Below are 55,753 nucleotides of genomic sequence, written 5' to 3' on the forward strand. Positions count from 1 at the left end.
TGGCCACCGCCAGCGAGCCCACTCCGCGCACCGCGCCGCGCCGCAGCGGCCCCCGGCGCAGGCCCAGGAGCAGGGCGACGCCGAACCAGAGCTTGCCGTGGTCGGCGGTCATCGACAGCCGGCGCAGCCACCGGTCGGCGGGCGAGTCGGGCAGCGCCCCGATCGCGGCGTGCAGCCGGGCGTCCCAGTACCGGAGCCGCAGGGGGGTCACCCGCGGGACGTTACGGCTCCGTCCGGGACGGCGTCAGACCTTCCGGCGGGCCCGGTAGGCGGCGACGGTCGACCGGCTGGCGCAGGTGTTCGAGCAGTAGCGCCGGCTGGCGTTGCGCGAGGTGTCGACGTAGACGTCGTCGCAGTTCTCGGCCGAGCAGACGCCCAGCCGCTGCCACCCGTGCTGGGCCACCACCTGCGACAGGCCCATCGCCACCGTCGTCGTCAGCTGCTCGAGCGCGGGCGCGTCGGGGCGGGCGTAGTGCAGGTGCAGCTCGCCGTCGTGGTCGGTGGCGTAGGGGTGCGGCCGGGCCAGCGCGAGCAGCTCGTTGAGCCGGGCGATGACGTCGTCCTGCGTGGTGGCGACGGCGACCGCCCGCACCAGGTCGGCGGTCGCGGCCGCCCGGCGCGCCTCGGCCGGGGCGAGCTCGAGGGGCGTGTCGACCGTGAACCACTCGTCGTGGGCGCGCAGGAACGCGTCGGCCCAGGTGGGGTCCGCGTCGCGGTCGGTGTTGGCCAGGTCGATGGCCAGCTCGACCGCGTTCGACCCGTAGGTGTCGTAATCCATGTGACTCCCTACCGCCCCTGCTAGTGTGTAGGTGGTCAACGCTGTTTGACCGACTACTGTTCCTGATCTGCGAGCGTTGAAGCGGGTTTCGTCGTGCGTTCCTACCTGTCGGTCTGGCGGTTGCCGTCCGCCCCCGTCCTGCTGGTCGGCGGGTTCGCCGGCCGGTTGCCGTCGGCGATGGTCCCGCTGGCGCTGCTGCTCATGGTGCAGCAGCAGACCGGTTCCTACGCCGTCGCCGGGCTCGCCTCGGCCACCTACGGCCTGGCGATGGCGGCCATGGCCCCGGTGCTGGGGCGGCTGGCCGACCGGCGCACCCCGCGGCCGGTGCTGCTGGCCCAGGCCGCGGCCTACCCGCTGCTGCTGGGCCTGCTGGTCGCCGCCGTCCTCGGGGGTGCGCCGACGGTGGCCGTCGTCGGCGCCTCGGCCGCCGCCGGCGCCGGGACGCCGCTGGTCTCCGGCGCGGTCCGGGCGATGTGGTCGCGGGTCGACCCGCGCGTGCGCGGCACCGCCTACGCCCTCGACGCGACGGCCACCGAGCTGGTCTTCGTGGCCGGCCCGACGCTCGTCGCCACCCTGGCGGTGCTGGCCGCCCCGGCCTGGGCGCTGGCCGTGGCGGGCGTGCTCGCGGTGGCCGGCGCGACCGGCGTCGCGACGTCGTCGGCCATGCGCGGGTGGGTGCCGGCGCCGGCGGGGCCGCGGACCAGCCCGTTCGCCACGGTGCTCGCCCCCGGCATGCCGCGGGTGCTGCTCAGCGGCACGGCGCTGATGCTCGGCTTCGGCGCCCTCGAGGTCGCCGTCCCGGCGTTCGCCGACTCGGCCGGCTCGCCCGGGCTGTCGGGCCTGCTGCTCGCGCTGTGGTCGCTCGGCTCGGTCGCCGGCGGGCTGTGGTTCGGCGCCCGGGTGGTCAGCGCCTCGCTGCCGCGCCAGTACCGCTGGCTGCTGCTCGGCGTGACCATCGGGCTGGCCCCGCTCACCGCGGCGTCCAACCCGTGGGTGCTCGGTGCGCTGCTGTTCCTCGGCGGGACGGCGATCGCCCCCACGCTGACCGTGCAGAACTCCCTGGTCGGCGCGCTCGCCCCGGCGCACGCCACGACCGAGGCCTTCACCTGGCTGTCCACGATCGCCACCGGCGCGTCGGCGCTCGGCGCGGCCTGCGGTGGCGCGCTGATCGAGGGCCCGTCCGGGGTGACCGGCAGCCTCGTGCTGGCCGTCGCCGGGGCGGCGCTCGCGGTGCTCGTGACGCTGGTGCCCGGCCGCCGCCCGCTGCCGGCCGCCGCGGCGGAGCGGGTGGCGGTCTGACCCACCCTGGGACCCCGCGGGGAGGCGCTGGTAGTCTCTTCCGCGGTGGTTCCGGGGGGACTCGGACCCCGGGAGGCTTCGCCTAGTCCGGTCTATGGCGCCGCACTGCTAATGCGGTTTGGGTTAATCCCCATCCCGGGTTCAAATCCCGGAGCCTCCGCGCACGACAACTGCACAGCACGCACCCGTAGCTCAACGGATAGAGCATCTGACTACGGATCAGAAGGTTAGGGGTTCGAATCCCTTCGGGTGCACGTCTGGTTGAGACAGCACCGCGGCCCCGTCCTCCTCCTGGAGGGCGGGGCCGCGGTGTCTCCCGGGTCGGGTGCGGTGCGTGGCCGCACGGGGGTGTGGATGTGTGGGGCGGGGGGCCGGTCCTGGCGGTCTGGCCGCGTTGGTCGATCCACCGAGCTGTCGGTGGCCACTCGTTCGCCGGCTGCCCCCGCCCACGACCACTGTGAGCCGCGTCACAGCGAGAGTCAACCCCGGCCGCCCACCGGGCGTGTCGGCCCTGCGCCCCGACCCCGCCCTCCCGGCCCCGCCCACCCGGCCCCGCCCACCCGGGCTCAGCCCACCCGGCGCAGCACCTCCGGGGTGAGCTCGCCCACCGAGGTGTGCCCGGTCAGGCCGAGGGTCAGGTCGAACTCACCGAGCACGTCGGAGACCACCTGCCGCACCCCGGCCTCCCCGGCCAGCCCGAGCCCCCAGGCGTAGGGCCGGCCCAGGAGCACCGCCCGGGCGCCCAGGGCGACCGCGACGAGCACGTCGGCGCCGCTGCGGACGCCGCTGTCGAGCAGCACCGGCGCCCGGTCGCCCACGGCCGCGACCACGTCGGGCAGCGCGTCCAGGGCGGAGATCGAGCGGTCCACCTGCCGGCCGCCGTGGGTGCTCACCACGACGCCGTCGACGCCCTCGTCCAGCGCCCGGCGGGCGTCGTCGGGGTGCAGGACCCCCTTGAGCAGGATCGGCAGCCGGGTGCGGGCGCGCAGCCAGGCGAGGTCGGCCCAGGTGATCGAGGGCCGGGAGTAGATCGCCTGGAAGGTCTCGACGGCGGCCCGCGGCAGCGGCGAGCGCAGGTTCTCCCGCAGGGGGCCGGGCCAGGCGCGGGCCATGCCGACCATCGCCAGCACGGCGGCCAGCGTCGGCCGGGGCTGGCGGTCCCGCCCGGCGGCCGCCCCCGCCTGCGCGGGGGCGGCGTCCCCGGCCTCGGCGACCCGCCGCTCCACCAGCCGGCGGAACACCGGGTCGGAGGTGTACTGCGCGATGCCCTTGCCGAGCGCGAAGGGCAGGTGGCCCAGGTCGAGGTCGCGCGGGCGCCAGCCGAGCATCGTGGTGTCGAGGGTGACCACCAGCGCCTCGCAGCCGGCCGCCTCGGCGCGGGCGACCAGGCTCTCCACCAGCTCGTCGGAGGTGGACCAGTAGAGCTGGGACCACCGCGGCGCGTCGCCCATGGCCTGCGCGCACGTCTCCATCGGCACCGACGCCTGGTTGGAGAAGACGAACGGCACGCCCAGCGACGCCGCGGCGCGGGCCACCGCGAGGTCGGCCTCGCGGTGCACCAGCTCCAGCGCGCCGACCGGGCCGAGCAGCAGCGGCGCGGGGATCCGCCGGCCGAACAGCTCGACCGACGTGTCGCGGGCGCTGACGTCGCGCAGCACCCGGGGGACGACGGCCCACCGGTCGAAGGCCGCCCGGTTGGCCCGCTGGGTGTGCTCCTCGCCGGCGCCGCCCGCGACGTAGGCGTAGGCCCGGGCGGTCAGCCGCGCCCGCGCCCGGCGCTGCAGCGGCCGAGCGGTGGTCGGGACGAGCGGTGTGCGCCCGTACACCCCGGCGCGGTAGACCTCGTTCTGGCGCTGGCGTCCGGTCCCGGCTGCTGAGTCCACGACCGTCACCGTAGTGACCGCGCTCACGGGTTCCGGACCCGTACCGGCCGGTACGACACGCGCAGGTGACGACACGCCGTGCGCCGCGGACGACGCGCCGTGGACTCCTCGTCCGCACGCGGTGACGCACCGCATCATGGGGGCCGCGTCCCGGGCGGAACCACCGCGCGGGACGCCGCACGACCGCTCGAGGGGGAATCCGTGCCGGTCGGGACGACGCTGCGGCGTCCGCCCCGCCCCGTCCTGACGACGGGGCTCCTGCTGCTGTCCACCGTGGCCGGCGCGCTCGCGCTCGGCGTCGCCACCGCCCTGCCCGCCTCGGCCGCCGACGACCCCTCGCGCCCCGACGCGCTGGTCACCCACGGACCCAGCTGCCGCACCGGCGGCGTGGTCGTCGAGGTCACCGCCGGGACCGTGGCCTACGCGGTCACCCTCACCACCACCCGCCACCCCGAGGGCGAGGACTCCGCCGAGGTCCAGCCCGGCGTCACGGTGGTGCTGCGCACCGGTGACGTGGAGTGGGGCGAGACCATCGACACCCGCCTGGAGTACACCGCCCTCGACGGGTCGGGCCTCACCCACGTCGACGAGCTCGACGGGCACGACTACACCCGGCCCTCCGAGGCCGACTGCGCGGCGATCACCGCGCCCCAGCCGCCGCAGGACGTCTCCCCGGCGCCCAGCTCCGAGCCGGGGTCCGAGACGGGAGCGGCGCCGGGGTCCGGACCGGGCTCGGCGCCCCCGGCACCCGAGGTGCAGCCACTGCCCGGCGCGCCCGCCCCCTCGCCGGGCCCCGGTGCCCCGGCCGACGGCCCGGTCGCCGGCGGCCCGGCCGCGGGCGCCGTCTCCGCCTCGGCGCGCCAGGTGCCCGCGGGCGGCCGGGTGGTGCTCACCGGCACCGGGTTCACGCCGGGCGAGCCGGTCACCGTGCGGGTGGCCGACGGCGAGGTGCTCACCACGGTCGCCGCCGGGCCGGACGGGACCGTCGAGGTGACCGTCCGGATCCCCGGCGGTGTGTCGGCCGGGCCGGCCACGGTGCAGCTCGCCGGGGCCGACTCGGCGGTGACCGCGGCCGTGCAGCTGCAGGTGGCCGCCGTCGCCACCCCGGTCGCCCCGGAGCCGCTGCCGGTCCCGCTGGTCGCCGCCGGCCTGGCGCTGGTCGTCGGCGCGGCCGGGCTGGTGCTGACCGCCGCGCGCCCCCGCCCGGACGCGGCCCCCGCCTGGCCGACCGGGAGCGCCTGAGCGCTCCGTCGGCGAGACTGGTCGGGTGGGCCCCGAGGACGTGCTGGCGAGCACCGCCCCGCCCGACGCCGTCCCCGCTCCCGAGGTGCCGGCCGACCCCGCGGCGCTCTCCGGCGTCGCGCCGCGGTCGGCCGAGACGTGGCTGCGCATCGTGCAGGTGCACGACCGGATCACCCACCGCGTCGACTCCGCGCTGCACCGCGAGCACGACCTGTCGCTCACCGGCTTCGAGGCGCTGCGCCGGATCGCCGAGGCGCCGGGGGAGCGGGCCACGATGGGCGAGGTCGCCGAGGCCCTGGGCCTGTCGCGGGCCGGGGTGACCAGCACCGTGGGCCGGCTGGTCGGGCAGGGGCTGGTCGTGCGCGAGCGGCGTCCCGGCGACCGGCGGCTGCTGCACGCCCGGCTCACCGACGCCGGCCGCGACCGCGTCCGCGCCGCCGCGGCCACCCACGACGAGCTCGTCGCGCACCTGCTCACCCTGCTCGGGAACGACGCGGCCGTCGTCACCGACGCCCTGGCCCGGGTCTCCGCGGCCACCCGCATCCGCCGCTGAGGACGGACCCCTCGCCCCCGCCCGCTCGCTCCGCTCCCGTGCGGGCCCCCGCGCGGGGGCCGTTCCCGTCAGTCACCCCGGGGAACTTCAAGCCCGTAGTGTTTGCGGGCCACCGTGTCCGGGCAGGGCGCGATCATGCTCGCGGAGTGCACCGTCGTCGTGCCGACCATCGGTCGGCCGTCGCTCGACGTGCTCCTCGACGCCCTCGCCGCCGCGCCGGGACCCCGACCGGCCGGGCTGGTGGTGGTCGACGACCGCCCCGACGGGCCGCCGTTGGCGGTCGACCGGCCGGGACTGCCGCCGGTGCGCGTGGTCCGCACCGGGGGCGGCGGGCCGGCGCGCGCCCGCAACCTCGGCTGGCGGGTCGCGCGCACCCCGTGGATCGCCTTCCTCGACGACGACGTCGTCCCCGACCCCGACTGGTACCGGCGGCTGGACGACGACCTGGCGGGCCTGCCCGCCGACGTCGCCGGCAGCCAGGGCCGGGTCCGGGTGCCGCTGCCGGCCGACCGCCGGCCCACCGACTGGGAGCGCGGCACCGCCGGGCTGGCCACCAGCTCGTGGATCACCGCCGACCTGGCCTACCGCCGCGCCGCGCTGTCCGCCGTCGGCGGGTTCGACGAGCGGTTCCCCCGCGCCTTCCGCGAGGACTCCGACCTCGCGCTCCGCGTCATGGACACCGGCGGCCGATTGGTGCGCGGGCAGCGCCGGATCACCCACCCGGTGCGGCCCACCGACCGCTGGGTCAGCGTGCGGGTGCAGGCCGGCAACGCCGACGACGTGCTCATGCGCCGGCTGCACGGCCCGGACTGGCGCCGGCGCGCCGACGCCGCGCTCGGCCGCCGCCCGCAGCACCTGGCCGTCACCGCCGCGGGCGCGGCCGCCCTCGGCCTGGCCGTGGCGGGCCGGCCCCGCGCGGCGCTCGCCGCCGCGGCGGCCTGGGCGGCCGGCACCGCGGAGTTCGCGTGGGCCCGGATCGCACCCGGCCCGCGCGACCGCGCGGAGGTGACCACGATGGCGCTGACCAGTGCCGCGATCCCCCCGCTGGCCACCTGGCACTGGCTGCGCGGCGTGCTGCGCCACCGCCGGGTGACGCCGTGGCGCGGGCTGCCCGAGCTGGTGCTCTTCGACCGCGACGGCACCCTGGTCCGCGACTACCCCTACAACGGCGACCCCGAGCTGGTGCGGCCGGTGCCCGGCGCGCGCGAGGCGGTGGACGCGCTGCGCGCCCGCGGCGTGCGCGTCGGGGTGGTGAGCAACCAGTCGGGCGTGGCCCGCGGGATCATCACCCGCGACCAGGTCGACGCCTGCATGGCCCGCCTCGAGGAGCTGCTCGGCCCCTTCGACACGGTCCAGGTCTGCCCGCACGGGCCCGACGACGGCTGCTCCTGCCGCAAGCCCGCCCCCGGCATGGTCAAGACGGCCTGCGCCGAGCTCGGCGTGGACCCGGCGCGCACCGTCGTCATCGGTGACATCGGGGCCGACGTCGAGGCCGCCGCGGCCGCCGGCGCCAGCGGCCTCCTGGTGCCGACGCCGGTGACGCGGAAGGAGGAGGTCGCCGCCGCCCCCCGCGTCGCGGCCACCCTGACCGCCGCGGTCGACGACGTCCTGGCGGGCCGGTGGTGACCCGGCGCCGGGGGACCGTCCTCGTCGCCCGGCTCGACAACGCCGGCGACGTCCTGCTGCAGGGGCCACTGGTGCGCGCGGTGGCCGCCTCCGCCGAGCGGGTCGTCTTCCTGGCCGGCCCCGCCGGTGCCGAGGCGGCCGCGCTGCTGCCCGGCGTCGACGAGGTGCTGACCTGGGCCTGCCCGTGGATCCTCGGCGACCCGCCGCCGGTCGACGCCGCCGACCTGGCCGCGCTGACCGACCGGGTGCGCGCGCTGGCGCCCGACGAGGCCGTCGTGAGCACCTCCTTCCACCAGTCGCCGCTGCCGCTGGCGCTGCTGCTGCGGGCGGCCGGCGTCCCGCGGATCAGCGCGACGAGCGTCGACTACCCGGGCTCGCTGCTCGACGTCCGGCACCGGGTGGACCAGGACGACGAGGTGGACCTGCCCGAACCCGAGCGCGCGCTGTCCCTGGCCCGTGCGGCCGGCTTCGACCTGCCCGACGGCGACGACGGCCGGCTCGCGGTCCGCCGCCCGCTGCCACCGGCCGGCGGTCTCGAGCCCGGGTACGTCGTGGTGCACCCCGGCGCGTCGGTCCCCGCGCGCGCCTGGCCCGCCGAGCGGTGCGCCGAGGCGGTCGAGGCGCTCGCCGACGCCGGCCACCGGGTGCTGGTCACCGGCGGGCCGGGGGAGCGGGCGCTGACCGCCGCGGTCGCCGGCACCCGGGGGGTCGACCTGGGCGGGACCACGACGCTGGCGCAGACGGCGGCACTGCTCGACGGCGCCGCGGCCGTCGTCGTCGGCAACACCGGCCCGGCGCACCTGGCCGCCGCGGTCGGGACCCCGGTCGTGTCGCTGTTCGCGCCCGTGGTGCCCGCCGCGCGGTGGGCACCGTACGGCGTGCCGACCGTGCTGCTCGGCGACCAGGACGCCCCCTGCCGGCTCACCCGGGCCCGCGAGTGCCCGGTGCCCGGCCACCCCTGCCTGACCTCGGTGACGGCGGACGACGTGGTCGCCGCGGTGGAGAAGCTGGTGAGTGCGTGAAGGTCCTGGTCTGGCACGTGCACGGCTCCTGGACGACGGCGTTCGTCCAGGGGGCGCACGAGTACCTGGTGCCGGTGGTCCCCGGCCGGGGCCCCGACGGGCTGGGCCGCGCGCGCACCTGGGACTGGCCGGCGTCGGTCCGCGAGGTCACACCGGAGCAGCTGCGCGAGGAGGACGTCGACGTCGTCGTCCTGCAGCGGGTGCGCGACCTCGAGCTGGTGCGCGCGTGGCTCGGCCGCGAGCCCGGCCGCGACCTGCCGGCGGTCTTCCTCGAGCACAACGCGCCCGGCCTGGAGGACGGCGCCGCGCCCGTCCCGTACACCCGGCACCCGCTGGCCGACCGCGACGACGTCCCGATCGCGCACGTCACCCACTTCAACCGGCTCTTCTACGACAACGGCCGCGCGCCCACGACCGTGGTCGAGCACGGCATCGTCGACCCCGGCGAGCGCTGGACCGGCGAGCTGGCCCGCGCCGCCGTCGTCACCAACGAGCCGGTGCGCCGCGGCCGGACGGTGGGGGCCGACCTGCTGCCGGGCCTGGCGGAGGTCGCCCCGGTCGACGTCTTCGGCATGGGCCTGGCCGGGCTGCACGAGCGCTACGGCCTCGACCCCGGCCGGGTCACGCTGGTCGACGACCCGCCGCAGGCCGCGATGCACACCGAGCTGGCCCGCCGCCGCGTCTACGTGCACCCGGTCCGGTGGACCTCGCTGGGGCTCTCCCTCCTCGAGGCGATGCACCTGGGCATGCCGGTGGTGGCGCTGGCGGCCACCGAGGTGGTGGAGGCGGTCCCCGCGGGCGCCGGGGTGGTGTCCACCCGTCCCGAGGTGCTCTGGGACGCCGTCCGCACCTACCTGCACGACGAGGACGCCGCCCGGCTGGCCGGCAAGGCGGCCCGCGCCGCCGCGCTGGAGCGCTACGGGCTCCCCCGGTTCCTCGCCGACTGGGACCGGCTGCTCGGAGAGGTGACGAGATGAGGACGCACCGGCGCACCGGCGCACCCCTGCGCGTCGACCTGGTCAGCGAGCACGCCTCGCCGCTGGCCGCGATCGGCGGCGTGGACGCCGGCGGGCAGAACGTGCACGTGGCGGCGCTCGCCGCGGGCCTGGCCGCGCGGGGCCACGAGGTCACCGTGCACACCCGCCGCGACGACCCCGGCCTGCCCGACGAGGTCCCCACCGACGACGGCTACGTGGTCAGCCACGTGACCGCCGGGCCGGCCGAGCCGCTGCCCAAGGACGACCTGCTGGCGCACGTGCCGGCGCTGGCCGCCGGGCTGCGCGCCCGCTGGGCCGTCACGCCGCCCGACGTCGTGCACGCGCACTTCTGGATGAGCGGGCTGGCCGCGGTCGAGGCGGCCGGCAGCCTGCTCACGCCGGTGCCGGTGCTGCAGACCTTCCACGCGCTCGGCTCGGTCAAGCGCCGCCACCAGGGCGCCGCCGACACCTCGCCGGCCGACCGCGTCGAGCTCGAGCGGAACCTGTGCCGGGCGGTCGACCACGTCGTCGCCACCTGCAGCGACGAGGTGTTCGAGCTGCGCCGCCTGGGCCTGTCCCGCGACCGCGTCTCGGTCGTGCCGTGCGGCGTGGACACCACCGTGTTCACCCCGCGCGGGCCGGTGGCGCCGCGCACCGCCCGGCCCCGGCTGCTGGTGCTCGGCCGGCTGGTGGAGCGCAAGGGCCAGGAGGACGCCGTCCGCGCGCTGGCCGCCGTCCCCGGCGCCGAGCTGGTCGTCGTGGGCGGTCCCCCGCCGGACGCCGTCGACGCCGATCCGGAGGTCCGCCGGCTGCGGGCGGTCGCCGCCTCGCTGGGCGTCGCCGACCGGGTCTGCTTCGCCGGGTCGGTGGCCCGCGCCGACGTGCCGGCGTGGGTGCGCTCGGCCGACGTCGTGCTGGCCGTGCCCTGGTACGAGCCGTTCGGCATCACGCCGCTGGAGGCGATGGCCTGCGGCCGCCCGGTGGTGGCCACCGCCGTCGGGGGGCTGCAGGACTCGGTGGCCGACGGCGTCACCGGCGACCTCGTGCCGCCCCGCGACCCCGGGCGGCTCGGCGCCGTGCTCGCCGCGCTGCTCGCCGACGACGAGCGGCGCGCCGCCTATGGCGCGGCCGGCGTCCGGCGCGCCCGCGACCGCTACCGGTGGGCCCGCGTGGCCGCCGACACCGAGGCCGTCTACCGGCAGGTCCTGTCCACCCGGCGTCCCGTCGAGGCCGTCCGATGAGCGTCCCCGGAGGTCGCCCGATGAGCCCTGCCCCCCTGTCCGAGGCTCCCCGCCACGCCCACGAGAGCACGGCCGGCGAGGTCGTCTCGCCCGACTCGTGCACGCACCTGACCGGCCGCGACCACGTCGCGTCGCTGACGCACGCCCTGCGCAGCCTGGACGCCTCGGTCGACACCCTCGACCGCTGGGGCGCGCTGCTGGCCGACGTGCTGTGCGGGGAGACGCGCGGGCGGCTGCTGGCCGCCGGCAACGGGGGGAGCGCCGCGCAGGCGCAGCACCTCACCGCCGAGCTCGTGGGCCGCTACCGCGCCGACCGGCCGCCGTTCTCGGCGATCTGCCTGACGGCGGAGACGTCCTCGCTCACCGCGATCGCCAACGACTACCCGGCCGACGAGCTGTTCGCGCGGCAGGTCGAGGCGCACGGCCGCGCGGGCGACGTCCTGGTGCTGCTGTCCACCTCCGGCCGCAGCCCCAACGCCGTCGCCGCGGCCCGGCGCGCGCGGGAGTGCGGCATCACCGTTCTGTCGGTCACCGGACCGGCGCCCAACCCGCTGGCCGCGGCCTCCGACGAGGCGGTGTGCATCGACTCCCCGTGGACGGCGACCGTGCAGGAGTGCCACCTGGTCGCCCTGCACCTGCTGTGCGCGGCCTTCGACGCGGCGGTGCTGGCCGAGCCCGCGCGGGTGCCGCAGACCCGCCTCGGGGTCGCCCGGTGAGGCCGCTGGTGGTCGTGGGGGACGCCCTCCTCGACGTCGACCTGGTCGGCACCTCGTCGCGGCTGACCCCCGACGCGCCGGTGCCGGTGGTCGAGGACCTCGAGATCCGCGAGCGTCCCGGCGGCGCGGCGCTGGCCGCCGTCGTCGCCGCGCAGGCCACGGACCGCGAGGTCGTGCTGGTGGCGCCGCTGGCCGACGACGAGGGGGCCGCGCGGCTGCGGGCGCTGCTGTCCGGGCGGGTGCGGCTGGTCGCCGTCCCGGCCACCGGCGGCACCGCGGTCAAGCAGCGGGTGCGCGTGGGCGACCACTCGGTGGTGCGCCTGGACAGCGGTGCGCCCGCCGTGACCCTGGGCGAGCTCCCGGCCGAGGCGGTCGAGGCCGTCCGCGGGGCCGCCGCGGTGCTCGTCGCCGACTACGGCCGCGGCACCACCGCCGACGCGGGCGTCCGCGCGCTGCTGGCCGAGGCCGGTGGCCCGGTGGTGTGGGACCCGCACCCGCGGGGCGCCGACCCGGTGCCCACCGTGCGGCTGGTGACGCCCAACGGCGCCGAGGCCGCGCGCGTGGCTCCCGGCCCCGCAGGCGACGGCCTGGCCGCCGTCGGCGCGCGGGCGGAGGCGCTCATCCGGCACTGGGGGGTGGGCGCGGTCGCCGTGACCCTCGGCGCCCGGGGCGCGCTGCTGTCCTACGGCGAGGGCGCGCCGATGGTGGTGCCCGCCGTGCCGGTGACCGGCGGCGACCCGTGCGGCGCCGGCGACTCGTTCGCCGCCGCGGCGGCGCTGGCCCTGGCCGACGGCGCGGTGACCGGCGAGGCGGTGGCCGCGGCGGTGGCGTTCGCCGGCCGGTTCGTCGCCGCGGGCGGTGCCACGGCGTGGGACGCCCCCGCCGTGCGCGAGCCGAACGTGGCCGCCGAGGACGGCGTGTCCGCGCTGCTGGCCCGGGTGCGCGGCGCCGGCGGCACGGTGGTGGCCACCGGGGGCTGCTTCGACCTGTTGCACGCCGGACACGTGGCCACGCTGCGCGCCGCCCGCGGGCTGGGGGACTGCCTGGTCGTGTGCGTCAACTCCGACGACTCGGTGCGCCGGCTCAAGGGCCCCTCGCGGCCGCTGGTGACCGCGGAGGACCGGGCGCGGGTGCTGGAGGCGCTGGAGTTCGTCGACGCCGTCGTGGTGTTCGACGAGGACACCCCGGCGCAGGTGCTCGACCGGCTGCGGCCCGACGTCTGGGCCAAGGGCGGCGACTACGCCGGCGCCGACCTGCCCGAGGCCGCGGTGCTGCGCCGGTGGGGCGGGCAGGCCGTCGTGCTGCCCTACCTGGACGGGCACTCGACCACGGCCCTGGTCGAGCGCTCGCGCACCTGAGGCCGTGCACCTCCGCGGAGGTGCACGGCCGGTCGCGGTCGTGCTGCGGCCGCTGGGGCTCGGTGACCTGCTCACCGGCGTCCCCGCGATCCGCGCGGTGCGGGCCGCGGTGCCGGACCACCGGCTGGTGCTGGCGACGACGGCCGCGCTCGCCCCGCTGGCCGGACTGGTCGACGCCGTCGACGAGGTGCTGCCCGCCCGCGAGCTCGAGCCGCTGGACTGGACCGGGCCGCCGCCGGAGCTCGCGGTGGACCTGCACGGCAGGGGACCGGCCTCGCACGTCGTCGTCGCCGACCTGCACCCGGCCCGGCTCCTGACCTTCGCCAGCCCCGGGTACCCCGGGCCGACCTGGTACCCCGACGAGCACGAGGTGCGGCGGTGGTGCCGGCTGGTGTCCGAGGGCCTGGACGTGGACGCCGACCCCGACGCGCTCGACCTCGCCGTCCCGGCCGTGCCCCCGCCGGTGACCGGCGCCGCCCTGGTCCACCCCGGCGCGGCCTTCCCCGGCCGGCGCTGGCCGCCCGGGCGGTTCGCCGCCGTCGCCCGGGAACTGGCCGGCGCCGGGCACGACGTGCGGGTCACCGGCGGGCCGGCCGAGCGCGACCTGGCGCTCGCGGTGGCCCGGGACGCCGGGCTGGGGGAGGAGGCGGTGCTCGCCGGCCGCACGACCACCCTCGAGCTGGCCGCCACGGTGGCCGCGGCTCGGGTCGTGATCAGCGGCGACACCGGCGTCGCCCACCTGGCCAGCGCCTACCGCCGGCCCTCGGTGGTGCTCTTCGGGCCGGTGTCCCCGGCGCTGTGGGGGCCGCCGCCGCGGCCGCAGCACGTGGTCCTCTGGCACGGTGACGGCACCGGCGACCCCTGGGGCACCGAGCTGGACCCGGCCCTCGCGCGGATCACCGTCGAGGAGGTCACCGCGGCCCTGGAGTCCCTCCTGGCGGGGGGCGGCGACGATCAGGTGACCTGATCGTCGAGTGTCCGACCCGACCGTGGGACGTCGGGTGGGACGCGCTGCGGTGAGGGAGGACGGCGGTCAGCGCTGGCGCAGGGCGTCGAAGAGGACGCCCTGGAAGTCGGTCGGGTCGACGGCGGAGTACGCGGCACCACCGGTGGCCTCCGCGATCTGCTCCAGCGCGCCGACGTCGGCGTCCGGGCCCAGCGCGACGCCGATCACCTTCACCGGCCGGTCGGGGTCGGCCTCGTCCCGGAGGGTCTGCAGCAGCGCCTCCAGCGAGGTGCCGTCGTCCTCGTCGGTGCCGTCGGTGACCATCAGCACGCTGTTCACCGCGGTCGGGTCGTAGTCCGCGCGGGCCGCGCGGACCGCGTCCAGCGTGGTGTCGTACAGGCCGGTGCCGCCGGGGCTGAGCCGGTCGGGGATGGTGTCGAGCTCGGCGTCGAGCAGGTCGCGCTGGCTGCTGCCGTCGACCTCCGACTCCAGGGCCCGGGTGGGCACCGCCTCGGTCCAGTCCCGGTCCTCCTCCAGGTCGCGGGCGAAGAACCACAGGCCGAGCGAGAAGGTGCCCGGCACCAGCGTGAGCGTGCTCTTGGCGGCGTCCCGGGCCAGCGTCGCCCGGGTGCCGTCGCCCGCGGGGGCCTCCATGGAGGTCGAGACGTCGAAGACCGTGAGGATGCGCGAGGGCGCGGCCAGCCGGGACAGCTCGGTGAGCAGCGCCTGCACCGACTCGGCGTCGACGTCCACGGTGCCGGGCGCCTCCTGCGGCACCGCGTCGCCGGCGTCGGTGGGCGCGGTGCCCTCGGCGTCGCGGAACCCGGCGGCCAGGACGGCGGTGCGCGCGGTCGCCGAGGTCAGCGTCCGGACGACGGCGTCGACGGCCGAGCGGTCGTCGTCCGCCACCGTCCCGACCCGCAGGACCGGGTAGTCCAGCCGCGGCGACCCCTCCGAGGGGTAGACCGGCACGAGCGCGGAGTCGGCCGCCTCCCGGGTGGTGGCGACGACCTCCTGCTCGCTCACCGGCACCAGCGGTGCGTCGGCCGCGTCCGAGCCCGCCGCCGCCAGCGCGTCGGCCGGGCTGGCGGCCGGACCGCGGCGGGCGGCCAGCACGGCCTGCACGACGGCGTTGTCGGCGGACTCGTCGCCGCCGAGGGAGGTGCGCAGCGCGGCGAGCGCGGCGAGCCCCTCGGCGCTCTCGGCGAGGTCGGGCACCGCCACCGGGCGGTCGCCGCTGAGCGCCTCGGCCCACGACGGCGGCTCCGCGCCCCAGCCGAGCTCGTCGACGGCCGCCCGGCTGGTGCCCAGGACGACCGGCGAGGTGGCCATCGAGCCCGACGCGTCGAGGGTGACGTCGGCCGCCCGCACGGTCCACAGCGAGCTGTCGGGCACCCACACCTGCGGCAGCGCGGCGTCGTCGAGGGCCTGCAGGTCGCCGACGGTCTGCAGCGGCTCCTGCGCGCTCACCTCGGCGCCGGCGCAGTTGCCGTCCCCGAGGTCCCGGGGCTCCGCGAGCAGGTCCTGCGCGACCGGGGCGAGCTCGGGGGCGACGGTGACCCGGACGGTGCGCGTCTCGTCGCAGCCGCCGCCGGACCCGGCCAGCCACCACACCAGCCCACCGGCGACCAGCGCGACGACGACCAGCGCGACGACGAGGGCGACGGGCGCGGGGCGGGCCGGCAGGCGGCGCGCGGAGGTGGTGTCGGCGTGGCGGCCCATGAGCGCTCTTTCGTGAGTGTCCGGTCATCAGGCGTACCCACGACGCCGGGCTCCAGCGTAGATGTGAACCGGGTCCCGGTGCTGCGGGGGAGGGCCGCCCCGCGGCCCGCGGGCGGGTGCGTCAGCCGGCCCGCAGGGCCGCCGTCCGGCGCTGCTCGGCGAACCAGGCGACCGTGCGGCGCAGGCCGTCCTCGGAGGGCACCGTCGGCCGCCAGTCGAGCAGCTGCTCGGCGCGGGTGGTGTCGGGGCGGCGCACCTTCGGGTCGTCGACCGGCAGGTCGACGAACGAGATCGGCGACGACGACCCGGTCAGCTCCACGATCCACTGCGCCAGCCGCAGCATGGACAGCTCGTCGGGGTTGCCGATGTTCACCGGCCCGGGCTGGTCGGAGAACGCGAGCGCGAGGATGCCGCGCACCGTGTCGTCGACGTAGCAGATGGAGCGCGTCTGCGAGCCGTCACCGGCCACGGTCAGCGGCCGGCCGGACAGCGCCTGCCCGACGAACGCGGGGATGGCCCGGCCGTCGTCGGGGCGCATCCGCGGGCCGTAGGTGTTGAAGATCCGCACGATGCCGGTGTCGGTGCCCTTCGACGTCCGGTAGGCCGTCGTCATGGCCTCGCTGAACCGCTTGGCCTCGTCGTAGACCCCGCGCGGTCCCACCGGGTTGACGTTGCCCCAGTACTCCTCCCGCTGCGGGTGCTCCAGCGGGTCGCCGTAGACCTCCGACGTCGACGCCAGCACGTAGCGGGCGCCCTTCTCGTGGGCCAGGCCGAGCGTGTGCAGCGTGCCCAGGCTGCCGACCTTCAGCGTCTCGATCGGCATCTTCAGGTAGTCCAGCGGGCTGGCCGGCGAGGCGAAGTGCAGCACCAGGTCGACGTCGCCGGGCACGTGCACGAAGTCAGTGACGTCGCAGCGCACCAGCCGGAACCCGGGGTGCTCCATCAGGTGGACGACGTTCTCCGGCGACCCGGTGAGGAAGTTGTCCAGGCAGACGACCTCGACACCGCGGTCGAGCAGGTGCTCGCACAGGTGCGAGCCGAGGAAGCCGGCGCCGCCGGTCACCACCGCCCGCCGGATCGTCCGTGCCGCGCGCACCATCGCTGCTCCCGCCCTCCGTGCCGTCGTCCCGGGCTGCCTACCCGGAGATCAACTCCCGACACTTCGGGAGCTGAGTGTTCCGCCGGACGGCCCGCCCCGCGACACGGCGACGGGCCGCCGGCCTCCCGGAGGAGACCGACGGCCCGGAAAGGACCCCGTCCTCCTCACCCCTCGCAGGCTCGGGGTGAGCCTCTGGACGGGGCCACCCGCATGCGAGGGGTGAGGAGCAGCGGACCTCTGCTAGTTGACCGGCTCCTCGTCCGGGATGCCGCTCTCCGGCGGGGTGGTGGCCTCGCCGTCGTACTCCTCGATCTCGGCGTCGCCGTTGTCGGTGACCAGCACCGGCGTCAGGTCCTCCGAGCCCTGGCCCACGATCCGGCTGACCAGCATGCCGCTGTAGCCGGCGTGCTTGTCCTCGGAGTAGCGGAACGGCGCGAAGCCCGGGCCCTCCCAGTCCGCACCGGCCTGCTCGACGGCGGCGACCAGGTCGTCCCGCGTCGGGTTCTGGCCGGCCGACTGCAGCGCCTGGATCATGGTGTAGGCCATCGACATGCCGTAGGCCCGGTAGTTGGTGAGCTCACCCTCCTGGCCGGACTCGTCCCAGACCCGCTGGTAGAGCTGGATCCACGGGTCGTCCGGGGTGTCGACGGTGGGGATGTACTCGGTGGTGAGCACGCCGTCGAGCAGGCTGGCGTCGCTGACCGCGCCCTCGGAGAAGCGGGCCAGCAGCGAGCCGACCAGCGCCGGGTCCGAGCCGACGTTCGAGTAGAACCACTGCGGCTGGTAGCCCAGCTGCAGCGCGGTCAGCTGCGACAGCGCGGTGTAGCTCGGCACGTTGAAGCCCAGGACGAGGTCGGCACCGGCGGCCTGCAGCGCGGAGATCTGCGGGCGGACGTCGGTGTTGCCGGGGACGTAGGTCTCCTCGGCGACGATCTGGTCCTCGAGGAACTGCTTGGCACCGGCCGCGCCGTCCTCGCCGAAGTCGTCGCCCTGGAGGAACAGGCCGACCTTGGCGTCGGGGAAGTTCTCGGCCACGTACTGACCGATAATCTTGCCCTCGATCTCGTAGTCGGGCTGCCAGCCGAAGGTGTAGGGCTTCTCCTCCGGGTCGTCCCACAGCCGCGAGCCCGACGACACGAACAGGTCGGGCACGCCCTCGCTGTTGAGGAAGTCGGTGACCGCGTTGTGGGTCGGGGTGCCCAGGCCGCCCATGATCGCGAACACCTCGTCCTCGAGGACGAGCTGGTTGACGACCTGGCTGGTGTTGGTCGGGTTGTAGGCGTCGTCGCGGTAGATCCACTCGATCTCGCGCCCGTTGACCCCGCCGTTGGCGTTGACGTAGTCGAAGTACGCCTGGACGCCGGTCGGGATCTCGCTGTAGCCGGGCGCCGCGACGCCGGTCAGCGGGTAGTGGGCACCGATGCGGATGGTGTCCTCGGTGATGCCGACGTCCGAGGCCTCGTTCTCCTCGTCGCCGCCGCCGCCACCGCCACCACCACCGCCGCCGCCGCAGGCGGCCAGGGTGGAGGCGACGGTCGCCGCGGCCACGAAGCTGACGAGGCGTCGTGAGGATCGTGTCAAGGGTTCTCCTCTGTGCGGACCCGGGCGCCTGTGCCCGGGAGTCTGGGTGGGCGCCGGTCAGCCGCGGGCGGAGCGGCGGGCGCGGGACCGGAGCAGGGCGAGGCGGATCGAGCCGACCAGTCCTGCCGGGGCGAAGAGCATGACCACGACGAGGATCACGCCGTAGACGACGTAGCTGATCTCGGCGGCCTGGGCGGCGTCCATGTCCAGCGACTCGCCGGCGTCGCGCAGCAGCCGCGGCAGGAAGACCAGCAGCACCGAGCCGACCAGGGCGCCGAAGAGGCTGCCCAGGCCGCCGATGACGATCGCGGTCAGCAGCGACAGCGAGAGCACGATGGTGAACGCCGTCGGTGCGGTGAGCCGGACGACGAGGGCGAGCACCGCGCCGGCGAGGCCGGCCGCCGCCGCGCTGACGACGAAGGCCACCACCCGCCAGGTCCCCAGGGAGATGCCGGCCAGCTCGGCGGCGACCTCCTGGTCGCGCACCGCGCGCCAGGTCCGCCCGACCCGGCTGCGCATCAGGTTGGCCAGCAGGAAGTAGGTGATCAGCAGGCAGGCGACGCTGATGTAGGCGATCCACTTGACGCCGGAGGGGGAGCCGCCCGACAGCGTGCGGATCGCCTCGGTGAACCACTCCGGGCGGTCGGGGCTGGAGACCGTCAGCCCCTGCTCGCCGCCGAGCGTCTCCTTGAAGTAGAGCGCCAGGCCGGGCAGGCCCACGGCGAGGGCCAGCGTGGCGCCGGCCAGGTAGGGGCCGTGCAGGCGGGCCGCCGCGACGCCGACGACCGCGCCGACCAGCGAGGTGAGCGCGACGGCGGCCAGGAAGATGACGACCAGCGGCAGCGGTTCCTCGGCGTCGAGCATCAGCGCCGTGGTGTAGCCGCCGACGGCCATCAGCGCGCCGTGGCCGAGGGAGATCTGCCCGTTGAGGCCGGTGAGCACGGTGAGCCCACCGGCGGCGATGGCGTAGTAGGCCACGTAGCCGATCTGGGCGTTGAAGCCCAGGTCGGTCGACTCGAGCAGGACGACGGCGCCGACGGCGCAGAGCACCAGCACGAGCAGGTGGCGCAGCAGGGTGTTGCGCGGCAGGAACGTGCGGCCGCCGGTGGCCTGGGCCGAGGAGGCGTTGGACGCGGCCGTCGCGCTGACCGGGGCGTCGGAGGTGGCCGCGCCGGCGGCGGAGGCGGGGGTCTGCAGGTCGCTCACGGCGCTCACGCCCTCCGGGTCTGGGTCGTCGAGAAGAGCCCGCCGGGCCGGACGAGCAGCACCACCACGAGGACGACGAGCGCGGCGAGGCCGACGAGCTCGTCGCCGACGTAGCCGCGCACGTAGCTGAGCAGCAGGCCGAGCAGCAGCCCGCCGACGACGGCGCCGACCGGCGAGTCGAGGCCGCCGAGCACCGCCGCGACGAAGCCGAAGACGATCAGCGCGTCCATGTAGGTCGGGGTGACGAAGGTGACCTCGGCGGCGATGAGCATGCCGGCGAGGGAGCCGACGACGGCGGCCAGCGCCCAGCCGAGGGTGAGCATCCGGCCGACCCGGACGCCGAGCAGCCGGGCGACCTCCTGGCCGAAGGCGGAGGCGCGCATCGCCAGGCCGACGCGGGTGAACCGGAACAGTGCGGTGAGCCCGACCATGACCAGCAGCACCGCGCCGAGGGTGAACAGGGTGTTCGGGCTGAGCGCCAGGCTGTTGTCGCCGACGCGGAAGCCGATGGTGGAGAAGGGGGCGACGAAGGCCCGCTGGTTGACGCCGAAGAGCACCGAGATGAGCGCCTGGATGGCGATGAACAGACCCAGCGTGACGATGACCGCGTTGAGCTCGGGGCCGCCCTCCACCGGCCGGATCACCAGCCGCTCGACGACCGCGCCGATCACCAGGCCGGCCAGCAGCGCGACGACCAGGCCGACCCAGTAGGACTGGCCGGACTCGATGAGCGACAGCGCGATGAACGTGGTGATCGCGGCCATGGCGCCCTGCGCGAAGTTGACGATCCGGGTGGAGCGCCAGATGAGCACGAGGGCGAGCGCGAACGCCGCGTAGACCGCGCCGGTGATCACCCCGCCGAGGGTGAGGTTGACGAACTGCTGCACGGAGGGGCTGCCTTCCTGGTGGTGCTGAGGAGCGGGGTGGCGGCTAGAAGCCGAGGTAGGCGTGCCGGAGGTCCTCGTCGCCGGCCAGCCGGGCGGCGTCGTCGGTGACCACGACGCGGCCGAGGTTGAGCACGACGCCGGTGTCGGCCACCGACAGCGCGCTGCGGGCGTTCTGCTCCACCAGCAGCACCGACAGGCCCTCGGTGTCGACCAGGTGGCGGACCATCGCGAAGATCTGCGCGACGATCCGCGGCGCCAGGCCCAGCGACGGCTCGTCGAGCAGCAGCACCTTCGGCCGGGCGAGCAGCGCGCGGCCGATGACGAGCATCTGCCGCTCGCCGCCGGAGAGCGTGTGCGCGGTCTGGGTGCGCCGCTCGGCGATCCGCGGGAAGAACGAGTAGACGCGGTCGAACTCCTCCGACGGCACCTTGCCGCGGAACAGCGCGCCCACCCGCAGGTTCTCGTCGACGGTCAGCTCGGCGATGACGCCGCGGCCCTCGGGCACGTGCGCCATGCCCTTGGTGACCATCGCCTCGACCGGCGCCCGCGTGACGTCCTCGCCCCCGAGCAGCACCCGCCCGGCGGTCGGCCGGACCAGGCCGCTGATCGTGCGCAGCAGGGTCGTCTTGCCCGCGCCGTTGGCGCCGAGCACCGCGGTGATCCGGCCGTGCTCGGCGCGCAGCGTCACGTCCTGCAGCGCGCGCACCGGCCCGTAGGCGGCGCTGAGGCCCTCGACCTCGAGGACGGCGGGTGCGGTCGCCGTCCCGCCGGTCGCCGCGCCGGACGTGCCGACGGCGCCGGCGCCCGACGCGGTGCTGCCGTGTGCGCCCGTGTCAGCCACGCTGCGTCCCCCCGTCGGTGGCCGCGAGCTCCGCGGCGTCGGCCTCGGCGTCGACGGCGTCGCCGAGGTAGGCCTCGGTGACCGCCGGGTCGTTCTGCACCTGCTCCGGGGTGCCGGCGGCGATCTGCTGGCCGGAGTCGAGGACGGTGATCTGGTCGCAGACGCGCATGACCAGGTCCATGTGGTGCTCGACGAGGAGCACGCTCATCCGGCCGCTGAGGTGCTGGATGAGCTCGCCCAGCTCGCGCATCTCGTCCTCGGACAGGCCGCTGGCGGGCTCGTCGAGCAGCAGCAGCTCCGGCTCGGCGACCAGGGCGCGGGCGAGCGCGACCCGCTTCTGCACCGGATAGGGGAGGCTGCCGGGGTAGCGGCCGGCGTACTCCTCCGCGTCGAGCTCGGCGAGCGCGCCCAGCGCGCGCTCGCGCAGGCGGGCCTCGTCCTTGTCGGCGGTCGGGATCGCGAGCAGCGCGGAGAGGAAACCGGCGCGGGCGTGCTTGTGCGCGCCCACCATCACGTTCTCCAGCACCGTCAGGCCGGGGAAGAGGCCCACGCCCTGCAGGGTGCGGGCGATCCCGAGCTTGGCCAGCTGGTCGGGCCGCAGCCGGCGCAGCTCCCCGCCGCGCCAGGTGATCCGGCCCTCGGTCGGGCGGACCAGCCCGCAGGCGACGTTGAACATCGTCGTCTTGCCGGCGCCGTTGGGGCCGATGAGGCCGTGCACCTGGCCGGGCTCGACGGTCAGCGAGACGTCGGTGAGGGCCTTGACGCCGCCGAAGGCGACGCTGATCCCGGTCATCTCCAGCCGGGAGGTGGGCGGTCGGTCCTGCCTGGGCGTACTGCTGCCTGTGGTTCCGGGCGGCTGCGCCAAGGGGCCCACGTCTCCTCTGCGTCGGGGAGTCCCCGGGCCCGCGCACGGCGCGGGCCTCGGTTCGGTCACGGCTCCGTCCGTAAGAGCCTGCCGTCCGGTGAACGCCGTCACAATGGGCTGACCGCACAGTGATGGGGACCGCGTGTTGTGCTGTGTGCGATGACCAGCGGAGGTGGGCGGGTGCAGACGGCCGCGTCGGGCAGCGGGCCGGAGGCCGGGGTCGAGGAACGGCCGGACGTCCGGCGGTGGCTGGCGGGGCTGGTGCCCTCCCTGCTCGAGCGGCTCGACGCGATGACCGACCGGATGGCCGGGATCCTCGTGGAGACCGAGCCCGCCTACCGCGCGGCGCTCACCGGCGGCGACCCGCGGGTGCGGGCCACGCTGCGGCGCAACATCGAGGTGAGCATCCGGGGGCTGCTGCCCGACGTCCCGGCCACCTACCACCAGACCCACGCCGAGGGCGCCCGCGCGGTGGGCAGCCAGCGGGCGGCGCAGGGCTTCCCGCTGGAGGCGGTGCTGCGGGCCTACCGGCTGGGCGGGCAGATCACCTGGGAGGCGCTCGTCGCGCTCTCGCGCGAGGGTGACCGGCAGGACGACGCCCTGCTGCTGGAGGTCGCCGGGTCGCTGTGGCGGACCAACGACCGCGGGTGCAGCGCCGTCGCCGAGGGTTACCGGGCCGAGGAGCGCCGCCGGGCGGGCCTGGGCGAGGCCGAGCGGCAGCGGCTGCTCGACGGCCTGCTCGACGGCCGTGGCGGCGACCCCGCCTTCGTCCGGGCGGCGGGTGAGGCGCTGGCCGTCCCGCTGCGCGGCCGGCTGGTCGTGGTCGTCGCGCCGGCCCGGGACGACGGGACGCCCGCGCTGGCCGACCCCGCCGCGGCGCTGCTCAAGCGCGGGACCCGCTCGGTGTGGGGGGTGCGGGCGCAGGCGCAGGTGGGCGTCGTGACCCTGGGTGCCCGCCGGCTCCCGGAGCTGCTGGCCTGGCTGGGCGCGCTCGCCGGCGGGCCGGTCGGCGTCTCCGCGGCGGTCGAGGACGCGGCCGCCGTCGCCGGCGCCTACCGGCTGGCCGAGACCGCCGCGCGGACGCTGCCGGCCGGCGTCGCCCGCGTGGCGACCATCGACGAGCGGCTGCCCGAGGCGCTTCTCAGCGAGTCACCGGAGATCGCCGACCGGCTGGTCGGCCAGACCCTCGGCCGGCTGATCGAGCTGCCCGAGGACGAGCGGGAGGTGCTGCTGGAGACGCTGTCGGCCCTGCTGGACGCCGACGGCTCGCCCACCCGCGCCGCGGACCTCCTGTACTGCCACCGCAACACGGTCATGCACCGGCTGCGGCGGATCGAGTCGGTGACCGGCCGCAAGCTCACCGATCCGCGGTCCCGGTTGCTCTGGCAGCTGGCCCTGCTCGGCACCGGCCACCACGACGCCGGCCAGCGCCGCCCGGTCCGCGACTCCGCTTAGCAACGCGCTGGAACGGCTCCCTCGCAGGGGCCCGCGCCGAGCGGAGCGAGGCGTGGGGGGGGCGAGGGGGTCCTTCTGCTATTGGAGATAGCCCTCGACCTCGGACCTCGGGCGCACCTCGGCGCTGTCGGGGTCCTCGTCGTACTGCCGCTTGGCGTCCCGCTGGCGGACCAGGTCCCAGAGCTGGTCGCGCTCCTCCTCGACCTGCCGGAGCCGGGCGCGCTGCTCGTCGGTGTGCTCGCCGCTCTCCCGGAGCCGGTGCTCCTCCTCGACCAGCGCGTCGATGCGGCTGCGGATCTCGCTGTCGTCCATGACCGCTCCCTGCCCGCCGCGGCGGAGGCGAAACGGTCAGGGCTCGGGCACCCAGCCCTCGACGAAGGCGGCCAGCCGCCGGGTCACCGCACCGCCGGCCCGGCCCAGGGCCAGCAGCGCCGCCCGGTCCAGGGGCACGCGCACGGTCCGCCGGCCCGGGACGGCGGTGCGCACCGCGTGCCCGGCGGCGACCAGCTCGGGCCAGGGCCGTGCCAGCTGCGCGCGCACCCGGTCGAGCGCGGCGGCCGTCGGCCCGGCGTTGCCCTCGACCATCGCGGTGACGAACGCGGGGTCGCTGCCGATCACGCGGGTGCCGTCGCGGAAGCTCCCGGCCGCCAGCGCCAGGGCGAGCGGCCCGGCCTCGCCGGCGGCCGCGGCCAGGGCGGCGGCGAGCAGGTGCGGCACGTGGCTGACCGCGGCCACCGCGTCGTCGTGCGCGGCGGCGGTCACCGGCACCACCTCGGCGCCGGCGGCCAGCGCGACCTCGGCCACGCGCAGCCAGCGCGGCAGCTCGGTGCCCGGCTCCAGGCACAGCGCCCAGCGCGCCCCCTGGAACAGCGCCGGGTCGGTGGCCTCGTGGCCGGACCGCTCGGTGCCGCACATCGGGTGCCCGCCGACGAAGCGCCCGTCCAGCGCCGCGCCGACGGAGGCCAGCACCGGGCCCTTCACCGAGCCGAGGTCGGTGACCGTCGCGGCCGGGTCGACGTCGACGCCGTCGAGGGCGGTGGCCATCGCCGGCAGCGGGACGGCGAGGACGACGACGCCGGCGAGCTCCCGGGTGACCGCCACGCCGCGCGCGGCCGCCGCCTCGCGGGCCGCGGGGTCGACGTCCCACCCGCGCACCTCGCGGCCGGCGGCCACCAGCGCGGCGGCCAGCGACCCGCCGAGCTGGCCGAGACCGACGACGCCGACCGGCGGCGCGGGCACCGTCGGGACCGGCAGGCTCACGCCGTCGCCCACGGGCGGTCGGTGCGGAAGACCCGGGCCAGCGCGGTGCCCACCAGCCGGCCGTCCTCGCCGCGGGCGTCGATCCGGTAGACGGCGGTGCGGCTGCTGCGGTGCAGCTCGCTGCCCTCGGCGACCAGCCGCTCGCCGGGCCGGCCGGGGTGCAGGAACTCGGTGTGCACGTCCTGGGCCACCGCGACCGTGCCGTGGCTGTTGCTCACCGCGGCGTGCACGACGTCGAGCAGCGCCATCGTCGCGCCGCCGTGCGCGGTCCCGACCGCGTTGAGCAGGTGCGGGCCCACCGTCATCGACGCCCGGGCGTACCCGGGCCGGACCTGCTCCAGCTCGATGCCCAGGTGGACCGCCAGCGGGTCGGCCGCCAGCCGGGCGAGCAGGGCGGGGTCGACGTCGGCTCCGTCGTCCGGAGCGGGATCGGCCATGATCGGAGGCTATGCCGTCCTCCCCGCGCCCCCGGTTCCCGGCATGACGCCGCGGTCGTTCCTGCTCACCCCGGAGCTCGGCGACTACGTCCGGGCCAGCTCCGCGCCCCTCGACGAGGTGGCCACGGACCTGGTGGCCGAGACCGCCGCCCTCGCCGAGCGAGGGGAGGCGCCGGCCACCTTCCAGGTCGCCGTCGAGCAGGGCGTACTCATGCAGCTGCTCACCCGGGCGCTGGGCGTCCGCCGCGCGATCGAGATCGGCACGTTCACCGGCTTCTCCGCGCTGTGCATCGCCCGCGGCCTGCCCGCGGACGGCTCGCTGCTGTGCCTGGACCGCAGCGAGGAGTGGACCGCCGTCGCCCGCCGGTACTGGACGCGGGCCGGCGTGGCCGACCGGGTCGAGCTGCGGCTGGGAGAGGCGCTCGAGCAGCTGCGCGCGCTGCCGGTGGAACCGGTGTTCGACCTCGCCTTCGTCGACGCGGACAAGACCGGCTACCCCGCCTACGTCGACGAGCTGCACCCGCGGATGCGCCGCAACGGCGTCGTGCTGCTGGACAACACGCTGCGCAGCGGCCGGGTGCTCGACCCGCAGAGCGACGACGACCGGGCGCTGGTGGCGCTCAACGCGGCGCTGGCCACCGACCCGCGGTTCGAGACGGTGCTGCTGCCGCTGGCCGACGGCCTGACCGTGCTGCGGGTCCGGTGAGCGCCGCGGACGCGGCGGCGGCGCCGTCGAGCTGGGCGGTGCGGGTCGCCCGCCCGGACGGTCGCTGGCGGGTCGAGCTGCTGGCCGCCGACGCCGGCGACGAGCTGCCGGTCCTGGAGCGGGCGCTCGGCGAGCCCGGCCGGGGGGAGTGGCCCCCGCCGTTCGTGGTCGTCGTCGACTCGCGGCTGTACTTCGTCGTCCTGCGGCACGGCCCGGGCGGGATGGTCCGGGCGCTGATCTCCGACGCGACCATGCAGGAGTGGGTGCTGGGCGCCGAGGTGGTGGAGCGCTACGGCATCGCCGTCGACGAGGACGGCGCGTTCGACGACGACGAGACCGGCTGGCCGGGAGGGGACCTCGACGTGTTCGCCGACGACGGGCTGCCCGCCGACGAGCTGCGGCCGATCGTGACCGCCGACGACCTGTGGGCCGACGAGATGGTCGCCCGCATCGCCGTCCGGCTGGGCTTCGCCGACGAGCTGGCCGCGGCGGTGCGGTCGTGACCGCGACCGTGCGCGCCGTCGTCTTCGACCTCGGCGGCGTGATCACCGAGAGCCCGATGCTCGCCTTCGCCGCCTACGAGCGCGAGGCCGGACTGCCCGAGGGCCTGATCCGCCGGCTCAACAGCACCGACCCCGACACGAACGCCTGGGCGCGCTACGAGCGCAACGAGCTCGACGTCGAGGGGTTCGTCGACACCTTCGAGGCCGAGGCGCTGGCCGCCGGTCACCGGGTGGACGCCCGCCGCGTGCTGGCGGCCCTGGCCGGGGAGGTGCGACCGGAGATGGTCGAGGCCGTCCGCCGGCTCCGCGCCGCGGGACTGCCGCTGGGGATGGTGTCGAACAACATCGCACCGATGGAGCGCACCGGGCGGCTCGGTGAGCTGATCGGCCTGTTCGACGCGGTCGTGGAGTCCTCCGTCGAGGGCGTGCGCAAGCCCGAGCCGGAGATCTACCGGCGGACGCTGGACCGGCTGTCGGCGGCGGTGGGCCGGGAGCTGGCCTTCGCCGACTGCGCCTACCTCGACGACCTCGGCATCAACCTCAAGCCGGCGCGGGCGCTGGGCATGCACACGATCAAGGTGGCCGACCCCGCCGAGGCGCTGGCCGAGCTGACGGCGCTGGTCGGCTTCCCGCTGACGTGACCGGTCCGGCCGACGACGCCGTCGACGCGGCGATGGCCCGCGCCCTGGAGCTGGCCGCCGCGGCCCAGGAGTGGGGCGACACACCCGTCGGTGCCGTCGTCCTCGGGCCCGACGGCGGCGTGCTGGCCGAGGCGGCCAACGAGCGCGAGCGGACCGGCGACCCCACCGCGCACGCCGAGGTGCTGGCCCTGCGCGCCGCCGCCCGGGTGCACGGCGACGGCTGGCGGCTGACCGGCTGCACGCTGGTGGTGACGCTCGAGCCGTGCACGATGTGCGCCGGCGCCAGCGTCCTGGCCCGCGTGGCGCACGTCGTCTACGGCGCCGACGACCCCAAGGCCGGCGCCGCCGGGTCGCTGTGGGACGTCGTCCGCGACCGCCGGCTCAACCACCGGCCACGGGTCACCGCGGGCGTCCGCGCCGGGGAGAGCGCGACACTCCTACGCGCCTTCTTCCGCGCGAAGCGGGGCCTGTAGTCTCTCCGGCGGTGGCGTGTCCGAGCGGCCGAAGGAGCACGCCTCGAAAGCGTGTGAGGTGCAAGCCTCCGTGGGTTCAAATCCCACCGCCACCGCCAGCAGGACCGAGACGGCGGCGCCCCGCACGGGGCGCCGCCGTCGTCGTCTCCTGGCGCGTCAGGCGACGACGTCGAGGTCGATGAGCAGCCGGCCGTCGTCGCCCCGCACGAACGTCACCGCGTGCGTCTCCACCAGCCGGTCGCCAGGGGCGAGGAACTCGACGTCCGTCGTCGCCGTGATGACGTCCCCCTGCTCGACGACGTCGCGGACGTCGAGCAGGTTGATGTCCGACCAGCGGCTGAAGAAGTCCTCGTAGTAGCCGTAGCTGGCCCGTGACTGCAGGGTCGGGCCGGTGAGGTCGTAGGCCGCGGCGGTGTCGCCGGGCAGCAGCGCGTAGTACTGCTCGAGCGTCTGCTGCGCCTCCGTCGCCGGGTCGGCGGCCGCGGGAGCGGTCGTCGCGGCCGGCGGTGCGGACGCCGACGTGGTCTCCGGCGCCGGCTCCGCGGTCGTCTCCTCCGCCGACGGCTGCGGGGTCTCGGGCGTGGGGGTCCCGGTGGCGGCGCCGTCGGTCCCCGAGGGGGCGGCGGACGAGGAGGTCCCCGCGCCGGCCTGCGGGTCGGCGCCGCCGTCGCGCAGGCCGGCCCACAGCAGCCCGCCGCCGACGGCGAGCACCACCAGGGCGAGCAGCGCCACCAGCAGCGGGCGGCGGCGGCGCGGACGGGCCCCCACCAGCGGGCCGGGGTGCTCCGCGGGCGGGCCGGCGGCCGGCGCCGGCTCCCCGGCGGGCAGGTCGGTGCGGGTGTCGCCCCGCTGCGCCGCCCCGGCCTCGGTCGGCGGGTCGGGCTCGGCCACCGGCACCGGAGCCGGCACCCCGGCCGGCGTGGGCGGGGACACCGGCGGCAGGGGGGCGGCGCCGCCGGACCGCTCGCCGTCCGGGGTGCCCGGCCGCAGGTCCGTGCGCGCCAGCAGCACCGTCGTCGTGTCGCCGTCGCGGCCGGCGGCGAGCTTGGCCAGCTCGTCGCGCACCTGGGTCATGTCCGGCCGGTCCGCCGGCTCGGTGGCGAGCATGCGGGCGAGCACGCGGGTCAGCGACCCCGCGCGCCGCGGCGGCCGGACCTCCCCGCCGGCCACCTTGTGCAGCAGGCGCAGCGCGTTGTCGTCCATGCCGAACGGCGGCTGGCCCTCCAGGCAGGTGTAGAGCGTCGCGCCGAGCGAGAAGACGTCGCTGGCCGCCGTCATCTCCACGCCCTGGGCCACCTCGGGGGCCAGGAAGGCCGGGGTCCCGGTGATCTGGCCGGTCTGGGTCAGCGTGACGTCGCCCGCCGCGTGCGAGATGCCGAAGTCGGTGATCTTCACCAGGCCCTCGACGCGCGGGCCCTCCCCGATGAGCACGTTGCCCGGCTTGACGTCGCGGTGCACGATCCCGGCCGCGTGCACGGCGGCCAGCGCGTCGGCCAGCTGGGCGCCGATCTGGGCCACCTGGTCGTGCCGCAGCGTGCCCTCCTGGGTGAGCACCGCGGACAGACTGCGCGAGGGCAGGTACTCCATCACCAGGTACGGGATGCCGTCCTCGAGGACGACGTCGTACACGGTGACGGCGTGCGGGTGGCTGAGCCGGGCGGCGATGCGGCCCTCGCGCAGGGCGCGCTGCCGCTGCTCGTCGCCCAGGTATGGACTGGTGCCGGCCGGGAGGCGGATCTGCTTGACGGCGACCTGCCGGCCCAGCAGCTCGTCGCGCCCGAGCCAGACCGAGCCCTGACCGCCGCCGCCGATCTGCGTGAGCAGCCGGTAGCGGGCCGCGACGAGGCGGCCCGGCGCAGTGGTGGTCACCGGAGGCCCTTACCCCCGGGTGTGGCGTGGTCGAACCTGCAGGTCAGACCGAACTCGGGACGCCGTAGCGGCGGGCGTACTCCTCCTGTGCACCCGACGGCAGCGCGTCGTACAGCTCGCCCAGCTCGGCGACCGCGTCGGGCGCCAGGTCGTCGAAGAGCCGCTCCCAGGTGGGCGGCTCGTCGTAGCTGCGGGTGAGCAGCAGCTCCCAGGCCTGCGCCTGCCGGTCGCGCTTGCTGCGCTCGGCGACGAACTCCGACAGGTAGCGGTCCTTGGCGGCCGCCTTCTCCTCGCGGGTCGCCGAGGGCGGCAGCCCCGCGGGGTCGGCGCCGTGCAGGACGGCCACGATGGCCGCCACGACCTCCGGTCTGACCTGCCCCGGATCGCTCATCCGCCCTGCCTCCTCGTCGCCCCGCGACAGCTGTTCGTGTCGTCGTTCGTGTCGTCGCCTCGGTGAGGCGTGCGGTGTGGACGCCCTCGCTGACGTCCGACGGGACGGCGCGGGGTCGTCGCACGCTCCCGTGAGGGGTCCAGCCTGCCCCGTGCCGCGCCCGCGGACCACCCGGGGCGGCGCGCGGCCTGCGCCGGGGACCGGGACGGCCAGGGCGGTCCGCTACCATCGGCGGGCACGGGAGGATTCGCCTAGTGGCCTATGGCGCTCGCTTGGAAAGCGGGTTGGGGGCAACCCCTCGGGAGTTCGAATCTCCCATCCTCCGCACGTCGGCGACGGGCCCCGGCAGGCAGCCGGGGCCCGTCGCCGTTCAGGCCCCCGCCGCCGCGACCGCCCGGGCGCGGCGGCCCAGCTCGCGCAGGTAGAGCCCCGCGACGGCGGCCAGCAGGAGCGCCCCTCCGGCGGCGGCGGCCGGCGCCAGCCGCTCGCCGAGGAACGCCGTGGCCAGGACGGTCGCCGTCAGCGGCTCGAGCAGCGTGACGATCGACACCACCGCGCCCGGCAGGCTGCGCACCCCGGTGAAGAACAGGCCGTAGGCCAGGGCGCTGGGCACCAGCCCGAGGTAGAGCAGCACGGCCAGCGCCACCGGGTCGGACGGGACGGTCAGGCCGTGCGCGAAGGCGACGGGCGTGAGCAGCAGCGCGCCGAGCACGAACCCGACGAGGGTGACCGGGGTGCCGGCCGGCACCCCGCCCCCGGCCAGCGTGACGACGGCGTAGCCCAGTGCCGAGCCGGTGGCCGTCAGCGCCCCGAGCAGCACCGTCGTCCCGGTGTCGGCGCCGGCGGAGACGCCGACGAGCAGGCCGAGCCCGACGAGGGCGACGCCGAGGGCGAGCAGCGTCGCGCGGCTCGGCCGGCCGTGCCCGAGCAGCGTGCCGCCGACGGCGACGAGCAGCGGCGCCACGCCGAGCGCGACCAGCGTGGCGATGCTCACGCCGGCCAGCGCGACCGCGGAGAAGAAGGCGAGCTGGTAGGCGGCCAGCCCGGCACCGATGAGGACCAGGCGGACGGCGAGCGGGCGGGTCACCCGGACGGCGGGACCGCGGCGCCGGGCGGTGACCGCCCAGGCCGCCGACAGCGCCACCGCGCCGACGGCCAGGCGGTACCAGGCGGTGTCGAGGGCGGTCAGGCCGCTGCGGTCGGCCAGCACGCGGCCGCACAGGCCGGAGGTGCCCCAGCAGAGGGCGGCGAGGACGACGAGCAGGAATCCGCGGTTCCCCGACGAGGGTCCGCGGTTCGCCGCGGCGGACCCGCGGCGGACCGCGGGGGAGGAGGGGGTGGACATGACGCTCCTGGGCGCTGGTTCCGGACGGGGAGGCGGTCCGGAGCACGGCGCAGCAGCGGCCGGCGCGAGGGTCGGCCGCGGGTCTCAGCCCGCGGTGCTCCGGGTCAGGAGCGGGGCGGGGGCAGGACGAGGGCGCGCCGGGGCGACATGGGGCGGAGCCTACCGGCCGGCGTCCTCTACAGTGGTGTGCAGACCCCTCGTGTGGCGTCACCCTGTGAACCTCCCCAGGGCCGGAAGGCAGCAAGGATAAGCGGGCTCTGGCGGGTGCGCGGGGGGTCCCTTCTTTCTCCCCCGATCGGCCGGTCGGCGTTCCCTCCACTCCGGCGGCACGGCACCCTGTGCTTGAAGCGTCAAGGAGAGGAGCCCCGTGGCCCGTCGTCGTCACGTGTGGTGGGTCGTCGGGGGCGTCGCCGCGCTGGTCGTGCTCGGCCTGGGCCTCGGCCCGCTGGTCTACGCCGCGTCCCAGGAGGACGCCGCGGCCGCCCCGACCGTGCAGGCCCAGCCCTCCGGCGTCGAGCTGGCCCCCGACACCGACGGCACCTGGACCGTCGGCCCCGGCTCGTCGGCCGGCTACCGCGTCGACGAGGTGCTCAACGGTGCGGACGTCACCGTGGCCGGCACGACCGACCGGGTGACCGGCTCGGTCGTCGTCGAGGGCGGGGACCTGGCCACCGCCGAGGTCGTCGTCGACGTCGCGAGCACCCGCACCGACGTCGGTCAGCGGGACGCCTACTTCCGCGACGACGTCATGGAGGTCGGCACCTGGCCCACCGGGACGTTCGCCGTCCAGGGCCCGGTGGACCTCCCCGAGCTGACCGGCACGCCGGTGACCGTCCCGGTCGCCGGCCAGCTCACCCTGCGCGACACCACGCGGCCGGTGCGGGCCGACCTGTCCGTCGTCCGCACGGCCGAGGGCGTCGAGGTCTCCGGCGCCGTCCCCGTCGTCTTCGGCGACTTCGGCATCACCCCGCCGGACCTCGGCTTCGTCCGGGTCGAGGACACCGGCCAGGTCGAGTTCCTGCTCCGGCTGGCGCAGTGACGCGTCCGGCGTCCGGGTGCTCCCGGCTCGTCGGCCCCGGCACGTAACCTCGCCGCGTGGCTCTGGCGCTCTACCGGAAGTACCGCCCGGCGACCTTCGCCGAGGTGGTCGGCCAGGAGCACGTGACCACCCCGCTGGTCAACGCCGTCGACGGCGGGCGGATCAACCACGCCTACCTGTTCAGCGGCCCGCGCGGCTGCGGCAAGACGTCCTCGGCGCGCATCCTCGCCCGCTCGCTCAACTGCGAGCAGGGGCCCACGTCGACCCCGTGCGGGGTGTGCGCGTCCTGCGTCGCGCTCGCGCCCGACGGCCCCGGGTCGCTCGACGTCATCGAGATCGACGCGGCCAGCCACGGCGGCGTGGACGACGCCCGCGACCTGCGCGAGCGGGCGTTCTTCGCCCCGGTGAGCAGCCGCTACAAGGTCTACATCGTCGACGAGGCGCACATGGTCACCACGCAGGGCTTCAACGCCCTGCTCAAGGTGGTCGAGGAGCCGCCGGAGTTCCTGGTGTTCGTCTTCGCGACGACGGAGCCGGACAAGGTGCTCCCCACCATCCGCTCGCGCACCCACCACTACCCGTTCCGGCTGGTCCCGCCGACGACGCTGCGCGGGCTGCTGGAGCGGACGTGCGCCGCCGAGGGCGTGCAGGTCGAGCCCACGGTGTTCCCGCTGGTGGTGCGGGCCGGCGGCGGGTCGGTGCGCGACTCGCTGTCGATCCTCGACCAGCTGCTGGCCGGCGCCGGACCCGAGGGCGTCACCTACGCCAGCGCGGTGGGCCTGCTCGGCGTCACCGACGACGCGCTGCTCGACGAGGCCATCGACGCGCTCGCCGCCTCCGACGCGCCGGGCGTCTTCCGCGCCGTCGACCGGGTGGTGGAGGCCGGGCACGACCCCCGCCGGTTCGCCACGGACCTGCTCGACCGGCTGCGCGACCTCATCGTGCTCGACGCGGTCCCCGACGCCGGCGGCAACGGCCTGCTCGACTGCCCGCCCGACCGGCTGGACCTCATGAGCCAGCAGGCCCGCGCGCTGGGCTCGGCGACGCTGTCGCGGATGGCCGACACCGTGCACGAGGGGCTGACCGAGATGCGCGGGACGACCGCGCCGCGGCTGCTGCTCGAGCTGGTCTGCGCGCGGATGCTGCTGCCGGCCACCGACGACTCGGCCGCCGCGACGCTGCAGCGCCTCGAGCGCCTGGAGCGGCGGCTGTCGATCGCCGGTGGCGGCGGTGCGGTCGCCGACGTCCCGGCGGACGTCCCGCCGGCCCGCGAGCCGGCCCGCGAGCCGGCCCGCCCGGCCCCGGCCTCGGCCTCGGCCCGGGAGGAGCCCGCCCCGGCCGAGCGCGGTGGCCCGTCCCGGCGGGAGTACGTGCGCCCGTCGCAGCGCACGCAGCCGGCCGCGCCGGCCGCGCAGTCCGCACCGCAGCCCCCACCTCGGCCTGCCGCGCCGCCCCCGCCCGCCGCAACCCCGGCCCCGGCGCCTGCCCCGGCCGCGGCGGCCAGCGGCGACTGGCCGGAGACGACGGCGCCCGGCTCCGGCGCGTCCCGCCCGGCGGCACCGGCCCCTGCCGCGGACGACGACTGGCCCGAGACGACCCCACCGGGATCGGGCACCGGCCTGCCCGCGACGCCACCGGCGGCGGCGCCCGCACCGGCAGCCGCGCCGGCCGCCCGTCCCGGCGTGCGGGTGGCCACCGGAGAGCCGGACATCCCGCTGCCACCCGAGCCCACCGACGACGAGGACTGGCCGCACGCCGCGCAGCCGGCCGCCGCCCGCGCCGCCGCCGAGCGGGTGGCGCAGCCGCGCCCGCCGGCGTCGCCGCCCCGCGCGGCGGCCGAGTCCACGCCCGCGCCGCGCGGCGGGGAGCCCACGCCGGTGGTGTCGGCCAACCCGGAGGGCGCCGCCGCGGGCGGGGCGGCCGGGGGTGACGGTGCGCTGACCACCGGCGACGTGCGCCGGGTGTGGCCCGAGCTGCTCGCCGTCGTCAAGCGGCACAAGCGCACCACCGAGGCGCTGCTGAAGAACGCGCAGGTGCACGAGCTGCGCGCCGGCGTGCTGACGCTGTCCACGTCCTCACCCGCGCTGGCCCGCCGGATCGGCGACGACCTGAACAAGGACGTGCTCCGCGAGGCGCTCAACGAGCTGCTCGGGGTGCGGTGGAAGGTCGAGGCGGTCGTCGAGGGCGCCGCGGGCAGCGGCGGCCGCGGGGGTGCCGTGACGCCGGAGGTGGCCCGCGAGGCCGCCCGCGCCGCCGAGGCCGCCGAGGCGCGGGAGCTGCTCGCCGAGCGGGCCGCGGAGGCCTCCGCCGACGGCGACCGGGAGCACGTGCCGGCGGTCGATCCCGAGCAGGCCGCGCTGGCGCTGCTGCGGTCCCAGCTCGGCGCCCGCCCGGTCGACTCCTGACCCGCCACCGGGTCGCCGTCCCCCGGATGTCGGTCGCGCGGCCTACGCTCGACGCATGTTCCCCGGTGGTGGCCAGCCCGACCTGCAGGCGATCCTCCAGCAGGCCCAGCAGATGCAGCAGGCGCTGGCCGCCGCGCAGGAGCAGCTGGCCGCCGAGGAGGTCACCGGCTCGGCCGGCGGTGGGCTGGTCACCGCCACGATGACCGGCGACGGCGAGCTGACCGCCGTCACCATCGCCCCGGCCGCCGTCGACCCCGACGACCTCGAGACGCTGCAGGACCTGGTCGTCGCGGCCGTCCGGGACGCCTCCCGGCTGGCCGGCGAGCTGACCGCCGACCGCATGGGCCCGCTGGCCGGCGGCCTGGGCGGGGGCCTGCCCGGTGGCGGCCTCCCCGGCGCCGGCGGCGTCCCCGGGCTCCCCGGCGCCTGACCGGCGCCCGCCCACCCCACTTCCCCGAGGAGCACCGTGTACGAGGGGGCCGTCCAGGACCTCATCGACGAGCTCGGCCGCCTGCCCGGCGTCGGGCCGAAGAGCGCGCAGCGCATCGCCTTCCACCTGCTGGCCGCCGAGTCCGCCGACGTCGGCCGGCTCGTCGCCGCCCTGCAGCGCGTGCAGGCCGAGGTCCGCTTCTGCGTGACCTGCTACAACGTCGCCGAGGCCGAGCAGTGCCGGATCTGCCGCGACCCGCGCCGCTCCGACGACGTCATCTGCGTGGTCGAGGAGCCCAAGGACGTCGTCGCGATCGAGCGCACCCGCGAGTTCCGCGGCCGCTACCACGTGCTCGGCGGCGCGATCAGCCCGATCGAGGGCGTCGGCCCCGACGACCTGCGGGTCAAGGAGCTCATGACCCGGCTCATGGACGGCTCGGTCACCGAGCTGATCATCGCGACCGACCCCAACCTCGAGGGGGAGGCGACGGCGGCCTACCTCGCGCGGCTGGTCGGCCCGCTCGGGCTGGCGGTGTCCCGGCTGGCCAGCGGCCTGCCCGTGGGCGGCGACCTGGAGTACGCCGACGAGATCACGCTGGGTCGCGCGTTCGAGGGCCGCCGCCGCATCGACGCCTAGGGGCGCCCGTCGGACCGGCCCGCTCCCGCGCAGGTCGGGGGCGGTGTCGACAAGGTCACAGGATGGTGTCGATGGGCCGCCGCGGCTCACGACCGTCCGCCCGGCGCACCTAGGGTCCGACGCACGTCCGCGTGGCCTGATGCCGCGCGGCCGCCCTAGTCGCAGACACCCGGCCCAGCGTGGGGTCGAGAAGGCAGGTCTCCCGCGATGCAGCGTCGACCACAGCGTGTGCTGGCCGCCTCGGCGGCGGCACTCACCGCCGTCACCCTGGCCGCCTGTGCCTCGAGTGACCGGGACTCCGGTTCCGGCGAGGGAGGAGGCGAGGAGGCGCAGTCCGGGGGCACCCTCGTCTTCGGCGCGGCCGGCGACCCGGCCATGTTCGACCCGGCCTTCGGCAGCGACGGCGAGACCTTCCGCGTCGCCCGCCAGATCCACGAGGGCCTGCTCGGCAACGAGCTCGGCGGCACCGAGCCGGTGCCCGAGCTGGCCGAGGACTACGAGGTCAGCGAGGACGGCCTGGAGTACACCTTCGCCCTCCGCGAGGGCGTCAAGTTCCACGACGGCACCGACTTCAACGCCGAGGCCGTCTGCTTCAACTTCGACCGCTGGTACAACTTCGAGGGTCTGGCCCAGAGCCCGAGCGCGTCGTACTACTACCAGGCGGTCTTCGGCGGCTTCGCCAGCACGCCGGACACCCCGAGCATCTACGAGAGCTGCGAGGCCAGCGACGAGAACACCGCGGTGATCCGGCTGACCCAGGTCACCTCGAAGTTCCCGGCCGCGCTCGCGCTGCCCGCGTTCTCCATCCAGAGCCCCACGGCCCTGCAGGAGTACGACGCCGACAACCTGTCGGGCAGCGAGGACGCGCTCAGCTACTCCGAGTACGCCCTGGAGCACCCGACCGGCACCGGTCCGTTCAAGTTCGAGAGCTGGGACCGCGGCAACGGCGAGGTCACCATCGTCCGCAACGAGGACTACTGGGGTGACCCGGCGCTGCTCGACGAGATCATCTTCCGGACGATCTCCGACCAGAACACCCGCCGGCAGGAGCTGCAGGCCGGCTCGATCGACGGCTACGACTTCGTGGCCCCGGCCGACTACCAGACGCTGGAGGACGAGGGCCTGCAGGTCCTCGTGCGCGACCCGTTCAACATCCTCTACCTGGGCTTCAACGGCGGGAACGTCCCCGGCACGAACGCCAACCCCGCGCTGCAGGACCCGCGGGTGCGCCAGGCGATCGCGCACGCCATCGACCGCGAGACGATCGTGAACTCGCTGCTGCCCGAGGGGGCCGAGGTCGCCACGCAGTTCATGCCGCCGACCGTCGACGGGTGGGCCGACGACGTCACCACCTACGACTACGACCCCGAGCGCGCCCGGCAGCTGCTGCAGGAGGCCGGCGCCGAGGGGACGACGCTGCGGTTCTTCTACCCGACCGAGGTCAGCCGGCCCTACCTGCCGGACCCGGCGGCGCTGTTCCAGGTGATCAACCAGAACCTCGTCGACGCCGGCTTCACCGTCGAGCCGACCGCGCTGCCGTGGAACCCGGACTACCTCAACGCCGTCCAGGCGGGCCAGGCCGACATCCACCTGCTCGGGTGGACCGGTGACTACAACGACGCCTACAACTTCATCGGCACGTTCTTCGCCGAGGCGTCGAACGGTCAGGCGTCGGCCGAGTTCGGGGCGTTCAGCAACCCGGAGATCTTCGCAGCTCTCGCCGAGGCCGACGCCGAGCCCGACCCGGGTGCCCGCACCGAGCAGTACCAGGAGGCCAACCGGCTGATCATGGACTACCTGCCCGGTGTCCCGATCTCGCACTCCCCGCCGGCGCTCGTGGTGGCCGAGAACGTCCAGGGTCTGGAGCCGAGCCCGCTGACCGCCGAGGTCTTCTCGACGGTCTCCCTCAGCGACTAGCCCCCGGTGACCGGCCGCGCCGGGGCAGGAGAGACTGCCCCGGCGCGGCCGGCCCGTTCCCGGCCCGGAGAGGTGACCCGAGGACGTGCTCCGCTTCGTCGTCCGGCGGCTCCTGCAGCTGATCCCGATCCTGCTGGGGCTGTCGGTGCTGCTCTTCGCCTGGCTGCGGGCGCTGCCCGGCGGCCCGGCCCAGGCCGCTCTCGGTGAGCGCGCCACCCCCGAGGCCATCGCCCGCTACAACGAGCTGTTCGGCCTGGACCAGCCGCTCTACGTGCAGTACCTGCGCTTCCTCGGCCGCGCCGTCCAGCTGGACTTCGGCAACTCCGCGCGCACCGGCCGCCCGGTCACCCAGGAGTTCCTCGAGCGGATGCCCGGCACGATCGAGCTGACCCTGTTCGCCATGGTCTTCGCCATCGGCGTCGGCATCCCGCTGGGCTACCTGGCCGCGCGCCGGCACGGCAGCTGGCTGGACTCCGCGTCGGTCATCGGTTCGCTGCTGGGTGTGGCCATCCCGGTCTTCTTCCTGGCCTACCTGCTGCGCCTGCTGTTCGCCGTCGAGCTCGGGTGGCTGCCCGGCTCCGGCCGCCAGGAGGTGCGCATCGACGCCACCCGGATCACCAACTTCTACGTCCTCGACGGTCTGCTCACCCGCGAGTGGGACGCCGCCTGGGACGCCTTCACGCACCTCGTGCTGCCCGGGATCGCGCTGGGCACCATCCCGCTGGCGATCATCGTCCGGATCACGCGGGCCTCGGTCCTCGACGTGGTCAACGAGGACTACGTCCGGACGGCGAACGCGAAGGGCCTGTCGACGTCGACCGTCCGCCGCCGGCACGTCATCCGCAACGCCCTGCTGCCGGTCGCGACGACGATCGGCCTGCAGACCGGCCTGCTGCTGTCGGGTGCGGTGCTCACCGAGTCGGTGTTCGCCTTCGGCGGCGTCGGCTCGGCGATCTTCGACGCGATCTTCGCCCGGGACTTCGCCGTCCTGCAGGGCTTCATCCTCATCCTGGCGGTGGTCTACGTCCTGGTGAACCTGCTGGTCGACATCTCCTACGGCCTGCTCGACCCGAGGGTGAGGGTCCGATGAGCTCACGTGGCGGACGGGGGCAGGGCCGGTGACCGCGGTCGGCGACGTGCGCCGGCGGCGCATCGACGAGCTGGCCGCGCGCGCGGGCCAGGTCCCCGAGGGCGAGGGTGGCGTCTCGCTCACCAAGAGCGCCTTCCGGCGGCTGCGGCGCAACCCGGTGGCGATCACGGGCGCGGTCATCGTGGTCGTGTTCCTGGTGGTGGCCGCGTTCGCCCCGCTGCTGGCCCCCCGCGACCCGCTGGCGCAGACACTGCTCGGCGAGATCCGGCCCGGCTTCATCCCCGGGGCCCAGGAGGGCTTCCCGCTGGGTGCCGACGAGCTGGGCCGCGACCTGCTGTCCCGGCTGATCGTCGGCTCCCGTCAGTCGCTGCTGATCGGCGTGGTGTCCACCCTGCTCGGGGTCGTCGTCGGCATGGCGCTGGGTGTCCTGGCCGGGGCCTTCGGCGGCTGGGTGGACACCGTCGTCATGCGCTTCATCGACATCATCCTGTCCATCCCGAGCCTGCTGATGGCGATCAGCATCTCGGTGCTCCTGGGCCAGAACCAGTGGTCGCTGGTGATCGCCATCGCGGTCACCCAGGTGCCGGTCTTCGCCCGGCTGCTGCGCGGCTCGATGCTCGCCCAGCGCGGCAGCGACTACGTGCTGGCCTCCCAGGCCCTCGGCATCAAGCGCAGCCGGATCGTGTTCGGCCACGTCCTGCCGAACTCCCTGTCCCCGCTGATCGTGCAGGCGACGCTCTCCCTGGCGACGGCGATCATCGAGGCCGCCGCGCTGTCGTTCCTCGGCCTCGGCGATCCCGACCTCGCCCGGCCCGAGTGGGGCGCGATGCTGTCCAACGCACAGGACTTCCTGTCCGTGCGGCCGGAGCTGGCGATCTACCCCGCGCTCTGCATCATCGTCGTCGCGCTGGGCTTCACGCTGCTCGGCGAGTCGCTGCGCGAGGCGCTCGACCCGAAGTTCCGGAGGTGACCCGCGTGATCGTCGAGGACGTGCCGCCGGACAGCGTCGACCGCAGCGGCCTGCCGGTGCTGGAGGTCGACGAGCTCACCGTGACCTTCCGCCGCCGGGGCGAGCAGCCGACCCGCGCCGTCGACGGGGTCAGCTTCGCCGTGGCGCCGGGGGAGACCGTCGGGCTGGTGGGGGAGTCCGGCTGCGGCAAGTCGGTCACCTCGCTGGCCGTCATGGGGCTGCTGGCCCGCCGCGGCGTGGAGGTCGGCGGCTCGGTGCGGCTCGACGGCCGCGAGCTCGTCGGGGCGCCGGACCGGACGCTGCGGGAGCTGCGCGGCGCGGACATGGCGATGGTGTTCCAGGACCCGCTGTCCTCGCTGAACCCGACGGTGCCGATCGGCACCCAGGTCACCGAGGTCCTGCTCGAGCACCGCGACCTCTCGCGCAAGGAGGCCACCGCGCAGGCGACCGACCTGCTCGACCGCGTCGGCATCCCCGACCCGGCCCGCCGGCTCAAGGAGTACCCGCACCAGCTCTCCGGCGGCATGCGGCAGCGGGCGCTGATCGCCATGGCGCTGGCCTGCCGGCCGCGGCTGCTCATCGCCGACGAGCCGACGACGGCCCTCGACGTGACCATCCAGGCGCAGATCCTCGAGCTGCTGCGGGAGCTGGTCGTCGACTCCGGGACGGCGCTGGTGATGATCACCCACGACCTCGGTGTGGTCGCCGGGCTGTGCGACCGGGTGCACGTCATGTACTCCGGGCGGATCATCGAGTCGGCCGACCGCCACGAGCTCTTCGCCCGGCCGCGCCAGCCCTACACCGGCGGGTTGCTCGCCTCGGTGCCCCGCCTCGACGGCGCGCGGGGTGCGCCGCTGCACCCCATCCGCGGGTCCGCGCGGGACGTGATCCCGTGGGCCGAGGGCTGCGCGTTCGCGCCGCGCTGCGACCACGCGCAGGACGACTGCCTCACCGAGGTGGCCGGCAGCACCGTCCCGCTGGAGTACGACGGCCCCGGCCGCGAGCTGCGCTGCCGCCACCCGATCGAGTACCCGAGGTCCCCCAGCGGGGCCACTGCCGCCGGAGCCGCCCGATGACCGCCGACCCGCTGCTGCGCGTCGAGGGCCTGCAGGTCCACTTCCCGATCAAGCGGGGCGTGTTCGTCGACCGGACGGTCGGACACGTGCGCGCCGTGGACGGGGTCGACCTCACCGTCGAGCGGGGGTCGACCTACGGCCTGGTCGGCGAGTCCGGCTGCGGGAAGTCGACGCTGGGTCGGGCGGTGCTGCGGCTGGTCGAGCCCACCGCTGGACAGGTGTGGTTCGACGGCACCGACGTCGCCTCGCTGTCCGGCGAGCCGCTGCGGCAGATGCGCCGGCGCATGCAGATGGTCTTCCAGGACCCGCTGGGCAGCCTCGACCCGCGGCAGGACGTCGAGTCGCTGCTCTCCGAGCCGCTGCACGCCCACGGCCTCGGCGGCGGCAAGGCCGGGATCGCCCAGCAGGTGCGCACGCTGCTCGACGCCGTCGGCCTGCCCAGCGCAGCGCTGCGCCGCTACCCGCACGAGTTCTCCGGCGGGCAGCGCCAGCGCATCGGCATCGCGCGGGCGGTCGCGCTCGAGCCCGACCTGCTCATCGCCGACGAGCCGGTGTCCGCCCTCGACGTCAGCGTCCAGGCGCAGGTGCTCAACCTGCTCGAGGAGCTGCAGGAGCGGCTCGGGCTGACCTACCTCGTCATCGCGCACGACCTCGCCGTCGTCCGGCACATCAGCGACGTCGTCGGCGTCATGTACCTCGGGTCGCTGGTGGAGCAGGCGCCGGCCGACGACCTCTACGCCGAGCCGCTGCACCCCTACACCCGGGCGTTGATGAGCGCCGTCCCGGTGCCCGACCCCGTCGTGGAGGAGAACCGGGAGCGGATCCTGCTGGCCGGCGACCTGCCCTCACCGGCGAACCCGCCGAGCGGCTGCCGGTTCCACACCCGCTGCCCCTGGCGGCAGGAGACCCGGTGCGACGACGAGGTCCCCGTGCTGCGCGAGCTCGGCACCGGGCACCTGGTCAGCTGTCACTGGGCCGAGGAGATCCGCGACGGCGCCCTCACGCCGCGCAGCGCGGAGGAGGTCGCCGCCACGATGGGCGTCTCCGTCCGGGCGACCGGCGCGGAGAACCCCGAGTCCGACGCGCTGGTGCAGGGCCTCGACGCCCCCATCGAGCGCCGCTAGCCCTCCACCACGACGTCGTCGCCGCGGCGCAGGGCCCGGCGGACCCGCAGCTTGAGCACCCGGGCGTAGCCGCGGACGAACTGGGTGTAGCCCGGGGTGGGGCCGTGGTAGCCGAGGAAGCCGCGTGGGCCCTCCACCATCTCGCCGGTGCGGACGTCGTAGCGGGCGCCGTGCCACGGGCAGACCAGGCAGCCGTGGGCGTCGAGGCTGCCCTCCGACATGTCGGCCAGCTGGTGCCGGCAGCGGCGGGAGACGGCGAAGTACTCGCCGTCGCGGTTGCCGACCGCCCAGGAGCCCGCCCGGCGCACCGCCCCGGGGGGCAGCTGGCTGGCGGGGATGCGGTCGTCGTCGCTCACGGGTCCTCCTCGGGGCCGGATCTGGGCTGACCGTCCCCTACCCGGTCGTGCGCGTCCTACCCGGCCGCGCGGAGGAGCGCCGGTGGAGGGGATCCGGGTGCGGGACCGTGGATCCCCTCCACCGGTCGGGAGTGACCGTGCGTCTCGCTACCGGCAGGGGAAGCTGTTGCTCTGCGACAGCTCGGTCGAGCGACCGTCGATCGTGAAGAGCCCCCGCACCGTCACCGTGTACCGAGCGCCGTGCACGCACGACTCGTTGTAGAAGGTGGAGCGCGACGACCCTGCCGGGACCCCCAGGGTCGCCTGGTACTTCCAGGCGAAGTCCCCGCCGCCACCGCCCGAACCGTCCGGGTAGGTGACGCTCACCCTGACCCACCTCGAGATGGCGACGGTCTTGTACGACGCGCAGCCGTACACGCGGAACTCGACGTTCCACCGGTCCGGATCGTGGGAGGACTGGTGCGGGTAGTTCACCTGGACCCGGCAGCCCTGGAGCCCTGTCTCGGCCGCGCTGGCACTCGGGGCCACGGCGATCGGCGCGAGCACGAGGAACAGCGTCGCGACGACGCTCGCGAGAAGTGATGGACGACGCACGGAGTACACCCTTCGACGGGGACAAATGCACACGAGCGCCAGGAGTCTGCGATGAGTGGTGCGTCGAAGATCTGGCCGGGCCATTACTACTCGTGGTCGACACGTGCCGTCAAGGAGTGCGACAACGCCCCGCAGCCGCCTGGTGAGAATGGTCAGAGGAATGGTGAGAGGCGCGCACGGGCACCGCGCCGAGGCATTTCCGCGACCTGCGGGACCCGCAGTGGTCGCGCACGCCGATCCTGCGCGAGGGATTCCTACGGGCGCCCGCGACCTGCTGTCAAGACGGGCACCGGCGTGGTTCCGGGACACGCCGGTCCGGGCCGGCCGAGGAGTCCGGTGCGCGCGGATCCGGCCGTCGACGCCTCGTCGACCTGCGGCGTCCTGGTAGCTGGGCCGTCGACTCGAGTTCCGGGGTCCCGGGGGTCGGGCGGGGGCCGGGTCCGGCGGCCCGGTCGGCCTGCGGTGCGCAACGGGTCGTCCTCGTGATCCCGCCGAGGTGCCGGAATCGGTCGTGCGCCATTCTCGTGGCGTTCGCGATCGGTGCAGAAGTCGTGTCCGCGGGGTGGTGAAGGCCTCTAGGATGTTGCCCATGGATCCGCTGCCGGACCTCCGGGAATTCGACGTGCACCCATTTCCCCTGAGAGTGGCGGTGCACTGGGTGGAAGACGGTCTGCAGGTCGAGCTCGTGGTCGTCACCGCGGCGGATGGTTCGGGTTATTCGTCGGTGCCCATCACCTCGCACACCGTTCCGTACGCCGCCGACCGTGGCTCCGAGCGATCCGTCGACGTGGGTGCCGCCGTGGAGGAGTCGCTCGCGGTGTTCGCCCACAGGCTCGCGCGGGCCGTCGGTGGCGAGGGCGGCAGCGGCAGCGGCAGCGGACCGGGGAGACCCTGAGCGGTCGGTGCGCAGGCCCCCACGGCCGGCGTCGAGGTCGTCGGGACGCCCGCCCCGGCCCGCTCTCCGGGGGTCGAGGGCGGAGGAGTCGCCTAGGGTCGCCTTCGTCCCCGCGTCCCGACCGGAGGTTCCCGTGCGCCGGTTCACCCTGGTCGTCGGTGTGCTGGCGGTCCTCGTCCTGCTCGCCCCCCCGGCGTCCGCCGTCCCGCCCTTCGACGTGCCGGGCCAGGTCACCGACCAGAGCGGTGTCGGGTTGGACGAGGCTCGGGTGCAGGACGCGCTGGACGAGCTGCGCGAGGCCACGGGGACCCAGTTGTTCGTCGTCTTCACCGAGTCCTTCGACGGGCTCGACGGCGACAGCTGGACCGAGGAGGCGGCGCGGCTGTCCGGGCTCGGTGGCAGCGACGTCATGTTCGCCGTCGCCACGGAGGGTCGGTACGGCTTCTCGGTCGACGAGTCCCGGTACACGCGTGCCGGGGTGCAGACCATGGCCGAGAGCCGCGTCGAGCCGTTGCTGGCCGACCGGGACTGGACCGCGGCGACCGTCGCGTTCGCCGAGGGTCTGCAGGGTCTCGCAGCGGACACCGGCGCCGGTGCCGGGACCGGCGGCGGGGGAGGTGGTGGCTCGGCCCTGGTCGTCGTGGGGCTGCTCGCGGTCGGCCTGCTCGTGCTGGTGCTCGTCGCCCGGGCCCGCAGTCGGCGCCGTGCGCTGGAGCCCCCGCCGGTGACCCGACTGCAGCGGCCCGACCCGTACGCCGGCGTCCCCACCGAGGAGCTGCAGGGCCGGGCGAGCGCCGCGCTGCTCGAGCTCGACGAGGCGGTGACGACCTCGCAGCTGGACCTCGACTTCGCCAGGCTGCAGTACGGCGAGGCCGCCGTCGCCGGGTTCGGGGAGGCGCTGGCGCAGTCACGGCAGGAGCTCACCCGGGCGTTCACGCTGCGCCAGCAGCTCGACGACGAGATCCCGGAGGACGAGCCGACGCGGCGGGCGATGGTCACCGAGATCCTCCAGCTGACCGCCGCGGCCGACGAGCGGCTCGACGCCCAGGCCGAGGCCTTCGCCCAGCTGCGCGACCTCGAGCGCACCGCGCCGCAGGTGCTCGAGGGGCTGGCACCGCGGATCACCGCACTGCACGGCCGGCTGCCGCAGGACGAGCAGCGGGCGGCCCGGCTGCAGCGCCGCTACGCCGCCTCGGCGGTGGCGCCGGTGGCCGCCAACCTCGACCAGGCCCGCGCCCGGCTGGCCGCCGCCGAGCAGGAGGTCGCCGAGGCCCGCGCCGCGCTGGACGCCGGCCGGCCGGGCGAGGCGGTGGGTGACCTGCGGGCCGCGGAGGACGCGATCGCCCAGGTGGGCACGCTGCTCGACGCCGTCGGCCGGCTCGAGCGCGACCTGGAGGCGGCCACCGCGCGCCTGCCGCAGGTGCGCGCCGGGACCGAGGAGGACCTCGCCGAGGCCCGGGCGCTGGCCGCGTCCGGCGACGCCGGCGGCCTGCGGCCGCAGATCGCCCGCGCGGAGGCCGCCCTGACCGGCGCCGACGAGGCGATGGGCACCGGCGGCGGCGCCCTCCCCGACCCGCTGGCCGCGCTGCGCCGGCTGGAGGAGGCCGGCCTCGCGCTGGAGCAGGCGCTCGCCGTGGCCCGCGACGCGCAGACCCGCGCGCGGCGGGCCGCGGCCGCGCTCGACCAGACGCTGCTGCGGGCGCGCTCCACCGTGGCCGCGGCGGCCGACTTCGTCGCCACCCGCCGGGGTGCGGTCGGGCCCGAGGCGCGCACCCGGCTCGCCGAGGCCCAGCGCCACCTCGACGTCGCCGCCGGTGCCGGCCGCAGCGACCCCGAGGGCGCGCTGCGCGAGGCCCAGCTGGCCGACCAGCTGGCCCAGCAGGCGCTGCAGCTCGCGCAGGACGACGTCGCGACCTGGTCCAGCGGATACGGCGGCGGGTACGGGGGTGGCGGGTACGGCGGCGGCTTCGGGCCGGGGTACGCGCCGGGGTACGGCGGCCGCGGCGGCGTGGACCTCGGCAGCCTGGTGCTCGGCGGCATCCTGGCCGGCGGGATGCGCGGCGGCATCAGCGGCGGGAGCCGCGGTGGCGGCTTCGGTGGCGGCTTCGGCGGTGGCGCCGGCGGCGGCCGTCCCCGGGGTGGCGGGTTCGGCGGTTCACGCAGGCGATCCGGCGGCGGCCGCTTCTGACCCCTGCACTCTCGCGGACTCGCGCGCGGCGGGGCGGTGGGACTGTCGGCTCCGAGTGGCACGGTGACCTCCCCCGACACCCGAGGAGGCGACGATGCCCACCCGTGACACCCCCTGGCCCGACGGCACGCCCTGCTGGATCGACTACGGCGCCCACGACGTCGCCGCGGCCAAGACCTTCTACGGCGACCTGCTGGGCTGGGACTGGACGGAGGACAGCCCCGAGTTCGGCGGCTACGTCAACGCGCTCAGGAACGGCCGCCAGGCCGCCGGCCTCGGCCCGCTGATGGAGCCGGGCGCCTCCCCGTCGTGGACGACGTACTTCGCCGCCGCCGACGCCGCCGCCACGTGCGACCGCATCCGGGCGGCCGGCGGCACCGTCGTCGTCGAGCCGATGGAGGTCGGCCCGATGGGCACGATGGTCGTGGCCCGCGACCCGCAGGGGAACCAGTTCGGCCTGTGGCAGGCCGGCACGCACACCGGCGTGCAGGTGCACAACGAGCCCGGCGCGCTGGCGTGGAACGAGGCCGCGGTCGACGACCCCGCCGCCGCGCGCGAGTTCTACGCCACGGTCTTCGGCTTCCGCTACGCCGAGGTCCCCGGCGCCGAGGGGTACACCACCTTCGCGCTCGGCGACCGCCCGGTCGGCGGGCTCGGCGGCACCAGCCCCGGGGCGGCGAAGGGGTGGGCCACCTGCTTCTCCGTCGCCTCCGCCGACGACACCGTCGCCGCGGTCGAGGCCGCCGGGGGAACGGTCACGATGGCGCCGATGGACACCGAGTTCGGCCGCTTCGCCGTCGTCACCGACCCGTGGGGTGCCTCCTTCGAGGTCATGCAGTAGGAGGACCCCGTCGGCCGTCCCGGCGGGTCAGGAGCGCAGCTGCCCGTAGGTGTGCTCCGGGGTGAACCGGACGACGAGGCGCCGGTCGGCCACCATCGCCGACCGGTAATCCTCCCAGTCCTCGTGCTCCCCGGAGACACCGCGGTAGTAGGCGACGAGCTCGTCGGCCGCGGCGTCGTGCGGGTCGGCGGCCACCGGGGTGAGCTCCGCGGTGCCCTCGACGGCCACCCACGACCAGAAGTCCGGCGAGGACACGTGCAGGGTCACCCGCGGGTCGGCCTGCAGGTTGCGCGTCTTGGCCCGGTCGGCGGTCACCGACACCCGGAACAGCCGCTGCGCCGGGTCGTAGGCGTAGCCGACGTTGGACAGCTGCGGCCGGCCGTCGCGCTTGACGGTGGCCAGCACGCCCCAGCGGTGCTCGGCGAGGAAGGCCAGGTGCCGGTCGTCGGCGCTCACCGGACCCGCCCCCGGGCCCGCAGCGGCACCGACGGCAGCGCCGGCGCGAGCTGGCGGTCGCCCTCGTAGCCCTCGACGACGCCGAAGCGTGCGTCCTCGGCGTTCCACTGCTCGGCGTAGGCGGTGATCTCCTCGCCCGAGCGGCCGACGAAGTTCCACCACATGACCAGCTGCTCCTCGAAGGGCTCGCCGCCGAGCAGCAGCAGTCTCGCGGCCGCCTCGGTCCGGATCCGCACCGACCGGCGGCCGGTGCCGAGGTAGACCATCGCGCCGTGGGCCAGCGGCGCGCCCTCGACGTCGGCCCCGCCGGAGGCGCCGAGCAGGGCGTGCTCGAAGTCCGGCTCCAGCGGCAGCTCGACGTCGGCGCCGGCGGCGAGGTCGAGGTCGACGCCGAGGATCGGGGTGTGCGCCGTCGCCGGCGACGTCGCCCCGCCGAGGTCCCCCATCAGCACGGTGGCGGTGACGCCGTCGGAGGTGAAGCCCGGCAGCGCGGCGTGGTGCTCGAAGGCCGGCGCGGTGTCGCGCGCGGAGCCGGGCAGCGCCACCCACAGCTGCGCGCCGTGCAGGTAGCGCGGGTGCGGCACCGGCGACTGCTCGGAGTGTGCGATGCCGTGGCCGGCGGTCATCAGCGCCAGCTCCCCCGGGCCGAAGGTGACGTCGCTGCCCAGCGAGTCGCGGTGGTGCACCCTGCCCTGCAGCAGCCAGGACACCGTCTGCAGTCCGGTGTGCGGGTGCGGCGGGACCTGCATGCCGGGGCCGCCGGCGACGTCGTCGGGGCCGTAGTGGTCGACGAAGGCCCAGGCGCCGACCATCCGCCGTCCCAGCGTGGGCAGCAGGCGGCGGACCATCGTGCCCTCCCCCAGGGGCACCTGCTTGCCGGGCAGCAGGTCGAGGGCGGGGCCCGCGGCGGTGTCGGCCAGGCCGCCCACCTCGCGCGGGCTGGGGCGGGGTTCGGTGGTGCTCACGGTGGGGGCCTCCGGGCGGTGGGCGGGTCAGCGGGGTTCGGGCGCGGTGGGGCAGCGCAGCGCGGCGAGGTCCCAGCCGGCCCGGCGGGCGCCGGCGGTGTAGGCGCTCTCCAGGAAGTCCAGGACGGTGGCGCGCGGGTCGGCCGCCGTCCGCACGTCCTCGTAGGGCAGCAGCGCGAGGTGGGCGCCCCGGCTCTCGATCCAGCGGGCCGCGGCCGGCCGGAGCGGCTCCTCGGCCAGGCCCGCCGGCTCGGGGGCGGTGTAGGAGTAGAACGCGGGCTCGGGGACCTGGGCGTCGCCGAACCAGAACCCCGCGCTGATCACCTCGTGCGAGTAGGCCTCGCGGGTGACCGGGTCGACCGCCTCCGGCTGCGTCACCCGCTTGTCGGAGAAGCGGGTGACGGCGAGGTCGAAGGTGTGCCAGAAGTGGTGCACCGGGCTGGTCTTGGCGTAGCTGCGGCCGGCGAACTCCTCGAGCACCTGGGCCACCTGGCCGAGCACCACCCAGTAGCGGGTCACCGCGGCGCGGTCGTAGGCGCCGTGCTGCTCGTCCTCGGCGAACGGCGTGCGGTCGGCCAGGTCGAACGGCACGGGCTGCTCGACGGTCGCCGGCAGGCCGAGCGCCGACAGGCTGCCGAGCAGCTGGCGGTGGAACGCCGCCACGCTGAGGCCGGGCAGCGGGAAGGACGTCCGCCGTCCGTCGGCCACGGTGACCTCCAGCCGGTGGTCGACCAGGTCGAGGTCGACGGCGAAGACGGGGTCGAAGCCCATCGGTCGGGTGGTCAGGCCCCGGCCGGTGAGGTGGAACGGGACGTGCCACCAGTGGTTGCGCCGCGGCGCGTTGGCCAGCCGCAGCTTGCCGACGACCTGCAGGAACCGGTGCAGGGTCTCCTTGGTGTCGGACCACTCGGCCAGCGGGACGGGCGGGAAGACGGGCACGGGGTCTCCTGGCGTCGGGAGGGCGTCGCGGCCAGCATGCAGCCCCCGGCGGCGGCGCGGAAGCCGCCGCCGGGGACCGGGCTCACTGACCGGTCTCGCCGCGGACCGTGTCGTGGGGCACCCGGAGTGCGGGGACGCTGCCCAGGCGGCCGGCCCGGAAGTCGTCGAAGGCGTCGACGACCTCCTGCCGGGTGTTCATCACGAACGGCCCGTACATCGCGATCGGCTCCCGGATCGGCCGCCCGCCCAGGACGACGACGTCGAGCGCGGGCGTCCGCGACTCCTGGTGCACCGCGCCGCGCACCGTCACGGTGTCGCCGGGGCCGAGGACGGCGAGCTGCCCGGTGCGCACGGGCGCGGCGTCGATGCCGACCGACCCGGCGCCGGAGAGCACGTAGACCAGCGCGTTGAACGAGGGGTCCCAGGGCAGGTCGAGCGTCGCACCGGGGGAGACGGTGGCGTGCACCATCGCCATCGGCGTGTAGGTCGAGCCCGGCCCGCGGTGCCCGGCGACGTCGCCGGCGATCACCCGCAGGAAGGCGCCGGCGTCGGCGCTGGCCAGCAGCACCGACGCGTCGGCGCGCAGGTCCTGGTAGCGCGGCTCCACCCACTTCTGCGCGCGCGGCAGGTTCACCCACAGCTGCAGGCCGTGGAACAGCCCGCCGCTGGCCACCAGGTGCTCCGGCGGCCGCTCGATGTGCAGCACGCCGCCGCCGGCGGTCATCCACTGCGTGTCGCCGTTGCTGATCGTGCCGCCCCCGCCGTGGGAGTCGGCGTGCTCGAAGGTGCCGTCGATGATGTAGGTGACGGTCTCGAAGCCGCGGTGCGGGTGCCAGGAGGTGCCCTTCGGCTCGCCCGGCGCGTACTCCACCTCGCCCATCTGGTCCATGTGGAGGAACGGGTCGAGGTCGCGCAGGTCGACGCCGGCGAAGGCGCGGCGCACCGGGAAGCCCTCGCCCTCGAAGCCCGACGGCGCGGTGGTCACCGAGCGGGTGCGACGCCGGACGGTGCGCGGCGCGGGCAGCGGCACGCGGGGGAGGGTGGTGGTGTCCTCGACGGTCACGGCAGGCATGGCCGGCCTCCTCTGTTGAGAGCTCAACTAGTGGGGACCGTAGCACCGGAGCGGCCCCCTGTGTTCCCGGCGCGGTTTGCCGCGCCGGCGATCCGGTCAGGCACCGGCCGTGGACGCCGCCCACCGCCGGACCGGCTGCCCGAAGCGGATGGTCTTCGGGCCCTGCGGCGGCGTCCGCGACGAGGGTCGCTGCGAGGTCGCCGAGCACGCCTGCGTGTTCCTCGACGACCCCGCCCCGCCCTGGACCGCCCCGATGCCGGCGCTCGCCCCACCGCGACCGGGCAGCCTGCTCGACCGCGCCCGCACCCGGCCGGTGGTGCTCACCGACCTGACCGTGACGCCCTACGACCCCACCTCCCTCCGGCGGGTGGTGGAGGTGCTCGCCCCGGTCTCCGACGGGCTGCTGGTCGGCGAGCACGCCAACCGGCCCGACTTCCCGCCGACGTTCGTCGCCGCCGAGGTGCTCGACGCCGGCGGACGGCCGTGGACGACGCTCGCCTGCCGCGACCGCAACCGCGTCGTCCTCGAGCAGGAGCTGGCGGGGCTGGCCGCCGTCGGTGTCGACGGCGTCCTGTGCGTGACCGGGGACGCGCGCGGCCCGGGCGTCCGCCCCGGCGTGACCCAGGTCTTCGACCTCGACGGCACCCGGCTGGCGGCGCTGGCGGCGGCCGCCGGGCTGACCGTCGCCGTCCCCGAGTCCCCCGCCACCCCGCCGGTGCCCCGTCGCCCGGCCCGGGTGGCGGACAAGCAGCGGGCGGGTGCCCAGGTGTGCGTCCTCAACCACGTCCGCACGCCGGCCGAGGTCGCGGTCTTCGTCGCGGCGGCGCGGCGGGCCGGGGCCACGCTGCCGTTCGTGGCCGCGGTCGCCGTCTACACCGACGAGCGCTCGGCGCGGGTGCTCCAGCGCTTCCCCGGCCTGCACGTCGACGACGCCGCCGTCGAGCAGGTGCTCGCCGCACCCGACCCCCGGGCGGCCGGCATCGCGGTCGCGGTCGCGGAGGCGCGGGCCCTGCTGACCGTCCCGGGGGTGGTCGGGGTCAACCTGTCCGGCCTGGCGTCGGACGGCGGCGAGGACGCCGGCGCGCGGGTGAAGGCGGAGGTCGCCGCCGCGATCGGGGAGGCCGGGGAGATCGGGGAGGTCGGGTGAGCGAGCTGGAGAGCGAGGCGATGGAGGCCGAGTTCGGCACCGTCGCCGGCTGGACCGAGGAGGCCGTGCGGGCCCTCGGTGCCGAGCACGCGGTCCCGGCCGGGTGCCGGGGCACCGGCAGCGAGGCGGCGCTGCGCTGGCTCGCCGACCGGCTGGCGCTGACCCCGGGCAGCCGGGTGCTCGACGACGGCGCCGGCGTCGGCGGCCCCGCCGGGTGGCTGGCGGCCGACCGCGGCGTCCGCCCCGTCTGCGCCGAGCCGATGCACGCCGCGGCGGGCGCGGCCCACCGGCTCTTCGGCCTGCCGTCGGTCACCGCGCTCGCGCAGCGGCTGCCCTTCGCCGACGCCGCGTTCGACGCGGCCTGGTGCCTCGGCGTGCTGTGCACGACGTCGGACAAGGCCGGCGCGCTGGCCGAGCTCCGGCGCGTGCTGACCGACGGCGGCCGGCTGGGCCTGCTGGTGTTCGTCGCCGACCGCCCGCTGCCGCCGCCGCTGCCCGAGGGCAACGACTTCCCGGCCGAGGCGGAGCTGCGGCAGCTCCTGGACGCGGCCGGGCTGCGGCTGGACGAGACCGCCACCGCCGACCTGCACGACAGCCCGCCGGAGTGGGCCGCGCGCGCCGACGCGGTGGACGCCGAGGTGGCCCGCCGGCACGGGGGCGACCGGCGGTGGCGGGAGGCGCAGGAGCAGGCCGGGCGGGTGGGCCGGTTGCTCTCCGGCGGCGCGCTGCGGCCGTGGCTCGGGGTCGCCCGGGTGGGCTGACCCGGGCGCCGGACGGTCACGAGGCCCGGTCGGCCAGGGCGTCGAGGTCGTCGGGGTCGTCGTCCGCGGCGGCGGGCGGCCCGTGCTCGGCGATGAGCGCGAGGTTCGCCACCTCGGCGTCGTCGAGGTGGACGGCGTCGAGCGGGTCGGTCGTGTCGAGCACCCGCGTCTCGTGCCCGCGGCCGACGACGAGCACCACGTCGGCACGGCCGGCCGCGCGCACCGCGGCGAGGATGGCGGCCCGCCGGTCGAGGACCGTGCGCACCGCGGCCGGTGCGCCGAGCAGGCCGACCCGCAGCTCGGCCACGATCGCGGCCGGGTCCTCACCGTGGCTGCCCTCGTTGGTCAGCCACACGACGTCGGCCGCACGGGCCGACGCGCCGAGGCCCTGCCGCTTGTAGCGGTCCCGCCGGCCGCGGGCGCCGAGCACCAGGTGCACCCGCCCGCCGGGCCGGCAGAGGTCGCGGGCCGTGGCGATGGCCGCGGCGAGGGCCTGCGGGGTGTGCGCGTAGTCGACGACGACCAGCGGTCGCCCGGCGCCGCCGAGCACGGTGTTGCGGCCCCGCGGCGGCGCCACCGCGGCCAGCCCGGCGGCGATCTGCGGCGCCGGCACCCCCAGCACCCGGCCGGTGGCCCACGCGGCGGCCAGGTTGGTCACGTGCACCCGGCCCACGAGCGGGCTGCGCACCCGGTGGCCGCCGGTGTCGTCGGCCAGCAGCACCTCGGTGCCCCCGACGCCGGTGCGCCACCCGAGCACCCGGACGTCGGCGTCCCCGGCGGCACCCACCCGCGTCACCGGCACCGGCGCCTGGTCGGCCAGCCGCCGCCCCCACGGGTCGTCGACGACGACCACGCCGGCCGACGTCCGGTCCCGCTCGAACAGTCGCGCCTTGCTGGCCCAGTACTGCTCGACGGTGCCGTGGTGGTCGAGGTGGTCCTCCTCGAAGCCGGTGAAGACGGCGACGTCGAAGGCCAGCGCGTCGATGCGGCCCATGTCGAGCGCGATCGAGGAGGCCTCCACCACTGCCTGCAGGGCGCCGGCGTCGAGCATCCAGCGCAGCAGCTCGTGCAGCTCCGGGGCCTCGGGCGTGGTCAGCGACGTGCCGCGCGAGCGCCGGCCGACCGTGGCGCCGAGCGTGCCGACCACCCCGGTGCGGGCACCTGCGGCCTCCAGCACGCCGCGGACCAGCGTGCTCGTCGTCGTCTTGCCGTTGCTGCCGGTCACGCCCACCAGCCGCAGTGCGCGGGCCGGGTCGCCGGCCAGCAGGGCACCGAGGGGGCCGAGCTGGGCGCGCACCGAGGGCACCCGCAGGTGGGGGACGTCCGGGGCGACCGGCCGGTCGACCAGCAGCGCGGCCGCGCCGGCCCGCACGGCCGCCGCGGCGTGGCGGTGCCCGTCGCTGGTGGCGCCACGGACGCAGGCGAACAGCGCGCCGGGGACGACGCGGCGCGAGTCGGTGACCAGGCCGCGGACGGTCAGGCCGGCGTCGCCACCGGTGCGCGTGACGGGGCCGCCGGCGGCGGCGCGGGCACGGCGGTCCACCTCCGACCAGGGGACCGCGGGCAGCACCGGGCCGACGCTAGGCGCGCCCCGGAGCCGGCGCCGATCGGGACGGCACGATCCGGTGGCGCGCCGCCCATCCCCCCGCCCGCGGTGACCCGTCGGTCACTCAGCGCAGCAGCCGGGCGACGCCGGTCGGGCCCTCGTCGGCCTGCTCGGGCGGGAGGACCTCGGTGCGCTCGGCCAGCCGGGGCCGCCACGCCGCGGGGGCCGACGCCAGCCAGCCGGCGCCGGCGTCGGTGAGCCGGCCGTCGGAGCGCAGCGGCGCCCACCCGCGCAGCGAGCGCAGCCCCTCGGCGGCGGTGACCAGGGTCCGGGCCACCCCGCGGCCGCGGTAGACCGGTGCCACGGTCACCGCGTCGACCAGCCCGGAGCGGGTCCACCAGCGGACCTCGCCGATCCGGTCGGCCGGGCGGACGCCGGCGGCGGCCAGCTCGTGCGGGCCGACCAGCGCGCCCGGCGGGAAGGCCGTGCCGCGGTGCGCCAGCAGCGACGTCGCGGGCAGGGCGCTCGAGGCGTGGTGCACCTCGGCGAACCACATCGGCGGGCACCGCTCCGCCAGCTCCTCGGCCACCTCGATGCGGGTCACCCGGCCGTCGGCGGCCCGGTGGCGGACGTCGACCAGCCAGCCGGTGGGGCGGCGGCCGCGGGCGTCGACCGCGGTCATGTCCACCGGGGTCCCGTCGGGGAAGCGGTCGGAGTTGACCGCCACGAGCGAGTACTCGACCGGGCCGGGGCCGCGGCGCAGCAGCCGCGCCCACCACAGCGTCCCCGTCGGGGGGCGGGGGGCGGGCAGCGGCGGGACCGCCCGCAGGCGGGGTCCGGCCGGCGCCGCGACCGCCGTGTCCTGAGCTGCCGTGTCGTGGGCCGCTGCCGTGGTGCTCATCGGGTCCTCCGCTCCTCCGCCCCCGTGGTGCCGGGGAGTGCTGCCCTCGACTCTCCGGGCGGGCCTTGCGGTCCTCTTGCGGTCCGCTAGCGCTCCGGCGGAGGTGCCCGTCCCGCCTCCTGACGGAGGCGGGACGGGCGCCGGTGATACTGGGACCCTCATGACCCGGACCCGGCGGTGAGCGCCCCGCTGAACCTGCTCAACCTCGAGCGGGTCACCAAGGCCCACGGCACGACCGTGCTGCTCGACGACGTCTCCCTGGGCGTCGCGGCCGGCGAGCGGATCGGCGTCGTCGGCCGCAACGGCAGCGGCAAGTCCACGCTGCTCGGCGTCCTCACCGGCCGCGAGGATCCCGACTCCGGCCGGGTCACCCGGCGCGGCGACCTCGCCGTCGGCGTCCTCGACCAGTCCGGCACCCTGCCGCCGGGTGCGACCGTCCGCGACGTCGTCCTGCCCGCGTCGCTGTTCGCCGCCGAGCACGAGTGGGCCGCCGACGCCGCCGTCCGCAGCGTGCTGACCGGCCTGGAGCTCGACCGGCTGGGCCTGGACTCACCCGTCGCCCCGATGTCGGGCGGCGAGCGGCGGCGGGTCGCGCTGGCCGCCCAGCTCGTCCGCCCGCTGGACCTGCTGGTCCTCGACGAGCCGACCAACCACCTCGACGTCGAGGGGGTGGCCTGGCTGGCCGACTACGTGCGCAACCGGGTGGGCGCCCTGGTGGTGGTCACCCACGACCGCTGGTTCCTCGACGAGGTGTGCACGCAGACGTGGGAGGTCGCCGACGGCGCCGTGCACGCCTACGACGGCGGCTACGCGGCCTACACCCTGGCGCGCGCCGAGCGGGCCCGGATCGCGGCGGTGACCGAGGAGCGGCGGCTCAACCTGGTCCGCAAGGAGCTGGCCTGGCTGCGCCGCGGCCCGCCGGCGCGCACCAGCAAGCCGCGCTTCCGCATCGAGGCGGCCGAGGCGCTCATCGCCGACGAGCCGCCGCCGCGCGAGACCATGGCGCTCAAGGGCTTCGCGGCCCGCCGGCTGGGCCGCACCGTCTACGACGTGGAGGACGTCGACGTCGCCGTCCCCACCGACGACGGCCCGCGGCCCCTCTTCGACGACCTCACCTGGCACGTGGGACCGGGGGACCGGATCGGCGTGGTCGGCGTCAACGGCGCCGGCAAGACGACGCTGCTGCGGCTGCTGGTGGGCGAGGTCGAGCCGCGGGCGGGGCGGGTGGTGCGCGGGCAGACGGTCGCGCCGGCGTACCTGTCGCAGCACGTCACCGAGCTGCCGGCGCGGCTGCGGGTGCTCGAGGCGGTGCAGGAGATCGCGCGGGTGGCGCGGATCGGCGGGCAGGAGATCTCGGCGTCGTCCCTGGCCGAGCGGTTCGGGTTCCCGGCGTCGCGGCAGTGGACGCCGGTCGGTGACCTCTCCGGCGGCGAGCGGCGGCGGCTGCAGCTGCTGCGGCTGCTCATGGCCGAGCCCAACGTGC

At 76.3% G+C, this 55,753-nt stretch carries 54 protein-coding genes, 4 tRNA genes and 1 other RNA gene (2 of these 59 cut by a window edge); 35 read left to right on the forward strand and 24 right to left on the reverse strand.

Annotation, left to right across the window (positions count from 1 at the left end; all coding sequences use genetic code 11):
• A protein-coding gene (locus BLQ97_RS06225; RefSeq protein ID WP_091364340.1) for a bifunctional phosphatase PAP2/diacylglycerol kinase family protein crosses the window boundary here: on the reverse strand, window positions 1-211 show its 5' end (the start). It extends 1,232 nt beyond the left edge of the window; 211 of the gene's 1,443 nt are visible here — the first part of the coding sequence; the start codon lies at window positions 209-211; the stop codon falls past the left edge of the window.
• A gap of 33 nt (window positions 212-244) precedes the next feature.
• Window positions 245-778, reverse strand: coding sequence for a CGNR zinc finger domain-containing protein (locus tag BLQ97_RS06230; RefSeq protein ID WP_091364341.1), 534 nt, complete (start codon window positions 776-778; stop codon window positions 245-247).
• 93 nt (window positions 779-871) lie between these two features.
• On the opposite strand from BLQ97_RS06230, the gene BLQ97_RS06235 reads away from it, so the two are divergent.
• The 3 genes from BLQ97_RS06235 to BLQ97_RS06245 all read left to right on the forward strand — a co-directional run bounded on the left by BLQ97_RS06235 (window position 872) and on the right by BLQ97_RS06245 (window position 2,331).
• On the forward strand, window positions 872-2,077 hold the full coding sequence (locus BLQ97_RS06235; RefSeq protein WP_091364343.1) for an MFS transporter: 1,206 nt from the start codon (window positions 872-874) through the stop codon (window positions 2,075-2,077).
• A gap of 71 nt (window positions 2,078-2,148) precedes the next feature.
• A tRNA-Ser gene (locus BLQ97_RS06240) sits at window positions 2,149-2,237 on the forward strand.
• A gap of 21 nt (window positions 2,238-2,258) precedes the next feature.
• Window positions 2,259-2,331: transfer RNA gene (locus tag BLQ97_RS06245), tRNA-Arg, on the forward strand.
• Between the two features lie 312 nt (window positions 2,332-2,643).
• Here BLQ97_RS06245 and BLQ97_RS06250 read toward each other — a convergent pair.
• Window positions 2,644-3,960, reverse strand: a complete 1,317-nt coding sequence (locus BLQ97_RS06250; RefSeq protein ID WP_217637079.1) for an alpha-hydroxy-acid oxidizing protein — start codon at window positions 3,958-3,960, stop codon at window positions 2,644-2,646.
• Window positions 3,961-4,161: 201 nt separating this feature from the next.
• Between BLQ97_RS06250 and BLQ97_RS06255 the strand changes: the two genes are divergently transcribed.
• From BLQ97_RS06255 to BLQ97_RS06295, 9 genes are all read left to right on the forward strand, one after another.
• Entirely contained in the window at window positions 4,162-5,202 is a 1,041-nt protein-coding gene (locus BLQ97_RS06255; RefSeq protein WP_091364345.1) for a hypothetical protein, read from the forward strand.
• 25 nt (window positions 5,203-5,227) lie between these two features.
• The gene (locus BLQ97_RS06260) at window positions 5,228-5,755 is read left to right on the forward strand and encodes a MarR family winged helix-turn-helix transcriptional regulator (RefSeq protein ID WP_091364347.1); all 528 of its coding nucleotides are present in this window, start codon (window positions 5,228-5,230) and stop codon (window positions 5,753-5,755) included.
• A 114-nt stretch (window positions 5,756-5,869) separates the two neighbouring features.
• Window positions 5,870-7,381 carry an HAD-IIIA family hydrolase gene (locus tag BLQ97_RS06265; RefSeq protein WP_245691908.1) on the forward strand — a complete coding sequence of 504 codons (1,512 nt, stop codon included), beginning with the start codon at window positions 5,870-5,872 and terminating at the stop codon, window positions 7,379-7,381.
• Window positions 7,378-8,403, forward strand: coding sequence for a glycosyltransferase family 9 protein (locus tag BLQ97_RS06270; protein WP_091365716.1), 1,026 nt, complete (start codon window positions 7,378-7,380; stop codon window positions 8,401-8,403). The genes BLQ97_RS06265 and BLQ97_RS06270 overlap by 4 nt, the downstream gene beginning before the upstream one ends.
• Window positions 8,400-9,380 (forward strand): glycosyltransferase, encoded by a 981-nt coding sequence (locus BLQ97_RS06275; protein ID WP_091364348.1) that lies wholly within the window; start codon window positions 8,400-8,402, stop codon window positions 9,378-9,380. The genes BLQ97_RS06270 and BLQ97_RS06275 overlap by 4 nt, the downstream gene beginning before the upstream one ends.
• A complete protein-coding gene (locus BLQ97_RS06280) occupies window positions 9,377-10,621 on the forward strand; it encodes a glycosyltransferase (protein WP_175471623.1) in 1,245 nt (414 codons plus the stop codon). The genes BLQ97_RS06275 and BLQ97_RS06280 overlap by 4 nt, the downstream gene beginning before the upstream one ends.
• Window positions 10,622-10,641: 20 nt before the next feature.
• Window positions 10,642-11,337, forward strand: a complete 696-nt coding sequence (locus BLQ97_RS06285; protein WP_091364350.1) for a D-sedoheptulose-7-phosphate isomerase — start codon at window positions 10,642-10,644, stop codon at window positions 11,335-11,337.
• Window positions 11,334-12,695 (forward strand): D-glycero-beta-D-manno-heptose 1-phosphate adenylyltransferase, encoded by a 1,362-nt coding sequence (gene rfaE2 / locus BLQ97_RS06290; RefSeq protein WP_091364353.1) that lies wholly within the window; start codon window positions 11,334-11,336, stop codon window positions 12,693-12,695. Before BLQ97_RS06285 ends, rfaE2 begins: the two co-directional genes overlap by 4 nt.
• Before the next feature lie 40 nt (window positions 12,696-12,735).
• Window positions 12,736-13,662 (forward strand): glycosyltransferase family 9 protein, encoded by a 927-nt coding sequence (locus BLQ97_RS06295; protein ID WP_245691910.1) that lies wholly within the window; start codon window positions 12,736-12,738, stop codon window positions 13,660-13,662.
• A 66-nt stretch (window positions 13,663-13,728) separates the two neighbouring features.
• On the opposite strand, the gene BLQ97_RS06300 is transcribed toward BLQ97_RS06295, so the two are convergent.
• The 7 genes from BLQ97_RS06300 to BLQ97_RS06330 all read right to left on the reverse strand — a co-directional run bounded on the left by BLQ97_RS06300 (window position 13,729) and on the right by BLQ97_RS06330 (window position 21,770).
• Window positions 13,729-15,363: a vWA domain-containing protein gene (locus tag BLQ97_RS06300; protein WP_091364358.1), complete on the reverse strand. Its 1,635-nt coding sequence runs from the start codon at window positions 15,361-15,363 to the stop codon at window positions 13,729-13,731.
• A gap of 121 nt (window positions 15,364-15,484) precedes the next feature.
• On the reverse strand, window positions 15,485-16,462 hold the full coding sequence (locus tag BLQ97_RS06305; RefSeq protein ID WP_091364361.1) for a UDP-glucuronic acid decarboxylase family protein: 978 nt from the start codon (window positions 16,460-16,462) through the stop codon (window positions 15,485-15,487).
• Between the two features lie 240 nt (window positions 16,463-16,702).
• Entirely contained in the window at window positions 16,703-18,043 is a 1,341-nt protein-coding gene (locus BLQ97_RS06310; protein ID WP_245691911.1) for an ABC transporter substrate-binding protein, read from the reverse strand.
• A gap of 57 nt (window positions 18,044-18,100) precedes the next feature.
• Window positions 18,101-19,249 carry a branched-chain amino acid ABC transporter permease gene (locus BLQ97_RS06315; RefSeq protein WP_091365719.1) on the reverse strand — a complete coding sequence of 383 codons (1,149 nt, stop codon included), beginning with the start codon at window positions 19,247-19,249 and terminating at the stop codon, window positions 18,101-18,103.
• Between the two features lie 5 nt (window positions 19,250-19,254).
• Window positions 19,255-20,136 carry a branched-chain amino acid ABC transporter permease gene (locus tag BLQ97_RS06320; protein WP_091364364.1) on the reverse strand — a complete coding sequence of 294 codons (882 nt, stop codon included), beginning with the start codon at window positions 20,134-20,136 and terminating at the stop codon, window positions 19,255-19,257.
• A gap of 43 nt (window positions 20,137-20,179) precedes the next feature.
• Window positions 20,180-20,977, reverse strand: a complete 798-nt coding sequence (locus tag BLQ97_RS06325) for an ABC transporter ATP-binding protein (protein WP_091364366.1) — start codon at window positions 20,975-20,977, stop codon at window positions 20,180-20,182.
• Window positions 20,970-21,770 (reverse strand): ABC transporter ATP-binding protein, encoded by an 801-nt coding sequence (locus BLQ97_RS06330; RefSeq protein ID WP_175471624.1) that lies wholly within the window; start codon window positions 21,768-21,770, stop codon window positions 20,970-20,972. Before BLQ97_RS06330 ends, BLQ97_RS06325 begins: the two co-directional genes overlap by 8 nt.
• A 231-nt stretch (window positions 21,771-22,001) precedes the next feature.
• Here BLQ97_RS06330 and BLQ97_RS06335 point away from each other — a divergent pair, with 231 nt between their 5' ends.
• Entirely contained in the window at window positions 22,002-23,297 is a 1,296-nt protein-coding gene (locus BLQ97_RS06335) for a PucR family transcriptional regulator (RefSeq protein ID WP_091364369.1), read from the forward strand.
• A gap of 78 nt (window positions 23,298-23,375) precedes the next feature.
• On the opposite strand, the gene BLQ97_RS06340 is transcribed toward BLQ97_RS06335, so the two are convergent.
• From BLQ97_RS06340 to BLQ97_RS06350, 3 genes are read right to left on the reverse strand one after another with little or no spacing between them, the layout of a single operon-like run.
• Window positions 23,376-23,609, reverse strand: coding sequence for a DUF2630 family protein (locus tag BLQ97_RS06340; protein WP_091364371.1), 234 nt, complete (start codon window positions 23,607-23,609; stop codon window positions 23,376-23,378).
• 36 nt (window positions 23,610-23,645) lie between these two features.
• Complete coding sequence (locus BLQ97_RS06345; protein WP_091365720.1) at window positions 23,646-24,557, reverse strand: prephenate dehydrogenase/arogenate dehydrogenase family protein; 912 nt, start codon at window positions 24,555-24,557, stop codon at window positions 23,646-23,648.
• Window positions 24,554-24,994 carry a PaaI family thioesterase gene (locus BLQ97_RS06350; protein WP_091364373.1) on the reverse strand — a complete coding sequence of 147 codons (441 nt, stop codon included), beginning with the start codon at window positions 24,992-24,994 and terminating at the stop codon, window positions 24,554-24,556. The genes BLQ97_RS06345 and BLQ97_RS06350 overlap by 4 nt, the downstream gene beginning before the upstream one ends.
• 43 nt (window positions 24,995-25,037) lie before the next feature.
• Between BLQ97_RS06350 and BLQ97_RS06355 the strand changes: the two genes are divergently transcribed.
• The 5 genes from BLQ97_RS06355 (at window position 25,038) to BLQ97_RS06375 (ending at window position 27,415) form a co-directional block, all read left to right on the forward strand.
• On the forward strand, window positions 25,038-25,700 hold the full coding sequence (locus BLQ97_RS06355; protein ID WP_091364375.1) for an O-methyltransferase: 663 nt from the start codon (window positions 25,038-25,040) through the stop codon (window positions 25,698-25,700).
• Window positions 25,697-26,203 (forward strand): tRNA adenosine deaminase-associated protein, encoded by a 507-nt coding sequence (locus BLQ97_RS06360; protein ID WP_091364377.1) that lies wholly within the window; start codon window positions 25,697-25,699, stop codon window positions 26,201-26,203. The genes BLQ97_RS06355 and BLQ97_RS06360 overlap by 4 nt, the downstream gene beginning before the upstream one ends.
• The gene (locus tag BLQ97_RS06365; protein WP_091364379.1) at window positions 26,200-26,844 is read left to right on the forward strand and encodes an HAD-IA family hydrolase; all 645 of its coding nucleotides are present in this window, start codon (window positions 26,200-26,202) and stop codon (window positions 26,842-26,844) included. The genes BLQ97_RS06360 and BLQ97_RS06365 overlap by 4 nt, the downstream gene beginning before the upstream one ends.
• On the forward strand, window positions 26,841-27,317 hold the full coding sequence (locus BLQ97_RS06370) for a nucleoside deaminase (protein ID WP_245691913.1): 477 nt from the start codon (window positions 26,841-26,843) through the stop codon (window positions 27,315-27,317). The genes BLQ97_RS06365 and BLQ97_RS06370 overlap by 4 nt, the downstream gene beginning before the upstream one ends.
• Window positions 27,318-27,327: 10 nt before the next feature.
• Window positions 27,328-27,415, forward strand: a tRNA-Ser gene (locus BLQ97_RS06375).
• 58 nt (window positions 27,416-27,473) lie between these two features.
• Here BLQ97_RS06375 and BLQ97_RS23595 read toward each other — a convergent pair.
• Entirely contained in the window at window positions 27,474-29,186 is a 1,713-nt protein-coding gene (locus tag BLQ97_RS23595) for a serine/threonine-protein kinase (RefSeq protein WP_217637080.1), read from the reverse strand.
• Between the two features lie 43 nt (window positions 29,187-29,229).
• Entirely contained in the window at window positions 29,230-29,577 is a 348-nt protein-coding gene (locus BLQ97_RS06385) for a hypothetical protein (protein WP_091109119.1), read from the reverse strand.
• Between the two features lie 240 nt (window positions 29,578-29,817).
• On the opposite strand from BLQ97_RS06385, the gene BLQ97_RS06390 reads away from it, so the two are divergent.
• Window positions 29,818-29,902, forward strand: a tRNA-Ser gene (locus BLQ97_RS06390).
• A 45-nt stretch (window positions 29,903-29,947) separates the two neighbouring features.
• Here the strand turns inward: BLQ97_RS06390 and BLQ97_RS06395 are convergent.
• Window positions 29,948-30,922 carry a DMT family transporter gene (locus BLQ97_RS06395; protein ID WP_091364380.1) on the reverse strand — a complete coding sequence of 325 codons (975 nt, stop codon included), beginning with the start codon at window positions 30,920-30,922 and terminating at the stop codon, window positions 29,948-29,950.
• Window positions 30,923-31,110: 188 nt separating this feature from the next.
• On the opposite strand from BLQ97_RS06395, the gene ffs reads away from it, so the two are divergent.
• The 10 genes from ffs (at window position 31,111) to BLQ97_RS06445 (ending at window position 41,609) form a co-directional block, all read left to right on the forward strand.
• Window positions 31,111-31,206: signal recognition particle sRNA small type (gene ffs / locus BLQ97_RS06400), an RNA gene on the forward strand.
• A gap of 83 nt (window positions 31,207-31,289) precedes the next feature.
• Entirely contained in the window at window positions 31,290-31,961 is a 672-nt protein-coding gene (locus BLQ97_RS06405; RefSeq protein WP_245691915.1) for a YceI family protein, read from the forward strand.
• Between the two features lie 56 nt (window positions 31,962-32,017).
• Window positions 32,018-34,366, forward strand: coding sequence for a DNA polymerase III subunit gamma and tau (locus BLQ97_RS06410; protein ID WP_091364383.1), 2,349 nt, complete (start codon window positions 32,018-32,020; stop codon window positions 34,364-34,366).
• Window positions 34,367-34,421: 55 nt separating this feature from the next.
• Entirely contained in the window at window positions 34,422-34,796 is a 375-nt protein-coding gene (locus tag BLQ97_RS06415; protein ID WP_091364385.1) for a YbaB/EbfC family nucleoid-associated protein, read from the forward strand.
• 36 nt (window positions 34,797-34,832) lie between these two features.
• On the forward strand, window positions 34,833-35,432 hold the full coding sequence (gene recR / locus BLQ97_RS06420; protein ID WP_091109124.1) for a recombination mediator RecR: 600 nt from the start codon (window positions 34,833-34,835) through the stop codon (window positions 35,430-35,432).
• A 207-nt stretch (window positions 35,433-35,639) separates the two neighbouring features.
• Window positions 35,640-37,349 (forward strand): ABC transporter substrate-binding protein, encoded by a 1,710-nt coding sequence (locus tag BLQ97_RS06425; protein WP_091364387.1) that lies wholly within the window; start codon window positions 35,640-35,642, stop codon window positions 37,347-37,349.
• 85 nt (window positions 37,350-37,434) lie between these two features.
• A complete protein-coding gene (locus tag BLQ97_RS06430; RefSeq protein ID WP_091364389.1) occupies window positions 37,435-38,439 on the forward strand; it encodes an ABC transporter permease in 1,005 nt (334 codons plus the stop codon).
• Between the two features lie 28 nt (window positions 38,440-38,467).
• Window positions 38,468-39,409, forward strand: a complete 942-nt coding sequence (locus tag BLQ97_RS06435) for an ABC transporter permease (protein ID WP_091364391.1) — start codon at window positions 38,468-38,470, stop codon at window positions 39,407-39,409.
• 5 nt (window positions 39,410-39,414) lie between these two features.
• The gene (locus BLQ97_RS06440) at window positions 39,415-40,485 is read left to right on the forward strand and encodes an ABC transporter ATP-binding protein (protein ID WP_245691917.1); all 1,071 of its coding nucleotides are present in this window, start codon (window positions 39,415-39,417) and stop codon (window positions 40,483-40,485) included.
• On the forward strand, window positions 40,482-41,609 hold the full coding sequence (locus BLQ97_RS06445) for an ABC transporter ATP-binding protein (protein ID WP_091364393.1): 1,128 nt from the start codon (window positions 40,482-40,484) through the stop codon (window positions 41,607-41,609). Before BLQ97_RS06440 ends, BLQ97_RS06445 begins: the two co-directional genes overlap by 4 nt.
• Here BLQ97_RS06445 and BLQ97_RS06450 read toward each other — a convergent pair.
• Complete coding sequence (locus BLQ97_RS06450) at window positions 41,606-41,965, reverse strand: Rieske (2Fe-2S) protein (RefSeq protein ID WP_091364395.1); 360 nt, start codon at window positions 41,963-41,965, stop codon at window positions 41,606-41,608. The two genes, BLQ97_RS06445 and BLQ97_RS06450, sit on opposite strands and share 4 nt — an antisense overlap.
• A gap of 147 nt (window positions 41,966-42,112) precedes the next feature.
• The gene (locus BLQ97_RS06455; protein ID WP_091364397.1) at window positions 42,113-42,568 is read right to left on the reverse strand and encodes a hypothetical protein; all 456 of its coding nucleotides are present in this window, start codon (window positions 42,566-42,568) and stop codon (window positions 42,113-42,115) included.
• A 580-nt stretch (window positions 42,569-43,148) separates the two neighbouring features.
• Between BLQ97_RS06455 and BLQ97_RS23810 the strand changes: the two genes are divergently transcribed.
• The 3 genes from BLQ97_RS23810 to BLQ97_RS06465 all read left to right on the forward strand — a co-directional run bounded on the left by BLQ97_RS23810 (window position 43,149) and on the right by BLQ97_RS06465 (window position 46,483).
• Window positions 43,149-43,454 carry a hypothetical protein gene (locus tag BLQ97_RS23810; RefSeq protein ID WP_245691919.1) on the forward strand — a complete coding sequence of 102 codons (306 nt, stop codon included), beginning with the start codon at window positions 43,149-43,151 and terminating at the stop codon, window positions 43,452-43,454.
• 133 nt (window positions 43,455-43,587) lie between these two features.
• The gene (locus BLQ97_RS06460; RefSeq protein ID WP_245691920.1) at window positions 43,588-45,642 is read left to right on the forward strand and encodes a TPM domain-containing protein; all 2,055 of its coding nucleotides are present in this window, start codon (window positions 43,588-43,590) and stop codon (window positions 45,640-45,642) included.
• Window positions 45,643-45,736: 94 nt separating this feature from the next.
• Window positions 45,737-46,483 carry a VOC family protein gene (locus BLQ97_RS06465; RefSeq protein ID WP_091364400.1) on the forward strand — a complete coding sequence of 249 codons (747 nt, stop codon included), beginning with the start codon at window positions 45,737-45,739 and terminating at the stop codon, window positions 46,481-46,483.
• 27 nt (window positions 46,484-46,510) lie between these two features.
• Here BLQ97_RS06465 and BLQ97_RS06470 read toward each other — a convergent pair whose 3' ends face one another.
• From BLQ97_RS06470 to BLQ97_RS06485, 4 genes are all read right to left on the reverse strand, one after another.
• Window positions 46,511-46,939, reverse strand: coding sequence for a PPOX class F420-dependent oxidoreductase (locus BLQ97_RS06470; protein WP_091364402.1), 429 nt, complete (start codon window positions 46,937-46,939; stop codon window positions 46,511-46,513).
• A complete protein-coding gene (locus BLQ97_RS06475; protein ID WP_091364404.1) occupies window positions 46,936-47,904 on the reverse strand; it encodes a pirin family protein in 969 nt (322 codons plus the stop codon). Before BLQ97_RS06475 ends, BLQ97_RS06470 begins: the two co-directional genes overlap by 4 nt.
• A gap of 27 nt (window positions 47,905-47,931) precedes the next feature.
• A complete protein-coding gene (locus BLQ97_RS06480) occupies window positions 47,932-48,843 on the reverse strand; it encodes a DUF5996 family protein (protein ID WP_091364406.1) in 912 nt (303 codons plus the stop codon).
• 82 nt (window positions 48,844-48,925) lie between these two features.
• Window positions 48,926-49,915: a pirin family protein gene (locus BLQ97_RS06485; protein WP_091364408.1), complete on the reverse strand. Its 990-nt coding sequence runs from the start codon at window positions 49,913-49,915 to the stop codon at window positions 48,926-48,928.
• Window positions 49,916-50,024: 109 nt separating this feature from the next.
• Between BLQ97_RS06485 and BLQ97_RS06490 the strand changes: the two genes are divergently transcribed.
• Entirely contained in the window at window positions 50,025-51,062 is a 1,038-nt protein-coding gene (locus BLQ97_RS06490; RefSeq protein WP_245691922.1) for a methylenetetrahydrofolate reductase C-terminal domain-containing protein, read from the forward strand.
• Window positions 51,059-51,823, forward strand: coding sequence for a class I SAM-dependent methyltransferase (locus BLQ97_RS06495; RefSeq protein ID WP_245691923.1), 765 nt, complete (start codon window positions 51,059-51,061; stop codon window positions 51,821-51,823). The genes BLQ97_RS06490 and BLQ97_RS06495 overlap by 4 nt, the downstream gene beginning before the upstream one ends.
• A gap of 16 nt (window positions 51,824-51,839) precedes the next feature.
• On the opposite strand, the gene BLQ97_RS06500 is transcribed toward BLQ97_RS06495, so the two are convergent.
• Both BLQ97_RS06500 and BLQ97_RS06505 read right to left on the reverse strand, forming a co-directional pair.
• The gene (locus tag BLQ97_RS06500; protein ID WP_091364409.1) at window positions 51,840-53,393 is read right to left on the reverse strand and encodes a Mur ligase family protein; all 1,554 of its coding nucleotides are present in this window, start codon (window positions 53,391-53,393) and stop codon (window positions 51,840-51,842) included.
• A 100-nt stretch (window positions 53,394-53,493) separates the two neighbouring features.
• Window positions 53,494-54,270: a hypothetical protein gene (locus BLQ97_RS06505; protein WP_091364411.1), complete on the reverse strand. Its 777-nt coding sequence runs from the start codon at window positions 54,268-54,270 to the stop codon at window positions 53,494-53,496.
• Window positions 54,271-54,447: 177 nt separating this feature from the next.
• Here BLQ97_RS06505 and BLQ97_RS06510 point away from each other — a divergent pair, with 177 nt between their 5' ends.
• Window positions 54,448-55,753, forward strand: the 5' portion of a protein-coding gene (locus tag BLQ97_RS06510) for an ABC-F family ATP-binding cassette domain-containing protein (protein WP_091364413.1). The gene runs 503 nt beyond the window's last position; 1,306 of the gene's 1,809 nt are visible here — the first part of the coding sequence; the start codon lies at window positions 54,448-54,450; the stop codon falls past the right edge of the window.

It is taken from the genome of Geodermatophilus telluris (assembly GCF_900102745.1).
In the GTDB taxonomy this organism is placed as follows: Bacteria; Actinomycetota; Actinomycetes; order Mycobacteriales; family Geodermatophilaceae; genus Geodermatophilus; species Geodermatophilus telluris.

Bases quoted from the DNA above. Each gene is read 5' to 3' on its own strand.
- BLQ97_RS06230 (WP_091364341.1), bottom strand. From the start codon at position 778: ATGGATTACGACACCTACGGGTCGAACGCGGTCGAGCTGGCCATCGAC.
- BLQ97_RS06280 (WP_175471623.1), top strand. From the start codon at position 9,377: ATGAGGACGCACCGGCGCACCGGCGCACCCCTGCGCGTCGACCTGGTC.
- BLQ97_RS06285 (WP_091364350.1), top strand. From the start codon at position 10,642: ATGAGCCCTGCCCCCCTGTCCGAGGCTCCCCGCCACGCCCACGAGAGC.
- BLQ97_RS06300 (WP_091364358.1), bottom strand. From the start codon at position 15,363: ATGGGCCGCCACGCCGACACCACCTCCGCGCGCCGCCTGCCGGCCCGC.
- BLQ97_RS06305 (WP_091364361.1), bottom strand. From the start codon at position 16,462: ATGGTGCGCGCGGCACGGACGATCCGGCGGGCGGTGGTGACCGGCGGC.
- BLQ97_RS06330 (WP_175471624.1), bottom strand. From the start codon at position 21,770: ATGACCGGGATCAGCGTCGCCTTCGGCGGCGTCAAGGCCCTCACCGAC.
- BLQ97_RS06335 (WP_091364369.1), top strand. From the start codon at position 22,002: ATGACCAGCGGAGGTGGGCGGGTGCAGACGGCCGCGTCGGGCAGCGGG.
- BLQ97_RS06340 (WP_091364371.1), bottom strand. From the start codon at position 23,609: ATGGACGACAGCGAGATCCGCAGCCGCATCGACGCGCTGGTCGAGGAG.
- BLQ97_RS06350 (WP_091364373.1), bottom strand. From the start codon at position 24,994: ATGGCCGATCCCGCTCCGGACGACGGAGCCGACGTCGACCCCGCCCTG.
- BLQ97_RS06355 (WP_091364375.1), top strand. From the start codon at position 25,038: ATGACGCCGCGGTCGTTCCTGCTCACCCCGGAGCTCGGCGACTACGTC.
- BLQ97_RS06385 (WP_091109119.1), bottom strand. From the start codon at position 29,577: ATGAGCGATCCGGGGCAGGTCAGACCGGAGGTCGTGGCGGCCATCGTG.
- BLQ97_RS06395 (WP_091364380.1), bottom strand. From the start codon at position 30,922: ATGTCCACCCCCTCCTCCCCCGCGGTCCGCCGCGGGTCCGCCGCGGCG.
- BLQ97_RS06415 (WP_091364385.1), top strand. From the start codon at position 34,422: ATGTTCCCCGGTGGTGGCCAGCCCGACCTGCAGGCGATCCTCCAGCAG.
- BLQ97_RS06425 (WP_091364387.1), top strand. From the start codon at position 35,640: ATGCAGCGTCGACCACAGCGTGTGCTGGCCGCCTCGGCGGCGGCACTC.
- BLQ97_RS06445 (WP_091364393.1), top strand. From the start codon at position 40,482: ATGACCGCCGACCCGCTGCTGCGCGTCGAGGGCCTGCAGGTCCACTTC.
- BLQ97_RS23810 (WP_245691919.1), top strand. From the start codon at position 43,149: ATGGATCCGCTGCCGGACCTCCGGGAATTCGACGTGCACCCATTTCCC.
- BLQ97_RS06465 (WP_091364400.1), top strand. From the start codon at position 45,737: ATGCCCACCCGTGACACCCCCTGGCCCGACGGCACGCCCTGCTGGATC.
- BLQ97_RS06485 (WP_091364408.1), bottom strand. From the start codon at position 49,915: ATGCCTGCCGTGACCGTCGAGGACACCACCACCCTCCCCCGCGTGCCG.
- BLQ97_RS06505 (WP_091364411.1), bottom strand. From the start codon at position 54,270: ATGAGCACCACGGCAGCGGCCCACGACACGGCAGCTCAGGACACGGCG.